The sequence below is a fragment of the Shewanella sp. GJ50-10 genome, assembly GCF_055808815.1.
The window spans coordinates 2,710,557-2,768,227 of record NZ_JBVVSS010000001.1 but is presented as its reverse complement, the minus strand read 5'-3'; the positions used below and the strand labels follow the sequence as shown (position 1 = coordinate 2,768,227).

At 40.3% G+C, this 57,671-nt stretch carries 40 protein-coding genes, 6 tRNA genes, 1 other RNA gene and 2 pseudogenes (1 of these 49 only partly in view); 25 read left to right on the top strand and 24 right to left on the bottom strand.

The features are described from left to right. Positions 1 to 137: 137 nt before the first annotated feature. The 4 genes from AC0L4E_RS11620 (at position 138) to AC0L4E_RS11605 (ending at position 4,742) form a co-directional block, all read left to right on the top strand. A complete protein-coding gene (locus AC0L4E_RS11620; RefSeq protein WP_473679303.1) occupies positions 138 to 1,283 on the top strand; it encodes a putative sulfate/molybdate transporter in 1,146 nt (381 codons plus the stop codon). Between the two features lie 141 nt (positions 1,284 to 1,424). After that, positions 1,425 to 2,018, top strand: a complete 594-nt coding sequence (locus AC0L4E_RS11615; protein WP_473679302.1) for a DUF502 domain-containing protein — start codon at positions 1,425 to 1,427, stop codon at positions 2,016 to 2,018. 161 nt (positions 2,019 to 2,179) lie between these two features. Next, positions 2,180 to 4,156, top strand: a complete 1,977-nt coding sequence (locus tag AC0L4E_RS11610) for a BCCT family transporter (RefSeq protein ID WP_473679301.1) — start codon at positions 2,180 to 2,182, stop codon at positions 4,154 to 4,156. A gap of 229 nt (positions 4,157 to 4,385) precedes the next feature. Then, the gene (locus AC0L4E_RS11605; RefSeq protein WP_055022992.1) at positions 4,386 to 4,742 is read left to right on the top strand and encodes a YajD family HNH nuclease; all 357 of its coding nucleotides are present in this window, start codon (positions 4,386 to 4,388) and stop codon (positions 4,740 to 4,742) included. Positions 4,743 to 4,861: 119 nt separating this feature from the next. On the opposite strand, the gene AC0L4E_RS11600 is transcribed toward AC0L4E_RS11605, so the two are convergent. Continuing rightward, the gene (locus tag AC0L4E_RS11600; RefSeq protein WP_473679300.1) at positions 4,862 to 5,083 is read right to left on the bottom strand and encodes a DUF1289 domain-containing protein; all 222 of its coding nucleotides are present in this window, start codon (positions 5,081 to 5,083) and stop codon (positions 4,862 to 4,864) included. A 230-nt stretch (positions 5,084 to 5,313) separates the two neighbouring features. On the opposite strand from AC0L4E_RS11600, the gene AC0L4E_RS11595 reads away from it, so the two are divergent. The 6 genes from AC0L4E_RS11595 (at position 5,314) to oleD (ending at position 12,926) form a co-directional block, all read left to right on the top strand. After that, positions 5,314 to 6,489 (top strand): chemotaxis protein, encoded by a 1,176-nt coding sequence (locus AC0L4E_RS11595; protein ID WP_473679299.1) that lies wholly within the window; start codon positions 5,314 to 5,316, stop codon positions 6,487 to 6,489. A gap of 12 nt (positions 6,490 to 6,501) precedes the next feature. Further along, positions 6,502 to 7,800, top strand: a complete 1,299-nt coding sequence (locus AC0L4E_RS11590) for a methyltransferase (protein WP_473679298.1) — start codon at positions 6,502 to 6,504, stop codon at positions 7,798 to 7,800. Between the two features lie 255 nt (positions 7,801 to 8,055). Then, entirely contained in the window at positions 8,056 to 9,105 is a 1,050-nt protein-coding gene (locus tag AC0L4E_RS11585) for a 3-oxoacyl-ACP synthase III (protein WP_473679297.1), read from the top strand. Positions 9,106 to 9,154: 49 nt separating this feature from the next. Further along, on the top strand, positions 9,155 to 10,039 hold the full coding sequence (locus tag AC0L4E_RS11580; RefSeq protein ID WP_473679296.1) for an alpha/beta fold hydrolase: 885 nt from the start codon (positions 9,155 to 9,157) through the stop codon (positions 10,037 to 10,039). Between the two features lie 118 nt (positions 10,040 to 10,157). Beyond that, positions 10,158 to 11,828, top strand: coding sequence for an olefin beta-lactone synthetase (oleC, locus tag AC0L4E_RS11575; protein ID WP_473679295.1), 1,671 nt, complete (start codon positions 10,158 to 10,160; stop codon positions 11,826 to 11,828). Positions 11,829 to 11,885: 57 nt separating this feature from the next. Further along, complete coding sequence (gene oleD / locus AC0L4E_RS11570; protein ID WP_473681626.1) at positions 11,886 to 12,926, top strand: 2-alkyl-3-oxoalkanoate reductase; 1,041 nt, start codon at positions 11,886 to 11,888, stop codon at positions 12,924 to 12,926. A gap of 9 nt (positions 12,927 to 12,935) precedes the next feature. Here oleD and AC0L4E_RS11565 read toward each other — a convergent pair whose 3' ends face one another. Then, on the bottom strand, positions 12,936 to 13,484 hold the full coding sequence (locus AC0L4E_RS11565; RefSeq protein WP_473679294.1) for a sugar O-acetyltransferase: 549 nt from the start codon (positions 13,482 to 13,484) through the stop codon (positions 12,936 to 12,938). Positions 13,485 to 13,946: 462 nt separating this feature from the next. Between AC0L4E_RS11565 and AC0L4E_RS11560 the strand changes: the two genes are divergently transcribed. Further along, positions 13,947 to 14,432 carry a hypothetical protein gene (locus AC0L4E_RS11560; RefSeq protein WP_473679293.1) on the top strand — a complete coding sequence of 162 codons (486 nt, stop codon included), beginning with the start codon at positions 13,947 to 13,949 and terminating at the stop codon, positions 14,430 to 14,432. A 156-nt stretch (positions 14,433 to 14,588) separates the two neighbouring features. After that, positions 14,589 to 15,767, top strand: coding sequence for a methionine gamma-lyase (gene megL, locus AC0L4E_RS11555; RefSeq protein ID WP_473679292.1), 1,179 nt, complete (start codon positions 14,589 to 14,591; stop codon positions 15,765 to 15,767). Positions 15,768 to 16,011: 244 nt separating this feature from the next. Here the strand turns inward: megL and AC0L4E_RS11550 are convergent. The 5 genes from AC0L4E_RS11550 to AC0L4E_RS11530 form a co-directional block, all read right to left on the bottom strand. After that, positions 16,012 to 16,088, bottom strand: a tRNA-Met gene (locus tag AC0L4E_RS11550). A gap of 86 nt (positions 16,089 to 16,174) precedes the next feature. Beyond that, a tRNA-Met gene (locus tag AC0L4E_RS11545) sits at positions 16,175 to 16,251 on the bottom strand. 29 nt (positions 16,252 to 16,280) lie between these two features. After that, a tRNA-Met gene (locus AC0L4E_RS11540) sits at positions 16,281 to 16,357 on the bottom strand. Between the two features lie 29 nt (positions 16,358 to 16,386). After that, positions 16,387 to 16,463 (bottom strand) — tRNA-Met (locus AC0L4E_RS11535). A 103-nt stretch (positions 16,464 to 16,566) separates the two neighbouring features. Continuing rightward, positions 16,567 to 16,643: transfer RNA gene (locus tag AC0L4E_RS11530), tRNA-Met, on the bottom strand. A 341-nt stretch (positions 16,644 to 16,984) separates the two neighbouring features. On the opposite strand from AC0L4E_RS11530, the gene rlmKL reads away from it, so the two are divergent. The 5 genes from rlmKL to rmf all read left to right on the top strand — a co-directional run bounded on the left by rlmKL (position 16,985) and on the right by rmf (position 23,620). After that, a complete protein-coding gene (rlmKL, locus tag AC0L4E_RS11525) occupies positions 16,985 to 19,132 on the top strand; it encodes a bifunctional 23S rRNA (guanine(2069)-N(7))-methyltransferase RlmK/23S rRNA (guanine(2445)-N(2))-methyltransferase RlmL (RefSeq protein ID WP_473679291.1) in 2,148 nt (715 codons plus the stop codon). A 3-nt stretch (positions 19,133 to 19,135) separates the two neighbouring features. Beyond that, the gene (locus AC0L4E_RS11520; protein WP_473679290.1) at positions 19,136 to 19,402 is read left to right on the top strand and encodes a glutaredoxin family protein; all 267 of its coding nucleotides are present in this window, start codon (positions 19,136 to 19,138) and stop codon (positions 19,400 to 19,402) included. Continuing rightward, complete coding sequence (locus AC0L4E_RS11515) at positions 19,399 to 21,324, top strand: ABC transporter ATP-binding protein (RefSeq protein ID WP_473679289.1); 1,926 nt, start codon at positions 19,399 to 19,401, stop codon at positions 21,322 to 21,324. Before AC0L4E_RS11520 ends, AC0L4E_RS11515 begins: the two co-directional genes overlap by 4 nt. A gap of 25 nt (positions 21,325 to 21,349) precedes the next feature. After that, positions 21,350 to 23,245, top strand: coding sequence for a DUF3466 family protein (locus tag AC0L4E_RS11510; protein ID WP_473679288.1), 1,896 nt, complete (start codon positions 21,350 to 21,352; stop codon positions 23,243 to 23,245). 198 nt (positions 23,246 to 23,443) lie between these two features. After that, a complete protein-coding gene (gene rmf / locus AC0L4E_RS11505) occupies positions 23,444 to 23,620 on the top strand; it encodes a ribosome modulation factor (RefSeq protein ID WP_102528615.1) in 177 nt (58 codons plus the stop codon). A 258-nt stretch (positions 23,621 to 23,878) separates the two neighbouring features. On the opposite strand, the gene fabA is transcribed toward rmf, so the two are convergent. Next, positions 23,879 to 24,394: a bifunctional 3-hydroxydecanoyl-ACP dehydratase/trans-2-decenoyl-ACP isomerase gene (fabA, locus tag AC0L4E_RS11500; RefSeq protein ID WP_285162932.1), complete on the bottom strand. Its 516-nt coding sequence runs from the start codon at positions 24,392 to 24,394 to the stop codon at positions 23,879 to 23,881. 73 nt (positions 24,395 to 24,467) lie between these two features. Continuing rightward, a pseudogene (locus AC0L4E_RS11495) lies at positions 24,468 to 26,206 on the bottom strand (AAA family ATPase). A gap of 242 nt (positions 26,207 to 26,448) precedes the next feature. Between AC0L4E_RS11495 and AC0L4E_RS11490 the strand changes: the two are divergent. The 4 genes from AC0L4E_RS11490 to secF all read left to right on the top strand — a co-directional run bounded on the left by AC0L4E_RS11490 (position 26,449) and on the right by secF (position 30,536). After that, positions 26,449 to 26,539 (top strand) — tRNA-Ser (locus AC0L4E_RS11490). A gap of 541 nt (positions 26,540 to 27,080) precedes the next feature. Next, positions 27,081 to 27,641, top strand: coding sequence for a hypothetical protein (locus AC0L4E_RS11485; RefSeq protein WP_473679287.1), 561 nt, complete (start codon positions 27,081 to 27,083; stop codon positions 27,639 to 27,641). A 172-nt stretch (positions 27,642 to 27,813) separates the two neighbouring features. After that, positions 27,814 to 29,607: a protein translocase subunit SecD gene (secD, locus tag AC0L4E_RS11480; RefSeq protein WP_473679286.1), complete on the top strand. Its 1,794-nt coding sequence runs from the start codon at positions 27,814 to 27,816 to the stop codon at positions 29,605 to 29,607. Then, positions 29,607 to 30,536: a protein translocase subunit SecF gene (gene secF / locus AC0L4E_RS11475; RefSeq protein ID WP_473679285.1), complete on the top strand. Its 930-nt coding sequence runs from the start codon at positions 29,607 to 29,609 to the stop codon at positions 30,534 to 30,536. The genes secD and secF overlap by 1 nt, the downstream gene beginning before the upstream one ends. A 140-nt stretch (positions 30,537 to 30,676) precedes the next feature. On the opposite strand, the gene panP is transcribed toward secF, so the two are convergent. The 9 genes from panP to AC0L4E_RS11430 form a co-directional block, all read right to left on the bottom strand. Further along, complete coding sequence (panP, locus tag AC0L4E_RS11470; protein WP_473679284.1) at positions 30,677 to 32,323, bottom strand: pyridoxal-dependent aspartate 1-decarboxylase PanP; 1,647 nt, start codon at positions 32,321 to 32,323, stop codon at positions 30,677 to 30,679. Between the two features lie 130 nt (positions 32,324 to 32,453). Beyond that, entirely contained in the window at positions 32,454 to 33,617 is a 1,164-nt protein-coding gene (locus tag AC0L4E_RS11465; RefSeq protein ID WP_473679283.1) for a glycerate kinase, read from the bottom strand. A gap of 73 nt (positions 33,618 to 33,690) precedes the next feature. Beyond that, entirely contained in the window at positions 33,691 to 35,049 is a 1,359-nt protein-coding gene (locus AC0L4E_RS11460; protein ID WP_473679282.1) for a GntP family permease, read from the bottom strand. A gap of 202 nt (positions 35,050 to 35,251) precedes the next feature. Then, on the bottom strand, positions 35,252 to 36,403 hold the full coding sequence (locus AC0L4E_RS11455) for a sugar diacid recognition domain-containing protein (RefSeq protein ID WP_473679281.1): 1,152 nt from the start codon (positions 36,401 to 36,403) through the stop codon (positions 35,252 to 35,254). Positions 36,404 to 36,429: 26 nt separating this feature from the next. Continuing rightward, positions 36,430 to 36,972, bottom strand: coding sequence for a hypothetical protein (locus AC0L4E_RS11450; RefSeq protein WP_473679280.1), 543 nt, complete (start codon positions 36,970 to 36,972; stop codon positions 36,430 to 36,432). 237 nt (positions 36,973 to 37,209) lie between these two features. Then, positions 37,210 to 39,297, bottom strand: a complete 2,088-nt coding sequence (locus AC0L4E_RS11445) for an MtrB/PioB family decaheme-associated outer membrane protein (RefSeq protein ID WP_473679279.1) — start codon at positions 39,295 to 39,297, stop codon at positions 37,210 to 37,212. A gap of 12 nt (positions 39,298 to 39,309) precedes the next feature. Beyond that, complete coding sequence (locus AC0L4E_RS11440) at positions 39,310 to 40,230, bottom strand: DmsE family decaheme c-type cytochrome (protein WP_473681624.1); 921 nt, start codon at positions 40,228 to 40,230, stop codon at positions 39,310 to 39,312. 151 nt (positions 40,231 to 40,381) lie between these two features. Then, positions 40,382 to 42,364, bottom strand: a complete 1,983-nt coding sequence (locus tag AC0L4E_RS11435; protein WP_473679278.1) for an OmcA/MtrC family decaheme c-type cytochrome — start codon at positions 42,362 to 42,364, stop codon at positions 40,382 to 40,384. 279 nt (positions 42,365 to 42,643) lie between these two features. Further along, entirely contained in the window at positions 42,644 to 44,776 is a 2,133-nt protein-coding gene (locus tag AC0L4E_RS11430; RefSeq protein ID WP_473679277.1) for an OmcA/MtrC family decaheme c-type cytochrome, read from the bottom strand. Between the two features lie 717 nt (positions 44,777 to 45,493). Here AC0L4E_RS11430 and ffs point away from each other — a divergent pair. Beyond that, an RNA gene (gene ffs, locus AC0L4E_RS11425) (signal recognition particle sRNA small type) lies at positions 45,494 to 45,590 on the top strand. A 93-nt stretch (positions 45,591 to 45,683) separates the two neighbouring features. Here ffs and AC0L4E_RS11420 read toward each other — a convergent pair. From AC0L4E_RS11420 to dinG, 6 genes and pseudogenes are all read right to left on the bottom strand, one after another. After that, positions 45,684 to 46,010 (bottom strand): late competence development ComFB family protein, encoded by a 327-nt coding sequence (locus tag AC0L4E_RS11420; protein ID WP_473679276.1) that lies wholly within the window; start codon positions 46,008 to 46,010, stop codon positions 45,684 to 45,686. Between the two features lie 36 nt (positions 46,011 to 46,046). Next, entirely contained in the window at positions 46,047 to 46,952 is a 906-nt protein-coding gene (locus AC0L4E_RS11415) for a histone deacetylase family protein (protein ID WP_473679275.1), read from the bottom strand. 37 nt (positions 46,953 to 46,989) lie between these two features. Beyond that, positions 46,990 to 47,700, bottom strand: a complete 711-nt coding sequence (locus AC0L4E_RS11410) for a DUF2057 domain-containing protein (protein ID WP_473679274.1) — start codon at positions 47,698 to 47,700, stop codon at positions 46,990 to 46,992. A gap of 9 nt (positions 47,701 to 47,709) precedes the next feature. Then, a complete protein-coding gene (locus AC0L4E_RS11405; protein ID WP_473679273.1) occupies positions 47,710 to 48,375 on the bottom strand; it encodes a primosomal replication protein in 666 nt (221 codons plus the stop codon). After that, positions 48,372 to 49,145 carry a sulfite exporter TauE/SafE family protein gene (locus AC0L4E_RS11400; protein WP_473679272.1) on the bottom strand — a complete coding sequence of 258 codons (774 nt, stop codon included), beginning with the start codon at positions 49,143 to 49,145 and terminating at the stop codon, positions 48,372 to 48,374. Before AC0L4E_RS11400 ends, AC0L4E_RS11405 begins: the two co-directional genes overlap by 4 nt. Before the next feature lie 8 nt (positions 49,146 to 49,153). After that, positions 49,154 to 51,228: pseudogene (dinG, locus tag AC0L4E_RS11395) on the bottom strand (ATP-dependent DNA helicase DinG). Between the two features lie 191 nt (positions 51,229 to 51,419). Here dinG and AC0L4E_RS11390 point away from each other — a divergent pair. The 3 genes from AC0L4E_RS11390 to AC0L4E_RS11380 form a co-directional block, all read left to right on the top strand. Continuing rightward, entirely contained in the window at positions 51,420 to 53,894 is a 2,475-nt protein-coding gene (locus tag AC0L4E_RS11390) for a DNA polymerase II (RefSeq protein WP_473679271.1), read from the top strand. Between the two features lie 223 nt (positions 53,895 to 54,117). Next, positions 54,118 to 55,305: a porin gene (locus tag AC0L4E_RS11385; RefSeq protein WP_473679270.1), complete on the top strand. Its 1,188-nt coding sequence runs from the start codon at positions 54,118 to 54,120 to the stop codon at positions 55,303 to 55,305. 441 nt (positions 55,306 to 55,746) lie between these two features. Continuing rightward, positions 55,747 to 57,671, top strand: partial view of a TonB-dependent receptor gene (locus AC0L4E_RS11380; protein WP_473679269.1) — the 5' portion only. 922 nt of this gene lie beyond the right edge of the window; only the first 1,925 of its 2,847 coding nucleotides appear in the window; its start codon is at positions 55,747 to 55,749; its stop codon lies off the right edge, out of view.

The window sequence follows — 57,671 nt, the reverse complement described above, 5'->3', positions numbered from 1 at the left end:
AATTTGATGTTTGAGACAGTTTGTCGCATCGTTTTTCATAAGTTATTAAAAAATCGATATTTTTATGAAATAGGTCACAAATTTAATTTGGCACTCTATTTGCTATATTTCTATATCCAATCCTTATGGCAAGATATATGAGATGTAAGACCCATAGACTAAACAACGTAAACAAATTTTCAGGGGAGCTAAGCGGCGCATTCGCTGACTTAGGCACCTTTCTTCCTTTGGTATTAGGGCTCATTGCACTAAACCAATTTTCTCCCCAAGGCATCTTTTTAGGCTTTGGTTGCTTTGCGCTCTTTACCGCCTTTTATTATCGCAGGCCAATTCCAATACAACCTATGAAAGTGATCAGTGCTTTGGTGATTGCTGAAGGATTAACCCCTGGTATGTTGCAAGCCTCAGCAATGCTAATGGGGATAATATTACTCGTACTCGCTTATAGCGGCATTATTCAATGGATGGCGAAGCAGTTATCACCAGCAATTAGCATCGGTATCCAATTAGCCATTGGTATTCAATTGATTTGGATGGGCGGCTTTATGATGAGTGAAACATGGGCTGTGGGTTTACTCGCTTTTGCCGCATTGTTTCTAAGTCGCTTTATGCCGATGCAATACATTGTGATGCCATTGGTTATCTTGTTAGGCATTACTTGGCAGTACTTAAGCCAAAGTTCACCCAGTTTTAATTTCGCCCAAGCTGCGCATTGGCAGTTTAGCTGGCCTGACAGTCATGAATGGAGTTCTGCGGCCGTGTTATTGGTATTGCCACAGCTTGCGCTGACATTAACCAATGCTGTGATTGCTATTTCTGCGATGGCTAAAGATAAGTTTCCCGATGATAGTGACAAGTTTACCCCACAGGCATTTGCTAAAACCTCGGGATGGTCAAACTTGTTATTGGCGCCTTTTGGCGGCGCTGCTATGTGTCACGGCGCAGGTGGCTTAGCAGTACAGCATCATTTTGGCGCACGCACTTGGTTAGCGCCGACTATTTTTGGTGTCACTTGTTTACTTATAGCGGTATTTTGGGGGCAGGGCATTGCTACTGTTCTTTCGTTAATTCCACTTGCTGTGCTAGGCAGTTTGCTTGCAATAGCAGGTACTCAATTAGCTTGGTCAAAGCGTTTTATCGATGGTAAACCTTTCTGTATTTTTGTTATTTTTACCACGGCGTTAGTTTGTCTTGTTATCAATACCGCTGCAGGTTTAGCTGTGGGAGTCGTTTTAGAGTTAGGACGCCATCAATGGCTGTCACTTTCTGCTTCAAAAAATTAATAATCCGAACAGTAAATTCAATCGAATGTGATTGAGCTCACAAAGTCATGTTAGCTCAATTAGTCATCGCGTATATGCGGCATGACTAATGAGCAAACTGTGTTAACATTTTCTGCTTAAATATTCTCTATTGTGAGCTAAATGAAAAATACCCTTTCTCGTGGATTAACCAACTTATTGCCTATGGTATTAAGTCTTTGGTTATTTTGGTCGTTATTTATTTCTTTAGATGGCTTAGGTCATTTACTGCTGGATATTGTTGACCTTAATAATACCTTTGTCGGTGCAGGCTTTATTTTAGTCGCTGTATTGGTGTTTATTTCAGGGGTGTTATTTTCGTTTAGTCCATTTGCTTGGTTATATGGCTGGCTAGAACAGCAGTTAATGAAGTTCCCATTGTTTAAATCAGTCTACGGCAGTATTCGTGATATTGCTGGGTTGATGAAACGAGATGGAAAGCCGAAGAATCAAAAGACGGTGTTAATTAAGCAAGCAAATGGCGGTTATGTCGTTGGGTTTATTATGAATCAAACTGCCCCCGAACCGTTAACTGAAGCATTACCCGAAGGTGATTGGGTACCGGTGTTATTCCAGTTGAGTTATCAAATGGCTGGAGTAACAAGTTTAGTTAAACGCGAAGATCTCATCGAGGTCGATTGGTCTTTTGAAGATGCAATGCGTTTTAATCTAACTGCTGGTATTTCCATTTCTAATAATAATCCCCCTGTAAAATAGATTATTAACGGTGGTGTGACTATATTTGTAGTCACACACGCTAAATTTTCTTTTTACGGTTGCTTGAAGTCGAAAAATATCAGTTAGAAGTATTCTAAATTAACTTGTTATTTTTAAACAGATTTTTAGCGGCTTATCGTAACTTATTCTGGTTCTTTATCATGTCAAAGAAGTCGAGTGTTAACCCGCCTGTCTTTTATTCTTCTGTAATACTTATTTTTATGATGGTTCTATTCTGTGCTGTATGGCCAGATAGCGTTAGCCATTTCTTTAAATCTATTCAATCTTGGTTAGAAGTTAAAGCTGGCTGGCTTTATATTCTTGGTGTCGGCATCTTTTTGATATTTATTATCTATGTGATGCTCAGTCGATACGGCGATATTAAACTGGGCCCAGATCATTCAGTGCCTGACTACAGCAATAAGAGCTGGGTATCGATGCTTTTTTCTGCAGGCATGGGTATTGGCTTAATGTTTTTTGGTGTCGCTGAGCCTGTAATGCATTTCTTGGCGCCGCCAGAGGCAGACCCTGAAAGTATCCAAGCTGCTAAAGATGCGCTGAAAATCACCTTTTACCATTATGGGCTTCATGTGTGGGCTATCTACGCTGTGGTTGCGCTTAGCCTTGCTTACTTTTCATATCGTCATAAGTTGCCTTTGTTACCAAGGTCAGGTTTATATCCATTAATCGGTGACAGGATCTATGGACCTATTGGCCACGCGGTTGATACGTTCGCTGTGTTAGGCACTATGTTTGGTGTTGCGACATCACTGGGTTTTGGCGTTTTACAAGTAAACTCAGGTTTGAGTTATTTAATAGACGGATTCCCGAATACGATTTCCACTCAAGTGTTTTTAACCCTTGGCATTACTGCCATCGCGACAATTTCGGTTGTAGCAGGCTTAGATAAAGGGGTAAGACGGTTAAGCGAGTTGAACCTCTTTTTAGCATTAATCTTATTACTAGCAGTGTTATTTTTAGGACCGACGGTAATGCTTTTACAAGCATTCGTGGAAAACACTGGTGGCTACTTTAGCGATATTGTGAATAAAACTTTTAACCTCTATGCCTATGAGCAAAAAGAGGATTGGATTGGTGGTTGGACATTATTGTATTGGGGCTGGTGGATTTCTTGGTCCCCATTTGTTGGGACTTTTATCGCCCGAGTGAGTCGCGGACGTACCATTCGTGAATTTTTAATGGGCATGTTGTTTGTACCCACAGGGATCACCTTTTTGTGGATGACGGTGTTTGGCAATACTGCCATTGACGCCATTATGAATCGCGGCGCAACTTATTTGTCTGAGGCGGTAAGTAATGATGTTTCGGTGGCATTGTTTAGGTTCTTTGAGTTTTTACCATTTAGCACGGTTTTATCTGTAGTCGCCGTCTTCTTAGTGGTGACGTTCTTTGTGACTTCGTCTGATTCTGGCTCATTGGTCATAGACAACTTAACCTCAGGTGGTGATAGAACTTCACCTGTGTGGCAGCGATTATTCTGGGCAGTTTTACAAGGTGTTGTAGCGTCAGTATTACTAGTTGCTGGTGGTCTTCATGCACTTCAAACCGCAGCGATTGCCAGTGCTATGCCATTTTTGATTGTGATGTTTTTAATGTGTATTGGGCTTTATAAAGCCCTTAAAGATGACCGTTTAAAGCTTGAAAGTGTCCAGCAACACAATACTAGTGTCCAGTTTGCACAGGCGAATATGAGCTGGAAAGACCGGATTGATGTGCTGGTTTCGCAACCAAGCCAGCAAGATGCGCAAAATTTTCTGGATATGATTGCAAAACCTGCATTAAAAGAGGTGAAGCAAGCTTTCTTAGACAAAAATGTACCAGCGGTTATTACCCGAGTTAACGAACGGGTATGGTTACTCATTGGAAGTTCTGAAAATGAAACGTCGCCATTTGCCTATGGGCTGCGTATTCGAGCCTTTACGATGAATGGAACTGAAGTTGAGACATTTGATAGTCATCAGGATTACTACCGAGTAGAAGTGTTTTTAGAGCACGGTGGCCAGCATTATGATGTGATGGGCTATACCCAAGAGCAGATTATTGCAGATATCGTTAATCAGTATGAGCGTTACCTGCATTATCAACACCTGTCTAACTCTGAGTTGGTGATGGTTTAAGTCTTCAAAAGCAGCTGTAAAAAGTGCGATGGTAATAGGCACAGCGTATAGCTAGTGGCTATATTCAAGAGCTATATTTAGGGCTATATTTAGAGCTATAGCATTGCTAAATAATAGCTACAGCAGAAAACATTGCCTCATGTGATAACTGAGATTATCCTTGGGGTAATTTTTTGGACTAATTTATAAAATTGGTCGCCAATGGTTAACAACAATAGTGGGAAAGTCGATGTCAGGCACTCAAAGTAAACTAGATAAAGTATTAGCGGAAGCGAGAGAATATAAAGCCAGCCGTGAAAAGGGATATCGCGAACAAGCGTTAAAGCTTTACCCTTGGGTCTGCGGTCGTTGTACTCGTGAGTTCACTCATAAGAATTTATCTGAGCTGACAGTGCACCATGTTGATCATAACCATGACAATAATCCTTCAGATGGCTCTAACTGGGAGCTATTATGTCTTTATTGTCACGATAACGAGCATTCTCGTTTTGAAGAGTTGATCCGTTATGGCAGCACCACTGAAGTGAAGCAAGAAGCTGCGACTTACAATCCATTTGCTGATTTAAAGTCGATGATGAAAAAGTAAGTCATTACTTACAGCTTAAGATGTTCCATTAGCGTAAGTTATAACTGAGCTGATTTAAAAGGTTACCTTTGGGTAACCTTTTTTGTTTTAAGGCTGTTAAGCTGCAGCATAAATTGAGTTTATAGCTTTCCTTCCGCTGCTAGCCACTTATCACGGCTGATCACCTGATGATTATTACCACCTTTTAGCGTTTGTTTGCGCTCTGGCAATAAGTCCCAAATTTGTTGTTTCTTTTCGTCACTAGCCTTACCCCAGCCAACTATTTCATTGATGTGTCTAAAACAACCCATACAAAAGTCGTCATCGTTTAGCCCGCATTTGGCAACGCAAGGTGAGTGCATGTATTCGTCCTATAATTACAAGTCAGAAAGCGATTGGTATTTATTTATCCATCAATAAAACTAGACATAAAACATGATAAAAATTAGTCTTCGATGAAATTTAATTGTTATATATCAATTGGTTAATCTTAATGGTTAACTGTCGCTATTTTGTTTTTATTGTAACGTTAGCGGTGGGTTAGTGTTGAGTAAGATTAGCTTAATTGCTACAAGTTGGTGTGGAGAATACCATGAAATCTTGGCTATGTTCAGTAGTAAAGCGCGGGTCTATTATTTCGATGACGGTGTTAAGTTTACTCATAATGACGGGGTGTTCATTACTTGAAGTGAAACTTGAAAGTGGCGTCGAGCCGCTTCCTAAAGATCAAATTAACATGCGCATGTTTAGCCGTGAGTTTAGTTACAGTTTTTATACTCAAGTTGAAGCCAGTGCCGATCTCATTGCTAATAGCACTGATGATGTCACCATTATTTCAAATACTCTAATGTGGAAGATTTACTCAGAGCAAAATTTACAGCGTGCAATTTTTCAAGCATCACCAGTGGCTGCAATGCTTGATACTTGGGTTTTTACTGCACAAATGGAGCAGTATTTCTCTGAAGGTGCAGGCAGTGATTTATTTGGTGAGCAGCAAATCATTGCGATAGAAGCGAGTCAGATATTATCGGCGCAGTTCGCAAAAACCGCCAAAGGATTTGTTGATGCGAGTAGCTACAAAAAACATCAAGCTTTTATTAAGGAATATGTAGCCAAAAATCCAATTAAAGATATTAGCTTTAGCCGAACATCAGCGTTTCAAGATTGGTTAGCTTATAGCAATATTTCTGAGTTTGAGGCGATCACTACTTTTGGCTCAATGCCTGAAGTGATGAGTGATATGTCAGATAGAATGGCGATGACAACTCAGCAAATGCCTAAAATACTAGGTTGGAAAGCAGAGCTATATGCCTTACATGCTGATGTTAATGCCGCCGATGTTGAACAAGCGCTTAAAAATATCAGCGAAACAACGGTAAAGTTTCAAGCTTTAATGGAACAAACTCCGGAAATGATGACATTGTTAGCATCAGATATGCGCACTGAACTGAGCCCGTTAATTGAGCAGTTAAGTGAAGTGACAGATGATAAACTACAACAACTTTCAAAAGAGCGTGCTTCGCTTGCGCTGATTATTACCCATGAGCGTGAAGCATTAGTACAAATGATTGCTGATGAACGAGAAGCAGCGATTCAGGATTTAGACTCGTTAACTCATAAAACCGTTGAATTAGTCTTCAAACAAATCACCGAAATGCTCAAGAGTATGATTGTGTATTTCATTTTGTTCTTAATCGCGGTATTTTTTGCGCCTTTAGGGTTCGGTGTCTGGTTAGGCAAGCGAATGGCGATAAAAAAACAAGCATAAAAGGTTTCAGCATTGTCTATTAGTACTGCTAACACAATTAAACTCTTGCAGATAAGCGAATGCTTATCTTTGTTCAAGCCTTTATGGCAAGTGCAGGCATTTGAGTGTCAATCTTTGCCTTGGGAGCAAGCATTCCCACGATTAGCTGACAAAGTGTGGCAAATTGACGATGCTGAAATAGATGCGTTAGATGTAGATCAACAAACCCTAGTGGATTGTTTATTGCCAAGTGTGATTGAAGACTTGATGTCGGCCTCGGCTTCAAATTCGGGCTCAAGCTCAACAATTGAACCTGCTGAGTTGAGAAGATTATTGTGTGATAAGTTCTCAGCTAGCTCTGGTAATGATGATAGTGAGTCAGCACTAACATCAGCACTAGCATCAGAACTAACAGAAACTGAATTAAGTCATTTTAGTGCTCATATAAAAGGGCGTAAGTGGCAACAAATTACTCAGTTTGCAGAGAATGTCCCTTTTGATGGATTACCGATTTTAGAATGGTGTGCGGGTAAGGGGCATTTAGGCCGATATCTTGCTAGAACCCACCATACCAATGTTACTAGCCTAGAGTGGCAGCAAAGCCTGTGCGAACAAGGACAAGCCTTTGCTGAACGTTGGCAATTACCTCAGCAGTTTCTCTGTACTGATGTGTTTAAGTTGGATGAAAATCCATTAAAAGCGCAGCTGCATGCCGTTGCGCTACATGCATGTGGTGATTTACATGTGCGGCTACTTAATTTAGCCACAGAGGTTGCCACCCAGTCGATCTCATTCTCACCTTGCTGTTATCACTTAATTGAAGCTAAGCAATACCAACCACTTTCTGATGTGGCTAAACAGGCAAGTTTTATCTTATCGAGGCACGATTTACAGTTGCCATTGCAACAAAGCGTGATTGCTAATCAAAAGCAACTCGCCTTAAGGCATCAAGAAATATGCTGGCGCCTAGGGTTTGATAGTTTGCAACGAGATGCGACTGGCAATTCTAGTTATCTACCTATTCCGAGTATCAAACGTAGCCAGCTCTCGGGTGGTTTTGTTGATTTTTGTCATTGGGCAGCAGCGCAAAAACAAGTGGATATTTCGGCGATTAATGATATTGAGAAATATCTTCAAATAGGGCGGGATAGGCAACGGCTGACAAGACGGGTTGATTTGGTCGCTCACTTGTTTAGGCAGGTTTTAGAGCACTGGTTAATATTAGATAGAGTGTGTTACCTAGTGCAACATCACTACCAAGTTGAGGTGTTTGAATTTTGTTCAAACAGTATTACTCCAAGAAATAGCCTAATTCAGGCTAAAAAAAGATAATTGATATTATCTATGTTCGAAATGTTAGCTAACTCGCTGTTATATCGTTTTAAAATACAATGAAGCAGATTTAATTAACTTATGCCATTGTAAGTTTCTGTCACATAAACTGTGGTTTAGATAGATTTATCTGCGACTAAAAGTGGTTTTATATTGAATATTTGGGTTTTTCTTGCTCAAATGGCGGGTTAATAACAAATACCAATAAATATGGTTGCTGTAAGCGACCTTAAAGTGAGCGATTGATACGGTTTCATGAAATATTCCCGCGTTTTTATTAATAGTATGGCTTATGAGTTAGCACCCCAAGTGGTGTCTAGCCTAGACCTAGAATCTCGTCTTGCGCCGCTTTATCAAAAGTTTCGTATTCCAATGGGGCAACTTGCTGCATTAACTGGTATCAAAGAACGTCGTTGGTGGCCTAAAGGCTATCGTTTATCTGACGGAGCTTTATGTGCTGCAAGAAAAGCAGTTGATGAAACTGGCATTAGTGTGAACGATTTAGGCGCTGTGGTGTATACCGGCGTTTGTCGTGACCAGCATGAGCCTGCCACTGCTTGTCGTGTAGCTGCTGAGCTAGGCGTGTCTAAAGACACTGCAATTTATGATATCAGTAATGCTTGTCTTGGTGTGTTGTCAGGGATTTTAGATATTGCTAACCGCATTGAGTTAGGCCAAATCAAAGCTGGCATGGTAGTTTCCTGTGAATCAGCCCGCGATATTGTGGAAGTGACTATCGACAATATGTTGTCAGAACCAACCATGCAAAACTTTGCTCAGTCATTAGCGACATTGACTGGTGGTTCTGGCGCAGTAGCTGTGATATTGACTGATGGCAGTTTACCTCTTAGAAATACTCGCCAGCATCAATTATTAGGTGCGAGTCATTTATCTGCTCCTGAACACCACGAATTGTGTCAATGGGGTTTGCAAGAGACTAGCCAAAAACTTTATCGCGAGTTTATGCGCACTGATGCCGTCACCTTGTTAAAAGAGGGTGTTGATTTAGCCAAGCACACTTGGGAACACTTCTTAACTCAACGTGATTGGGTGGTTGATCAAGTTGATAAAGTGATTTGTCACCAAGTTGGCGCATCAAACCGTAAACAAGTGTTAAATGCGTTAGATATTCCTCATGAGAAAGAATACCCGACTTATGAAACATTGGGCAATATGGGCACAGTATCGTTACCAGTCACAGCCGCGATCGCACATGACCAAGGTTTCTTAAAGCTAGGTGATCAAGTGAGCTTTCTAGGAATAGGCAGTGGATTAAACTGTATGATGCTCGGCATCAAGTGGTAGTTAATCAACTGGTTATTTAGCAGTATTATAAAAATTATTAGGAAGCATCATGTTAGAAAATCTGTTGCCTTTTGACAGTCATTACTTAGATCGTAATGGCAATAAATTACACTACGTCAACGAAGGTCAAGGCGAGCCAGTGGTTATGGTTCACGGTAACCCGAGTTGGAGTTACTATTATCGTAATTTGGTCAGTGCGTTAAGCCCTACTCACCAATGTATCGTGCCAGATCATATTGGTTGTGGTTTATCGGATAAACCAGACGATCCACAGTACGATTACACCTTAAAAAATCGTATTGATGATTTAGAAGCTTTGCTAGATCATTTAGATGTGAAAGAAAATATTACCCTCGTTGTTCACGATTGGGGCGGTATGATTGGTATGGGCTATGCGGCTCGCTATCCTGAGCGCATTAAACGTTTAGTGTTTTTAAATACTGCAGCGTTTCACTTACCAGAAACTAAACCGTTTCCTTGGGCATTGTGGATTTGCCGTGAAACCATTTTAGGAACGTTTTTAGTTAGAGGCTTTAATGCATTCTCATCAATTGCGTCTTATGTTGGTGTAAAACGTAAGCCAATGGCAAAAGAAGTGCGTGAAGCATACGTAGCGCCCTTTAATAACTGGAAAAATCGTATTTCGACACTACGTTTTGTACAGGATATTCCGTTAAAGCCTGAAGACCGTAATTACGATTTAGTCTCTGAAATCAGTGACAGCTTAGCGAAATTTTCTGATGTACCAACGTTAATTTGTTGGGGACTACAGGACTTTGTATTTGATAAGCACTTTTTAGAAAAGTGGCGTCAACATATGCCGCATGCGCAAGTGAGAGAGTTTGATGACTGCGGTCATTATATTCTTGAAGATGCTAGCGAAGATGTCATTGGGCTTATTCAGCACTTTATGGCTGAACAGCCTAAAGGTTAACGTGTTGACAGCAAAAAAAGGCATCGTAATGATGCCTTTTTATTTTGCTGCTAGAAAAGTTAACACCAATTGTTATCTATGTAGTTAATTTAAAATCGTAATTATGACTTGTGAGCTTATGACCATAAAAACGGCCAACATATGTCAGCATTTGTCTCATGCTGCACAACATTCTCCAACAGATCTTGCTGTAGCTGTGCAAACAGCTCAATCTGGTACTCTTTCGTATCAAGAAATCGACTTCAACAATCTAAATATTGAATCTGATGATATCGCTTATCGGCTGAATGATTTTGGTATTCGAGCTGGCATGAAAGCGGTATTAATGGTGACGCCGAGTATCGAATTTTTTGTACTGACTTTTGCGTTATTCAAAGCCGGTATTATTCCGATTTTAGTCGACCCAGGTATGGGCGTTAAAAACCTTAAACAATGTTTTGAAGAAGCAGAGCCAGATGTTTTTATCGGTATTCCAAAGGCTAATATTGCTCGAAGAGTATTAGGTTGGGGTAAGTCATCGGTTAAACATAATTTGAATGTAGGTGGCAGCAGTATTCAGCGTTGGTTATCTGGCGCAAAAAGTATTGATCAACTCCCTAAAGCTCAAACCGCAAAGCCTTACTCTGTTAAGTTGCTTGAACAGGATGAAATGGCGGCGATTTTGTTCACCAGCGGTAGTACTGGGACACCAAAAGGCGTGGTTTATAGTCATGCAATGTTTGAAGCGCAAATCCAAGCTTTAAAACTGGATTATGGCATTAAACCAGGCGAGCGTGATTTGGCGACATTCCCATTATTCTCATTATTTGGCCCAGCATTAGGGATGGCATCGATTGTCCCTGCGATGGATGCAAGTAAGCCGATTACAGCGAACCCTGATTACTTATTTGCAGCAATAGAAAAGTACCAATGCTCAAATATGTTTGTTAATCCAGCGTTGCTTGAGCGTTTAGGTCAGGCAGGTGAACAAACAGGTCATAAACTTAGCAGCGTTAAGCGGGTTATATCCGCGGGTGCTCCTGCGACGATCTCCTCAATTAAACGCTTCAGCCAAATGTTATCTTCAGGTGTTGAAGTGCTGAACTCCTATGGCGCCACTGAATCTTTACCTATCAGCATGATGCCGAGTTCGGCATTATTTGAGACGACTGAAGCAACCGATAACGGCAAAGGAATATGTGTTGGCAGACCTATTGAAGGGGTTGAAATAGCCATCATAGATATAACAGAAGATGTGATTAGTCATTGGGATGACTCACTCATATTGCCAAGCGGCGAGATAGGGGAAATTGTTGTTAAAGGTCCTATGGTCAGTGGCCTTTATTATCAACGAGATAGCGCCACAGCGATAGCCAAAATTGCTGACATTAACAGTGATGGAACAACAACTCGTCACCGTATGGGCGATGTTGGTTATCTGGATGATGAAGGTAAACTGTGGATGTGTGGGCGTAAAGCGCACCGTGTAGACAGTGATAAACGCTATTTCTCAATACCTTGTGAGCGAGTATTTAATACTCATCAACAAGTTAAGCGCTCAGCATTAGTGGCTATTGAGATTAATGGGGCAACAGTACCGCTATTATGTGTCGAACTTGATAAAGGAATTGTTTGTTCAACCAGTAAAGCTTTATATCAAGACTTGCTCGATATTGCTGACAAGCACCAACACACAAAAGGTATTCATCGCTTTTTAATTCATCCAGATTTTCCAGTTGATGTACGCCATAACGCTAAAATATTCAGAGAAAAACTCAGTATTTGGGCACAGAAGCAGTGGAAGGAATAACCTGTGACTAATAGTGATGTGTCAAAAAACAATACAGCTAACCAAAAGAGTCCGTTGATGTTTGAAGATCTATTAATACAAGAACAAGCCGCATTACAGGCGCTAAAACCGTCGGTAAGCAAGGTGTTTGTGACCGGTGCAGGCGGTTTTTTAGGTAAAACAATTTGTAAAAGACTGCGAGCAGCAGATATTGACGTCGTAGGTTTTGCTCGTGGAAGTTACCCAGAGTTAACAGCAATGGGCGTCACTATGATTCAAGGTGATATTGCTGAATACGATAGTTTGCATGCAGCAATGCAAGATTGCGACCTTGTGTTTCACGTCGCCTCTAAAGCCGGTGTTTGGGGAAGCAGAGAAAGCTATTTTGATCCCAATGTTAATGGCACTGCTAATATCATTCGAGCCTGTAAAGCACTGGATATCAAGCGTTTGGTTTATACCAGCACGCCAAGTGTCACCTTTGCAGGTGAAGATGAAGCTGGTATTGATGAGTCAGCTCCTTATGCTGAAAAATTCCTAAACTATTATGGCCATTCAAAAGCCATTGCTGAAAAAATGGTACTTAATGCTAATACCACTGAGCTCAAAACCACCGCGTTAAGACCGCATTTAATCTGGGGGCCAGAAGATCCTCACCTTGTTCCACGTGTAATTGAACGTGCCAAAATAGGTAAATTAAAGTTAGTCGGCAAACAAGATAAATTGGTAGACACCATTTATGTAGACAACGCCGCCTATGCTCACATTCTTGCTGCAAATGATTTAAACGCTGCAGCTAATTCCGCGGGTAAGGCCTACTTTTTAAGTAATGATGAGCCAATTACCATGGCGGCAATGCTTAATAAAATCTTAGCTTGTGTTGATATTGCTCCAGTCACAAAACGTGTGCCTGTTGGTGTTGCTTATACAGCTGGGGTTGTTTTAGAAACCGTCTACGGTCTGCTCAAAAAGCAGCAAGAACCTATTATGACGCGCTTTGTTGCTCGCCAGCTTTCAACTTGTCATTATTTTGATATCAGTGCAGCCAAACAAGATTTTGGTTACCAAGCCCTAATTAATATTGATGAAGGCATGAAGCGACTAAAGCAGTCGCTATAACCGTTTACCCTAAACAAGGGGTTTAATAAACTTACATGGATTGCCGGCATAAACACCATTGCCGGCAATATCTTTGGTGACAACGCTTCCTGCGCCTATCACCGCTTTATCACCAATAGTTATTCCAGGCAAAATAGAAACATTGCCCCCAAGCCAGACATCATCACCAATTACGATGGGTTTGCCATATTCAGTTGATCGCCTTTCGATTGCATCAAGAGGATGAGTTGCAGTGGACAGCATCACGTTAGGGCCAAACATTACATTATTGCCAATCTTTACCTTGCAAACATCTAATATGACTAAGTTATGATTAGCATAAAAGTTATCTCCAACTTCGATGTTAATGCCGTAATCGCAGAAAAAGTTAGCCTCAATATGACATTTACCCTTTGGTGAAATTAGTTCGTTAATAATTTGATTACGCTTTTCATTTTCAGATGGACAAAGTTGGTTAAACTGATGGCATAACTTTTTGGCATTGGCTCTTAATGCCAATAATTCAGGCTCCCAAGCATCATAGGCTTGGCCAACAAGCATCTTCTCTTTTTCTGTCATAGTGGTATCAACTCAAGTTTATAATTTCAGTAAAATATTTTTTGGACTTTCTGTATATACCTAGGTTTTCCGTTTATAGCTTCATATAAATGCAAAGTAGATTGTTACTAGGGCCTGCTGACCTTTGTTGGTTGAATTTTGTTCGAAATAAAAGCGTTTTAATTGAGGCGGATGGATTGATGCCTAGTCATCTAAGCAAAATTCATCCAACAAAGAGTAAAACGCTTTTAGTCGAACCCTTTGGGTAGCGTTTGTTGGCCATTTTTACACCGTTATCAACTTTTTATGTAGAATAACTACACCACAAAGTCTCTGCCTTGTATAAATGGCCAACAATTCGCTGCAAAAACAACCTTGAAAGATCAACAGGCCCTAGACCTAAGTTGGCTATACAGCACGTTGAGATCAAAGCAAAATAGTTGCCTTTATGATGCCTGTTAATTGATTACAAAGGAAAAGTTAATGACAATCCTGCGCACATTTTCACAATTGTCTTTATTGGCAGTTACCGCCTTAGCAGTTACTCCTTTAACTGTGATAGGCAGTAGTCATGAGATTCCAGTGGATAAATCACATGAATCTTTAATTGGTCAAAACCCGCTTGTCGGCAGTTGGCAGTTAGTATCTGGTGAATATTTGAATGATAAAAACCAATGGATTGACTACCAAGATTTAAACCTCACGGCTATTAAAGTAATCTCGAAAACGCATTTTAGTTTTACCACAATGAAATTAGAGTCAGGTACTCAAACATTTTGGGCAGCAGGGACGGGCAAGTATCAAATAACAAAACAACACTATATTGAATTTCCAACTTTAAATTCGTTTAACGTCAAACAAGGAGAATCATTTAATTTTTCTTATCAAATCATTGGGGATGAATGGCATACAAAACGTTATGAAGGTGATCAATTATCTGAAAAAGAAGTTTGGAAAAAGCTGGACTGATGGGAGCTATAGCTAAGTTGTAACACTTGATTTACGACTCTGTTGTACATAAAAACGTCTATAAGCATTGGTTAAATTATCAACCTCTGTATCTTAAATTCCAACTCACTAATAAAATAAATATTACTCTAATGAATAGTGAGCAGGGAGGGCAGGATGCAAGAACAATGGAATTTGGCCACTTTAGCAATTCATGCTGGTCACAAAAAAGAACAGTTTGGTGCATTGGTAACGCCACTTTATCAGTCGGCAACGTTTGTGTTTGATAATGCAGAACAAGGCGGTGCTCGATTTGCTGGTGATGAACCCGGCCATATGTATACTCGACTCGGTAATCCGACTACCGATGAGCTAGAACGTAAAATGGCAATGCTTGAAGGCGCTGAAAGTGCTGCAGCGTGCGCATCTGGTATGGCTGCCGTGTCATCTGCATTGCTAACTCACCTTGAAGCTGGCGATCACCTTATTGCATCTAACGCCATTTATGGCTGTACTTTCGCATTGCTTAGCACTCAATTAACACGCCTTGGAATTAATACCACTTTTGTCGATTTTAGCGATACGCTTGCCATTGAGGCAGCTATTCAACCCAACACCAAATTAGTATTTTGTGAAACACCAGTGAATCCGCATTTACAGGTGTTTGATATATGCGCGATAGTCGAGATAGCCAAGCGAAATGGGCTAATCAGTATTGTCGATAACACCTTTATGACACCGCTATTGCAACAGCCATTATCAATGGGTGTTGATATGGTTATTCATAGTGCGACCAAGTACCTTAATGGTCATGGAGATGTCATTGCGGGAATAGTGTGTGGCAGTGAAGCGCATATTCATAAAGTTAAATATGAAATATTAAAAGACTTTGGCGGCGTGATCTCGCCCCATGATGCTTGGTTAATTCTTCGTGGCCTCAAAACATTGGATGTTAGGTTGACCCGTCATTGTGATAACGCTGAAACTATTGCTAATTGTTTAGAAAGTCACCCTCAAATAAATCAGGTGTTCTACCCAGGACTTAAGTCTCATCAAGGTCATGCCTATATTGGACGTCAGATGAAACGAGCGGGTGGGGTGATTGCATTTGAATTAAATGGTGATAAACAAGCAGCAATTAACTTCGTCAATCGCTTATCGTTATTTGCAATAGCGGTGAGTTTAGGAGATGCGGAGTCCTTGGTGCAGCATCCTGCATCTATGACACATTCGCCCTATACACCTGAAGCCCGTGCAGAAGCTGGGATCACAGATAACTTATTGAGAATTTCGGTAGGGTTAGAAAATGTTGAGGATTTAATTGCTGATTTAGAACATGCTTTAAGACAGATTTAAATTCTATAAAATCAGAGGCATAATAGCTCGCAATTTGCGGGCTTTTTTATTTAATCAAGAAGTAAGGATTACAGCTGATAAAGTGGCAAAGAGATTGTGCTTGGAAGGTTTTAATAAAAAATTTTGGAAGTTAGTTATTAAAGTGCTTATTTTTAAGAATAAATTTTTAAAATGTGGTTGTTAATAAGAAGTTCTTAAATGGAAGTTACTAGAGAAAGCTTGAGAGGTAAGTCTTATAATAAATTGGTTGCGGGAGCTGGATTTGAACCAACGACCTTCGGGTTATGAGCCCGACGAGCTACCAAACTGCTCCATCCCGCGTCCGTATTTATTTTTAGCTAAATTGAAAAGTATTTTTACTGATGTGGTATCAATTATTTACATCTTATAAAAGGCTTATAAGAAATTGGTTGCGGGAGCTGGATTTGAACCAACGACCTTCGGGTTATGAGCCCGACGAGCTACCAAACTGCTCCATCCCGCGTCCGATTTTTTCAATTTTTATTAAGTAAGTGGTTGCGGGAGCTGGATTTGAACCAACGACCTTCGGGTTATGAGCCCGACGAGCTACCAAACTGCTCCATCCCGCGTCCGTACTTAATATTGATAGTTGTTATATTGGTTGCGGGAGCTGGATTTGAACCAACGACCTTCGGGTTATGAGCCCGACGAGCTACCAAACTGCTCCATCCCGCGTCCGAATATAAACTATCTTGCTTAAACAGATTGCTAATAAATAAATTTAATAGCTTTCGCAGTTTTATAAAACTAAACAAATAATTGATTTGTTTTACAAAATTGGTTGCGGGAGCTGGATTTGAACCAACGACCTTCGGGTTATGAGCCCGACGAGCTACCAAACTGCTCCATCCCGCGTCCGTTTAAGCGGGGCGAACTATAACGACCTATACTGCCCTTGGCAAGTCGAAATGACATTTTTATGATTGTTTGTTGGGTTAATGAGCATAAATAGCGATTTATTGGCTTTATTGTTTGGCTTTTAATCGATGTCTTATTTATATTTTTCCAATTTTGAAATTTTAAGATCAAATTAACGACTTTCATCTCTTCGAATATCCCTCATTTATTGCGTAAATCGTTCAAAATGACTTAAAAGATTAGAATTTATGCTTTTCAGTGACATTTTCACACTTGAGATTTGGTTTAGGTATATAATGCCGACTTAATTATACCTGTGAGATGATGACTGCGATTCCATGTTAAATTTTTTTGCTGCTGCCCCTAAGGGTTTTGAATATAGCTTATCTAATGAGCTTAAAGAGTTTGGTGCTACTGATGTTAAGGAAAGCGTCGCTGGTGTGTATTTTTCTGCACCAATAGAACTCGCCTACCGAATTACATTATGGTCTCGCCTTGCTAGTCGCATTGTCGTGGTTATCTATAAAGGTGCTTGTGAATCTGCCGAGCAACTTTATAACGCAGCTTATGCTGTCGATTGGCCTTCTCACTTCTCTAACAACAGTACATTTGGTATCGATTTCCATGGTACTGGTGGATTTATCAATAACACCCAGTTTGGTGCATTGAAAATCAAAGATGCGGTAGTTGACCGTTTTCGTGATGATGGTAAAGAACGCCCAGACGTAGAGCGTATTAATTCTGATTTTAGAATTGATGCTCATTACCGAAATAATCAACTCACCATGTCGATCAACTTTTCTGGTCCTTCTTTACACCAACGCGGTTATCGCTCTACAACGGGTGAAGCGCCGTTAAAAGAAAACCTTGCAGCCAACATGTTGGCTCGAAGTGGCTGGCAAGCAAATCCTATTACGCTATTAGACCCTTTTTGCGGAAGTGGTACCGTCGTTATTGAAGCTGCATTAATGGCTGCGGACATTGCCCCCGGTTTACAACGTGTAAGATTTGGTTTTGAGCATTGGCTTGAGCACGATGAAACTATTTGGCATCAAATTTTAGATGAAGCACACGCGAGAGCTTCATTAGGTAAGACTCGCTGCGCGATTAAGTTCTTTGCATCAGATATCGATTCACGCTTAGTGGCTTTAGCCAAAAAGAATGCGGAAAATGCCGGTGTTGCAGATTTAATTGAGTTTTCTGTATCGGATGCGCTAAATGTGACTCCGCCTGTTGCAGACGGTTTCCTTATTTCTAACCCGCCATATGGTGAGCGTTTAGGCAGTATTACTGAATTACTGCAGCTTTATTACCAGCTGGGTGACAAGTTTAAGAAAGACTTCGGTGGCTGGAAAATTGCCATGCTATGTAGTGACATTGAATTATTGTCTGCATTGAAGCTAAAAGCTGATAAGCAAATGAAGATGTTTAACGGCGCACTTGAATGTGGTTTTAATCTTTATACTCTGCATGCTAAAAGTACTCGCCGCGAAGCGCCAGTACTGCCAGAAGGCGTCGATATTGCTGATATTTCACCTGCTTTTGCTAATCGCATTAAAAAGAACATGAAGCAGCTGACTAAGTGGGCTAAAAAAGAGGGTATCGATAGCTACCGTATTTATGACGCTGACTTGCCTGAGTACAATGTTGCGGTTGATAAATATGTCGACCATGTTGTAATTCAAGAATATTCAGCACCCTCGACAATTCCTGAAGCTGTAACTAAGCGCCGTTTAACGGATGTGTTGTTATCTCTTCCGAATGCGTTAGGTATTGATCCTGAGCTTGTCACATTAAAAACCCGTGAGCGTCAAAAAGGGGCTAATCAATATCAAAAAATTGATGAGCAAAAGCTTGAGATCATTACTCAAGAATATAATGCCCGCTTTAAACTAAACCTAACAGGCTATTTAGACACTGGCTTATTTTTAGATCATCGCTTAACCCGTAAATTAGTTGGCGAAAAGTCAGCGGGTAAACGCGTACTGAACTTGTTCTCATATACAGGTAGTGCATCAGTGCATGCAGCACTTGGCGGCGCAAAATCAGTGACCACTGTTGATATGTCAAATACTTACCTTGCTTGGGCTAAAGAAAACTTTGAGCTAAATAACCTCAACGTTAGACAATATCAGTTTGAACAAGCTAACTGCATTCAATGGATTAAAGATTGTAACGAACAGTTCGATTTAATCTTCATTGACCCGCCAACTTTCTCTAACTCTAAGCGTATGGAAGATAGCTGGGATGTTCAGCGTGATCACGCAGCACTCTTAGTTGATTTGATTAAATTGTTAAGCCCGACTGGTGAAATAATTTTCTCAAATAACAAACGTAAATTTAAGATGGATATCAACCTTTTAAGTCAGTATAAAATGGACATAAAGAACATTGATAACCAAACCTTACCATTGGATTATAAGCGTAATCCACACATCCATAACACGTGGTTAATCACTCATGCTAAGTCGCCTTACAGCAGCTAAACCATGACGAGTAGTAATATGTTAACTAACACCATGACTGAAACCTCAGGTTTAATTTTGTATCACACAGATGGGTGTCATCTGTGTGAAATCGCTCAATCCTTGGTTGAGCAATTAGGCATGAGCTATCAACATATCGATATTTGTGATGACGAAGTATTAGCTGAACGTTATGGCATTTCTATTCCGGTGTTAGTGATGGGTGATAAAGAACTGTTTTGGCCATTTGATGGCGAACAGTTAACTGATTTTATTAGGAGCGTCGTTTGAGTCTAGTTCGTATTAATAATGGTTCGTTAGCCTATGGTTACACACCATTATTGAAAAATTCTGATTTCACTATTTTACCTGGTGAGCGTGTATGTATTGTGGGCCGAAATGGCGCAGGTAAATCAAGTTTAATGAAAGTCTTATCAGGTGATGTGTTACTTGATGATGGTGAATTTAATATTGCATCTGATGTCACAGTGAGTCGTTTGCAACAAGATCCACCTAAAGCTGAAACAGGGACAGTATATAAGTATATTTCAGCGGGGCTTCAAGAAATTGGTGAACAACTAGAACGTTATCATCAGCTTTCTCATGACGTTGCAACGGCTGAGCCTGAAGCAATGGAGAAAATGCTCAATCAAATGACTCGCTTGCAAGAGTCACTTGATCATAATAATGGCTGGCAACTTGATTCAAGAATTATTCAAAATTGTGAATTATTAGGCCTCGATCCAGATAAGCCTCTCAATGAGTTATCTGGTGGCTGGCAACGTAAAGTGGCATTAGCCCGCGCCTTAGTTAGTGAACCTGACTTATTGTTACTTGATGAACCTACTAACCACCTCGATATTGATACCATCGAATGGCTAGAGCAGTTTTTGCTTAACTTCAAAGGCGCAATTGTCTTTGTCAGCCATGACCGTGGCTTTATTCATCGTATGGCGACTCGCATTGTTGACTTAGACCGCGGCGTTGTAACGTCATGGCCTGGTAACTACAAAATGTACTTAGAAGGTAAGCAAGAGTGGCTGCGCGTTGAAGCTGAGCAAAATGCGCACTTCGATAAGAAGCTTGCCGAAGAAGAAGCTTGGATCCGACAAGGGGTTAAAGCGCGCCGTACTCGTAATGAAGGCCGCGTTCGAGCCTTAAAAGCCTTAAGAAGCGAACGCAGCGAACGTCTGAATCGTCAAGGCAATGCGAAGATGAACGTCAGTGATACTGAGCGTTCAGGTAAATTGGTATTCGATATTAAAAATATCAATTACAACCTGCCTGAAAAAGACTTGGTTAAAAACTTTAGTTCAACCGTGATGCGTGGCGATAGAATCGCCTTAATCGGACCAAATGGTTGTGGTAAATCTACCTTAATTAAACTATTGATTGAGCAGCTAACACCGCAATCAGGTGAAGTGAAAGTAGGTACTAAACTTGAGGTGGCTTACTTTGACCAATACCGTGAAGCACTTGATCCTGAAAAAACGGTTGAAGAAAACGTCGGTGACGGTAAAAGTACTGTGACAATTAATGGCCAAGATCGTCATATCTTGAGCTACTTACAAGACTTTTTATTTTCGCCAGCTAGGGCGAGAACACCTGTTAAAGCATTATCCGGCGGTGAGAAAAACCGTCTGTTGCTTGCACGCTTGCTGTTACGACCTGCAAACTTGATTATTCTTGATGAACCAACCAATGACCTTGATGTTGAGACCTTAGAATTGTTAGAGTCTCTACTGACTGATTTTCAAGGGACATTACTGATTGTAAGCCATGACCGTGAATTTATTGATAATACGGTGACAAGTAGTTGGTGGTTTGCAGGTAATGGTGGCTGGCACGAGTATGTTGGCGGTTACAATGATGCTGTATCTCAGGGAGCTAAATTTTATTCTGAGGAACCTGACGCCACATCTGTTGTCATACCATCAGCACCTGTTGAAACTAAGGCTGAAAAACCTAAACAAGCAGCAGTGAATGCACCAAAAAAATTATCGTTCAAACTTCAACGCGAACTCGACCAGTTGCCGAGTAAAATGGAGAAGTTAGAACAAGAAGTAGAAGAATTACAAACAACTGTGGCTTCAGCTGACTTTTATGGCCAGCCACAAGATACTGTCAATTCAGTGCTGCAAGCATTGGCGACAAAAGAACAAGAATTGGATACTTGCTTTGAACGTTGGGAAGAACTCGAGTCATTGAAGTAAGCGCATAATAAAAATAGGAAATAAAATGAAGTCGAAGTTTGATAAGGCATTATCTGTCGTTGCCTTGAGTGTGCTTGGCGCTATCGGAAGTGTTCATGCTGCTCCAGTATATGAAATTGTAAACATCGAAGATTTTGACCTTAAAGGTAATGTCGATGGCACCAGCCGTGGTTATGCACTTGGCGTAAATGCTAACGACGAACTAGTCGGTGTATCCAAAGGCAAGAAAAAGCTATCAGTTGACGATGAAGATGACGATGGTGTTATTGACGTTGAAGACGGTATTGCGCCTGAAGAAACTATTGTTTATTCGGTTTTTTTACCGATTATTGCCAATAATTTTACTTTTACTGCTGAAGAAAATGACGCTGAATCTCCATGGAATCCTAATTTCTTTAGTATTAATGGCACTACGGCGCCTACAGATGTTGATGATGAAGGCGAGTTAATCATCAATTCAGTTGATACCTTTTTCTATGGTATGAATGACACTGACGTAAAAGTTGGTTCTTATACCGCGCCAGAAAAAACTATCGATTATGAAGGCACTGATGAAGATCAAGAGTTTTGGTATTATCGCGATTTCGAATTACGCGGTGTAGCAGTTACAGCTGATGGCACAGAAATCGAGCTTAAGCCTTCATATGAAACCTATGTTCGTGAAGAAGATGACTTTGTAGTTGAGCTAGGTGGTTGGTCAGCCGCTGCCGCAGTTAACAATAATAATCTAGTTGCAGGTTATGCAAGTACCGACATTATTGAGTTCAGTGCTGATCGAATTGATGATTGTATCGATGCTAGTGAAAATGAAGATGCTGAGTTTCCAGTACCGGTGGAAATTTGTGTTCAGGCAGATCAGTATCCTTCAAATGGACGTCGTAATATCTCTTACCAAACTCGTGCACATGTTTGGCAAATAGAAGCAGATAATACTATTCCTGAAGACAATATTGTTGAATTGCCTCTTGGTTTAACACCTGATGAAGATTCGACATTAAATTATATTGCTCAAGGTTTAGGTATTAATAATGACGGTGTAGTTGTGGGTCGTTCTCACACTTATCGTAACGGTAAAAAAGACGACTTATACCAAGATGCTTCGTACTGGCAGAAAAACACCACAACGGGTGAATACGAATATAATTGGATTGATCCTGACATCTTCAGTGATACCGTTTATAGCTCAATAGCTTATGATATCAACGATAACGGTATTGTTGTGGGTAGTTTTCAAAAATACATCAGTGGTTATTTAAGAGAGAAATTCTTTTACTACGACATTAACGATCCAGCAGCTGAAATTGTCGTACCTGATGATTTTCAAGATGGATTGTCGGATTTAACCAGCAAGCCAAAAGCAATCAATAATGCTGGGCAAGTTGTGGGTAATATTGAAGTTACTTATGATAAAGAGAAGCCACGCCCTAAAGCGGGTTTCTTATTCAACATGAACGACAACGAGTTTATCAACATCAATGACAACTTAACTTGTGAATCGAAAGGTTACGTGCAAGATGAAGATGGTGAGTGGGCTCGTCATCAAATTGAAGTGATTGATGGTGATGGCTCAATCTTGACCTATGGCGCTGAATTTTATGTTGTTGAAGCAAACAGCATTAATGAAGATGGCACGATTGTAGGTACAGCATTCGTTCGTAAACCAATATACCAATACGATGATGAAGGTAACTTGATTTTAGGTGAGAATGGTACGCCTTTATTTGAGATTGATGGGAATGGCGACCCTCTTACATCATTCCTTACACGCATGGTTGTGCTTAAACCTGCATCGGGCAATCAAGAAGCCTGTACAGAGTCTGACTTAGTCGATGATGAGCCATATGAACGTCAAGGTGCGGCGTCATTTGCCTGGTTATTAGGTTTACCGCTACTTTGGTTACGTCGTCGTAAACTGAAGTAGGGGGAGCATTTTTTAAACAAAAAGTCGAGGTTTATTCCTCGATTTTTTTTGTCTTTTTTCTCAATACTTTAATTAAAAATGCATAATTTTGTCATAAATCGACATTGATCTTGTGTGAAAAATCGCCTATTTCTTATGTTGAAGCCATTGATGAAGTCACTATTCAATGGGCTTAATTAACAAAACGAGGAAGTGTTAATGAAAAGACAAAAAAGAGATCGATTAGATAGAGCTTTTTCTAAAGGGTTCCAAGCGGGAATTGCGGGACGTTCAAAAGAACTTTGTCCATATGGTACTTTAGATTCTAAATCACAATGGTTAGGCGGGTGGCGTGAAGGTGTTGATGGCCGTTTAAGCGGTTTGTTTAATAAATAGGAATAGGTGTTGTCCAAATACAAAAAAGCCCTCATACGAATAGTGAGGGCTTTTAAGAAAGACTTTATGCAGTATCTACAATACTAAAATTTAAAGATATTAAGTCTGGTTTTTACTTCCACTTCCAGACTTATATTCAGCAACACTATTCAAACAGCTATATGCCATACCACAGATTACAAATTCTATAATTCAAACTATTTTTCTAAGACTGAATTTACCACTAAATTATTAATCTACACTTTGCTGATAGCAACTTTAGAAGGTCGACGTATCTTTAAAAATACCCACTTTTAAATCTGTAGCAGAGTAAATCTCACGGCCATCGACTTCCATGACTGCATCAGCAATACCCATAACGAGTTTACGGTGTATTTTGCGCTTCAAAGTTAGTTTATAAGTGACTTTTTTAGCTTCTGGTAATACTTGACCAGTGAACTTGACTTCGCCAACACCTAGAGCACGACCTTTACCTTCAGCACCTTCCCAGCCTAAATAGAATCCAACGAGTTGCCACATTGCATCTAAGCCTAAGCAACCAGGCATTACAGGGTCGCCATTAAAGTGGCAATCAAAAAACCATAGATCTGGAGTAATATCGAGTTCTGCTACGATTTCGCCTTTACCAAACTCACCACCGTTTTCGTTAATTTTAGTAATACGGTCGATCATCAACATATTATCGACAGGTAAGCGAGGTGAGTTAGGCGCAAAAAGGCTTCCATTACCGCATGCGATTAACTCTTCTTTAGTGAAACTGTTAGCTTTTACCATTTAAAATATTACCACTTAATGTTGAGTAGGCTGACAAGATAGCGAACACGTGTAAGCTAAACAACTCCGATCACTATATTATTCGTAATTTTATTAATATTTTTTGTAAAAATGACGGTTCTATATCATCGTCATCCTGACCAGCCATTTTTTCTAATCGTTGTTGGACGAGTCCGTACAAAGATTTCTCAGGAAAATCATTGTCTTCATTTCGCTCACCAGCATTAATTTGCATTAGCAAAGTGATCGCTTCATCCATATGCGCTATTGCATGGACATGGAATAAACCTTTATCGATAGCTTCAATGATTTCTGGCTCAAGGTTTAATTGCAGCACATTAGCTTTTGGAATAATGACACTGTGTTCACCATTTAGGCCACGGCTTTGACATAGTTTAAAAAGCCTTCAATTTTTTCGTTAACACCACCAATTGCTTGAACGTTTCCAAATTGATCTAGTGCACCTGTGATCGCAAAAGCTTGGTTAATCGGTTGCTCTGCAATTGCTGACATTAAACAACAATATTCAGCAAGTGAGGCACTATCTCCGTCAATTTCTTGATAAGACTGTTCGAATACAATATTGGCATTTAAATGCAATGGGGCGTCACGGCCGAAAATACGATACAAAGAAGCTGATAAGATCATCATGCCTTTTGTATGGATATTGCCACCTAATTCAGATTTTCTTTCAATATCGATGACCTCACCATCACCATAATGCACTGTGGTTGTGATTCTGGCTGGTTCGCCATAACTGGCATCTTGGGTATCAATCACTGTTAAGCCATTTATTTGGCCTATCATCTCACCCGATGTTTGCAGATTAATGAAATTATCAGCAAAGTTTTGCGCAGCGTAAATTTCAGAACTGTCATGACGTTTTTTAATATTGACTAGTGCTTTAGATAGGGTAGACGCGCTAACCGACTTAGTATTGGTGACTGCTTTTGCTTGGGTGAGTAATTGGGCTATTTGCAGCATTGATAAACTTAAACGCTGCTGATGCTCTGTGAGCTTCGAGCTATACCAAAATAAAGGCATTAAAGCAGATAGTTCCAATTGAACATCATACTCATTGGCCAAACTTACAAGCCATTGTAAATATTGAGTCTCTGAGTATTTGGTTAAGTCTAATTCTGAATTTACTTCGGCGAGTAGCGGAAAGTATTTGAAAAATACTCGGTCTTCAGTTCGTAAATGAGTAAACAAATTGGCAGAGCCGACAAGGATAATTTTGCAATTCAGTGGAATTGGAGCAAGTTCACTGTTGATGCGGTAAAAACCATCCTCAAGAATTTGCATCACAAATTCCCACAACCCTTCGCGCTTCCAAAGTGACTCTACATCAATAAATACAAAATGGTTCGAAGCTAATATCCCAGCTTTATATTGGCTCGACTTATCGGTTTTTTGCATTTTACCAATTAAATCAGCACGGCGAATTTGACCACTAATATAGCTGTAAAGCTGGTTTTGATTGGCTATAGTTCCAACGTTTGCTGAAGGTAGCTCAGTTTGCCAGCGGAAACTTAAATCTTGATTATCGTTTTGACTTTTTGTAGCGACTAAATATGAGTCTGATGGTGTGTCCGCTTGCCCAGCTAAAGCTTTAAAAAATAACTTACGATCGATACTTGCAAAATCAGCGAGGTAAAGGTGCTGATTGTCAATTTTTGTCATTAAGTTAAATGCATCTGTACAACGTTCTTGGCCAAGTAAAAGGTGACTTAAATAAACAGTACTTGGTAAAGATTGAGGCAAGGTAAACTGCGGCGCAAGTTGCGAGGCTGGGATCAAAGTTGTGGTCATAGCTACAAGTGTTAGAAATAATTAAAAAGATTTTAGCACACTATATCGTCATATTATTGAAATGATTCTTCTATCAGTTAGCTATTTATAGGTTTTATGACCGTTTTTAATTTACTTTAAAGAAGGTTTTTACTCGGTTTGCTCAAATAATAACTAAAAAGACTATTTGATGACCATTTGAATAAGTTTTTAAAAAATCATGTTTACAAGTGAGCCTGATACTTATATTATTCTCGGCGTTCGGAGAGATGGCAGAGTGGTCGAATGCACCGGTCTTGAAAACCGGCATGGGTTTGTAGCCCATCTAGGGTTCAAATCCCTATCTCTCCGCCATATTAAGAAAAGCCCGCTAAGTTATTAGCGGGCTTTTTGCTTTTTGCTTTTTGAAATTTGAGATATTTGGAAAGATTTTTAAAAGGTTTGTAGCGTCTCAATGTAGGGTTCAAAGTCTTAGGTCTCCGTCAAATTAAGAAAGGCTGGCTATTTTATAGCGGGCTTTTTGCTTTATGTATTCTGGAAATTTGCCAATTGGTTTGTAGCGTCTCATTGTTGGGTTCGAACCCCAATCTCTCCACCATAATTATCGAAAGAGCCTGTTATTAAAAAAATAGCGGGCTTTAGTTTTAGAAAGAACACTTCAATATAAGTTTGTATCTTAATTATCAAATGTTGGCCTTGTTAATTAAAATTAATAATCACTCAAACTACTGAAAATTAATATTAAAATTGTTTCTTGAAAGTTCTAGGGTACTCCGAATATATTTATTGGTATGTGGATTGATACAATTCAACATATAATCAAATTTCATATTTGAGCTTGGAAAATATTTTGTTGTTTCAGCGTCTAAAAATCATTTTTTTGTTACTGCTATCGATGAGTTCTTTCTCAGCGTTTGCACAAGTGCAACTAAATGAGACTCAAACACAAAATAATACAGCTCTAGTTAAGACTGATATGTCGACTTGTGTTTCAGGTGACTCAATTGCTTTAAGCATCATATCGTCTACTGATAATGCAAAAGCTTATGGCTCAAATACTGCTCAAGCGAATCAAACTCAGCTGTTGCAACCACAGCTGTTGCAAACTCAAAGCCAGAATGTTGTTTCCAATCTAGTTAATAATCAGGTTAAGTCTAAGCATTTCTCTAAAGAGAAAGAACAACCGCTTATTGGTGAGTTAACCAATATTAACTTTTTTAATGATATTCGACGGGTTGTCAGCAGTGACAATCGTGCAGGCGTAGGCGCAAGACCTAATTATTTTCTACAAATCGCTTTTTTCGAGCCGATTATATTCAATCGATATATCGCTCCGATAGAAAAACCTAAATTCTCTACTCACTGGACTAGCCAGCTATCTAGTGCCGTTTCTCGCCTGTCAGGCTGGAAAGACGGTAATAGCCTTTATAGCCACCATCACATACGTTTTAGTTAACCCTCTGTTATTCAGCATAAATTATTGATTGCCGACTTACGGCTAATTTATTGTGTCCTTGGACATACCTGTTTGAGTTGATGTCTTTCGAGTTTATCTCGCAAGAGTTAAGTCTCATTGGCTTTAACTAGGTCTCAAGTGCACGGATTCATTCTTAACAGAGAATAAAAACGTGAATAAAAAAACACCTCAAGCTCCAATTAATCGCTTTGCGACTTGGAAATACATCGTGCTGCTTATTAGTATTGTAATGATGTTTCTTAGCGCATTACCGTCGCTTTATGGCGAAAATGCAGCTCTACATATTAACGCTAGAGATAGTCAAATTGAGATATCTCAACTTGTTAAACAGTTAAATAGTGAAGAAATTTCGACAAACTACGTTACCCAAACCCAAGATAAAATAACTGTAGTGTTGAGCGATCCTAATCAACAATCTGCTGCCAAATCTTCGATGGAATCTTACTTAGAAAAAGATAACGTTGTTGTTGCTTTGGCTATGGAGTCTGATGCGCCTCAATGGTTAACTGATTTGGGGTTTAATCCAATTAAATTGGGATTGGATTTGCGTGGTGGGGTCCAATTTTTATTGGATGTTGATATGGAACCTGTGTATCACGCCCATCGACAAATGGTCATTGATGAATTTAGAACCATGGTCAGAGGCTCTCAAGGTCGTCATGTTGATGGCAAAGTACAGCTTAACTTTCGAAATAGTGTTGATTTACAAGCTGGGATTGCAAGTGCGCGAGAAGAATTTCCTCAGTGGCAACGCAGCGTGAATGGTAACACCTTGGTCATGACGCAAACTGAAGAAGCGCGTGATGCATTGCGTAGTACTACCGTTCTTCAAAACCTGCAAATTATGCGCAGCCGTATTGAGCATTTAGGGATTACTGAGGCTTCAGTTCAGCGCCAAGGTCAAACTAGAATTCGCATCGAGCTACCTGGTGTTCAAGACCCTGCAACAGCAAAAAATGTGATTGGCGCAACTGCGTCTTTATCTTTCCATGCTTTAGCCGAACCGCTCTCACCAATGGCGATGACCGTAGATGATGAAAGCGGCAGGCCAGTGCATTTAAACAGAAGGGCGATTTTGGGTGGTGAACATATCATTGATGCTAGAGCTAGCATCGGCGAAATGGGCATGCCACAAGTTAACCTGACATTGGACTCAGCTGGTGGTAGAAAAATATCTTCATTCTCGCGGGATAATATCGGAAATCCAATGGCGACGCTCTATAACGAGTTCAGCCAAGGAAAAGATGGCGAAAGTGTTGAGCAAAGTAAAGTCATCAGTGTCGCGACTATTCAAGCGCACCTAGGTAATCGCTTTATGATTTCAGGTAGTGGCAATTTAGCAGAATCACAAGAATTGGCTATGTTATTGAGCGCAGGCTCTTTAACGGCGCCTGTCACCATAGTAGAAGAACGAACCATTGGCCCAAGCCTAGGCGCTGAAAATGTTAAAAGTGGTTTTGCAGCCTTAGCATTAGGTTTAGGTCTCACACTGACATTTATTGCCTTTTGGTATCGACGATTAGGTTGGGTGGCTAATTCTGCATTATGTATCAATCTTGTCATGCTGGTGGGTTTGATTGCCTTAATTCCTGGGGCTGTTCTGACTATGCCAGGTATTGCGGGCTTAGTACTGACTGTCGGCATGGCGGTTGATACTAACGTACTGATTTTTGAACGAATCAAAGACAAAATGCAGCAAGGTTATAGCTTTGCTCAATCCATTAACAGCGGTTTTAATAGTGCTTTTTCATCTATTTGGGATGCGAATTTAACCACTATGATTGTGGCGATCGCGCTTTATTCAATCGGTAATGGGCCTATTCAAGGCTTTGCCCTGACACTCGGCTTAGGGCTTCTAACAAGCATGTTTACAGGCATTTTCCTTTCAAGAGCCATTATTAATCTCATTTGGGGACGTGATAAACGTCGCATGGTAAAAATATAATGAAAAAATCAGCAGATAATTTATCAAATCAAACGACTAGCAGTAAGTTGACCACAATTCGTTTTATCATGACAGGTTTTTCACTGTTTTTGTTAGTGATGTCGTTAGGGTTAGTCGCGTTTAAGGGATTTAACTGGGGGCTTGATTTCACTGGTGGCGTTGTTGCTGAAGTGCGAGTCGATGCGGCTTTACAAGCTGATCAAATCAAGGCTCATTTAGATCAAGAGCTCACTCAAGATGTGCAAGTGATGAAAGGCAGTGACAGTGGCCAGTGGATTATTCGCTATAGCCATGATGGTGAACTTGATACAGGAATAGCAGAGCAACTAGCGCCAATTAGTCAGAATGTTCAAGTCGATAGTCATAGTATTGTTGGGCCACAAGTTGGACAAGAAATGGTTGAGCAAGGCAGTTTGGCAATTATCGCCTGTTTGTTGTTAATTATGGTTTATCTCAGTATGCGCTTTGATTGGCGTTTAGCGTCAGGAGCGCTTATTGCGTTAATGACCGATGTTGTGATTGTTTTGGGCGTATTTTCGCTATTGCAAATAGAGTTTAATTTGACCGTACTCGCTGCGTTATTAGCGGTACTGGGCTACTCATTAAATGATTCGATTATTATTGCTGACAGGGTCCGAGAATTAATGCGTATGCGCCCTAACGGGCAAACTGAACCTATTATTAACGAAGCCGTTAAGGCGACTTTTTCAAGAACATTAGTGACTTCAGGTACCACACTTGTGACGGTTTCAAGTCTATGGCTTGTTGCTGGAGATAGTTTACAAGGCTTCTCTATCGCTTTATTTGTAGGCATAGTGTGCGGCACGAGTTCATCTATTGCTTTAGGGGTGACACTACCTCAGCTATTTGGTTTAAAACCAGCTGACTATATTCCCCAATCAATTGATATAGAGGAAACGTATTCTTAGCATTACTCATGTTGAAAGTTAAGATTTATTTTTCAAGACTAGTAAGTAGATTTTGAGATAATAAAACCAGCCAATTGGCTGGTTTTATTGGATTATGTAGGGAGTGCTAACTCTTCGCTAAGGTTAAATACAAAGCGCTATCATTCACAAAGCGCAATTAACTTCGGCAAGTACTTTTTATCAAGTTTTGCTATCTCAGTTTGCTCTTGTAAAACAGCATTCAGTATTTCATGTGTGGTTAATGGGTTTGCTAATACAACTCTGAATACGGTTGTTGCTTGTCGATGATATTTTGCAGGTTTGATTCGGGTACGGGAAACAAAAGATTTACCTTGCTCACGTTGATGTTTTTGAATGAATTGAGTTAATCCATCAAGCAACTTATTACATTTTGCAATGACATCAGTATCATTTTTATTGATGGCATCGGCCATGAATATCTGAACTTCTTTCGGAACATATCGGTAAGTCAAAATACAAAGTTCTGGCTCGGTGATAAGTTCAAAATCTGAGTGTTGGTGAATTTTGTCAGCAAAATAACGTGCTTTCTCAAGGCTATTGTTGATTAGTATTTCATAACCATCACTACCGATAATTTGTAAGCAGGCATGGACCAGCATTGCCATACCCGGTCTTGAGCCTTCTAGGGTTTGACTACCTAAATCTTTAGAGCCAACACGAAGTATGTACTCAGCATGGTGTGCAATAGCGTGGGCAAGTTCTGGGTCTTTAAATAACACCATGCCAGCTCCCATAGGAACATACATTTGTTTATGGGCATCAATAGTGACCGAATCCGCGAGCTCAATTCCACTCAGCAAATACCGGTATTTATCTGATAATAAACTGGCTCCGCCCCATGCAGCATCAACGTGGAAGTGGCATTGTAATTCTGCAGCAAGCTGCGCAAGTTCAGTTAATGGATCAATATTACCGGTTTCGGTAGTGCCTGCAACGCCAACAATTGCCATGACTTTAATGTTATTTGCTGTGAGTTTAGCTGCGGTTTGACGCATTTGTTCTACATCAACTTTATTGTCAGCATTGGTTGGAATACTGATAATATTGTCACGGCCAATGCCTAATAAATCTGCTGTTTTGCCTATCGAGTAGTGACCACGCTCTGACACTAGAATCGCTAAATCGTCATATCCATAGTGTTTTAATGCGCGGGGTAAACCTTCACGGTTAATGCCTTTAAAGTTACCATCTGCTTTGAGCAATTGGTTTCGAGCTATCCATAAGGCGGTAATGTTGGCTACAGTGCCACCTGAACAAAATGCTCCCAGTGAATAATTCGCGCTGTGCATCCATTGGTCATAGAAACTATCACTTTGATCAAAAATCAAATGGTGCATCATGCCGAGCACTTGACGTTCAAGTGGAGTGAAAGCTTTAGAGGTTTCAATCTTGACTAGGTTTTGATTTAAGCCCACCATCATTTTTGACAGCGGTAAGACAAAATATGGTAGGGCAGAAGTCATATGGCCGATAAAGCTCGGCGCTGAAGTATGAACTGAGTGCGCGACTAGATTTTTCATGATTTCATCAGTGTAATCAGAAACAAATCTAGGAGACTCTGGAATTTGGTATGCACGAAAATCTTGTTCGATTAACGATAATGGCTTTTCTAGCGCCGCAATACTGTTACCTAAAAAGCCTGCTAAGTCTTCAGAAAGTTTCTGCTCTATAATACTCAGCGTTGATTCAGCATCTTCTGGAATGGTAAATATTCGTAGAAGGCTAGCTTCTGATGCTTGGGCTTGTCGGTAGTTCTTTGCGGTCATGTAATCGTGCCATCATTTTTATTTTTCAGCCAAGAAGCACTAAAAATTTAAGTGTCTTCTTGGCAATTATGAGGGCTAACTTTACTTCATGGATTATTGGTCAGCAAGTTTTTGCTACAAACGGGCTGTTTTACAACGATAGTTTTAACGTTGCGGCGATATTTTGAGCGGTATTGACCAGATTTTCATGGGCATCAGCTAAAATATTATCTAATGGAGCCAGTGCAGGGATAATTGGGAATATCGCGGTCATGCCTTTTTCTAAAATCAGATCGGCGCCTTGGCCTAAACAGCCTGCAATTCCAATTACTGGGATCTGCTGGTTTAACGCTTGTTGCATCACGCCCATTGGCGTTTTACCACTTAAGGTTTGGCTGTCCATCCGACCTTCGCCAGTAATCACAATATCTGCGCCTTGCATTAACTCAGCAAGCTTCACAGTCCTAATGACAATGTCGACGCCCGGTTGAAGCTTAGCATTAAGTAAAGTCATTACGCCAAAACCCATGCCGCCAGCAGCGCCTGCACCTGGATATGATGCTATGTCATCAGCAAGCTGTAACGTAGTAGTACTATTGATGATTGCCGCAAAGTGATTAAGAGTTTTATCTAGCTCTAATACCATTTCAGGACTTGCCCCTTTTTGCGGGCCAAAGACTGCTGATGCGCCATTAGTACCGCATAGTGGGTTATCGACATCACATGCGACTTCAATTTTACAACTTGCAATAAGAGGGTGAGCTGCTGAACTGTCGATATTGGCTAATTGACTAAGCCCAGCCGCCCCATAGCCGATAGATGTGCCTTGAATGGTATTGAGTTTAAACCCTAATGCTTGTGCCATACCAGCACCACCATCATTGGTGGCACTGCCGCCTAAACCCAAAATGATATGATTAATACCTTTATCAAGTGCATCACGAATAAGTTCGCCTGTTCCATAGCTAGTGGTTAGCATGGGATTACGGCGATCACGTTCAATATGGTGTAAACCTGAAGCTTCAGCCATTTCGATCACTGCAGTAATGTTACCAGCGATGCCGTCGGTGGCTCCTAGTATGCCATATTGCGCTTTAACCGGTTGTCCATCAGGCCCTGTGACTTGGAGAGTTTCCATTTTGCCGCCAGTCGCATCTACCATAGCTTGTACAGTGCCTTCGCCGCCATCAGCCATAGGCACTTTACAGTACTCAGCATTGGGGAAAATTTGTTTGAATCCTTCCTCAATAGCATTAGCAACTCCTAATGCACTCAGGCTTTCTTTGAACGAGTCAGGGGCGATGACTATTTTCATATCAAATCTCGTGTTTAAAATTGACTAAAACGCCACCCAATTAAGGGTGGCTAGAATGGATAACAATAGCGGGTTAAAGCAGTACTAAACTTAAAATGTAAACCAAGGTCATAGCTGTTAAGCCTTGAACGAGTGTTGCCATTGTTTGGGCACGGTATGCCTGTTTAACACTCATGCGGCTAAATTGTGTAACCACCCAGAAAAAGCTGTCATTGGCATGAGATACAGTCATTGCACCTGCACCAATGGCCATTACCGTTAATACTCGTCCCATGTCACTTGCTAGGCCAATATCCCCTAGTAGTGGTGCAACTAATGCAGAAGTGGCCACTAATGCAACGGTAGATGAACCTTGGGCTGATTTTAGCGCTGCTGCAACGATAAACGGCATGAAGATCCCTACACCAAGAGCAGATAAGCTACTACCAAGGAAGGTACCAATTTCAGTTGCTTTTAGTACTGCGCCAAATGCACCACCTGCACCTGTAATCAATAGTATTGGCGCAGCAACCACCAAGCCTTGGCTGATACGCTCACTGAACTCTTTAATTTTGTCTGAACTCTTTAATAACGGAATTGCTAGCAGTAAACCAATCATTAAGGCATTAACTGGCTGACCTAAAAACATCAAGATATCAAAAAGCGCTTCTTTACCTAAGGGGGCAGATGGGAAGTTTGCAATTGAACCTAAACAAATCAGTAAAATAGGTACAAAGATAGGTGCAAAAGCTTTTGTTGGGCTAGGCAGTTCGCCATAGCTTTGCTTTAAGGTTTCATAGTCTTCAAGCTGATCATTTAATTCGGTAGCGCCTTCTCCATCAGGTTGCTCATTTGCAAATCGGTTAGCCCATAAAGTACCAGCAAGTGCTGCAATTGCGGCAACGAATACACCAATAGCAATGACTAATCCCAGCTGGTTTTCGAGGCCTAAGTTACCTGCTGCGGCAATAGGGCCTGGTGTTGGTGGGACGAATGTATGAGTGGCGTATAAGCCCGTAGCTAGCGCCACACTCATTGAAACACTGGACACTTTCATTTGGTTAGCCATTGACTGCTTAAGCGAGTTCAAAATGACGAAACCTGAGTCACAAAAGACGGGGATAGAAACGATATAGCCAATAATCGACATAGTTAATGTTGGGAAACGTTTCCCTAGCACTTTAATCACTACATCGGCCATGGTGATGGCTGCACCACTTTTTTCTAAAATCGTACCAATGATGGTACCAAGAACAATAACCAGACCAATGTAGCCTAATATGCCGCCAAAACCACTGGTTATGGTTTTAGCTATGTCGGCACTGGGTAACCCATAAGCAAAAGCGGCTAAAAAAGAAGCCAAAATAAGGGTTAAAAAAGGATGTAATTTAAATTTTGAAGTCGCAATAACAATAAATGCAATTACGCCAATTAATATCAAGATCATGCTCATGATAACGTCTCTGGTCAGGGTATAAAGATATGTTGTTTTTGTAGGCGTATTATTGAAAACTTGCTGAATTTAGTCTTTGTGCAAAAGGGCAGATTTTGGTGTAATTAGAGATTTATTATTGTGCATGTGCACAATACGCTCTATTTAATGGGGTGGCATTAACTCATTGTATTGTCTTTGCTAGGGAATAAACTTTGAAACATCAGGTCTGATGCATTATCTGACCTAGATATAAATTGAGTAAGTGGTGAAACTCTTGCAAGTTAGTACCAGTGATTTGTTGAATTTTATCTAAGCGATAGCGCAGGGTATTTCGGTGGATGAATAAGACTTCAGCACATTGTTTATGATCGCCAATATGCTGAATATATACAGATAAGGTTTTTTGCAGTACACCATTTTTATCAGCATCTATTAGCTTTAAATAAGGGGCTGAAAGGGCATCACCTTGCCAATGTTGCTTAAGGCCTGTGAAGATAACTTGTAAGGCATAATCTTCGTATAAATATTTACTGCGCTCAGGGTTTAAACTTTTACCAATTGCGAGTGTTTCTTTTGCTGTGCGATAAGATTTTGCAATGCCTTCAATACCAATAAAGAAATGGCCCAAAGAAATGTTGAGTTTCAACTCCATATTGGCGGGAATGCGTTTTAATAGCTTATCAATACGATGACTTTCAAGTTCAGGGTCCCAGCGCTTTCCGTCAAGGTAGGCTGGCTTTAAAATAACCAGCTGATTGAGTGAAGTCATTGCAATGAGGTTATCGCGGTCTGGATGCTGCAATAAATGGACTATTTGCTTTAGGGCTTGGTTGTTGTGAACTTGCTGCTGGTTTACTGATTCGATTTCGATAATGGCGACGACTCTTTCGACAGTGACATCAATCCCTAATTGGTGTCCCCAGTGGGTTAACTGATCCACATCTTTATCTTCTGCTCGAATGAGCTGCAGGATGAACTCTTCTTTTTGTCTATTTTGCCATTGCAATTGATCTTGCAAGTTGGCTTGCTCAACAATCATTTCGGCAGTCATTTTCAGTAGCTCACCGTATTGAGCTAATTCACAGGGATTACCCGTAATACCGATGACACCGACAATTTGTCCTTGATAATGCAAAGGCAAGTTAAGTCCAGATTTTACCCCGTGTAAACTCGGGGCAATATCTTGGTTGATTTCAACATTTCGGTTTTGACTAATTGCCAGTAACGCACCTTCATGGATAGCGCCGATACGCTCGTTAGAGCCTGAACCTAGTATGACTCCCTGGGCATTCATCACATTGATGTTGTGCCCAATGATTTTCATGGTTCTATCTACAATCCTGTTGGCGATTGCACTGTCAATTACATACATAGTTCACTCTAGAATACGGTTTTATATTAACCCGCTAATTGGTTAATTAATTGATAAAGCCAATAAAACAATAAACCGTAACTGGTAATTAAAGTCAATACAGTTGCGAACTTAGCAAATGGTGGCACTTCAGATTGCTTGAGCCCGATATGACATAAAGCAATTGAGAATATGCTGATAGGCGCAACGATAATACTTAGCGGTAATATGACAATTGCACCCGTTAGTAAAATTAACGCTGAGAATCGAGAAGGAGGTTTCTTGTTAGTCAGCGGCATCGGAATTAACGCTGTACCGATTGATAACACTACCGCGCCTAAATAAAGCACAAACTGGGCAAATGATTCATATTGCATAATAAAGCCAATCAGCGCTGCAATGGGTACTAAAAGCGACACAGTGACGTGCTTTTGACTAAAAGAAGCTTGTACGTATTGACCTGAAAAATAGCAGCAAGCCTGTACGATGGCATTAATAAATGCAAACGCCATCAAGGCGATTAAAATAAGTATGCTGTCATTGGCAATGGTTGTGCCTGAAGCATAGGCTGGCAAGGCCAGAAAAGACATGGTTATACCAGATAATATTAGGGGCTTTTTTTGCATGATAAGTTAAGTCTAATTATTCACTTTGACAGAATTTTAATGGACATTGCTTAGAATAGCTTTTGTTAATTTAGCAATATGAAGTTATTTATTGGTAAATGCGAATTTGGGCACAAAAAGTCACATAAATTACTCGATTATGTGCATCGCAGTAACAAAAAAGCCTGCATAAATGCAGGCTTTTAATTTATCAATTAGCGCTTATAACTTGTAGTTAACGCTTAGCATAATCATGTGAGCTGTGTAATCATGGCTGTTACTGCCAAAACTCATTACATTCCAAATGCCATCAGGCGCGATGTCATTTGCTGCATCATTATCTAAGTATTTCTCAATTTTATAATCTAAACGTACAGCCATTTTCTCAGTGGCTTGGTATTGACCGTATAAATTAACGTTATGCACTTTGGCGAAGTAATCACCGTAGTCGCCGGTTACACCTTGGCGAACTTGAGTATTACTGTCTGACTCAGAGTAAGTGTAATCTAGACCTAAACGTAAGCGGCTATCCATTAAGTTGTTATAACTTAAGTTAGCACCCACTACGTCAATATTGTCTTCGATATCTGCTTGCCAAGTTGGACCTGAGAACGTGCTGCTACCTGATTGCTGTGATTCAATAACCTGGTGATTATAGAATGCGTTCAGCATGACATCTGCATTAAACATATAGTTAATGTTGATATCGTAACTGGTGTCTTTTGACTCAGTTAAGCCAACTTCAGTATCAGTGTAGTCATCTTGTGCATAGCGAACGCCTAAATCAACCGTTAATGCTTCAATAGGGGTATGGCTAACACGGGCTTCAACCATAGTGCGGTCACGGTCTGCTAGATAGTATTTACGTAACAAGTCGTTATTTTCAGATGAAGTCCACTCTGAGGCTTGGTAGTCAGAACCGTCACGGTTACCAAAGCTACCTTTTACCCACATATCCCATTTTTCGAAACTGCTAACGCGGTAACGAGCCCAAAGGGTACTCTCTTCAGTAATTTCACGTTCAGAATAACTGCGCTCATCACGCTTGTAATCAACACCACCATCAAGTTTCATACCACGAGTAATGCGGTAATCAGCTGCAATTTTGGCGCGATGTGTTGTTTGATCGTATGGCGTGTTGTATGCCACTTGACCATTTACATCGTTGATGCTGATTTGAGTCCACTCTTCAATGTTAGTGTTGTTTTCGCGGTCAGAGTAGTCGTAACTACCAGAAACACGCACACTGCGATTGATACGTGAAACGGCTTTCAGTGTCATTCCAGTTAAGTCAACTTTCGCATCAATAGACTCTGTTGGTACGCTGTAACCATAGCCAGATGTCACTAAGTCTTGATCTTGGCTCATTTGACCAAACATCAAGCGACCACTTACCGCAGTTCCGTTTTCAGTATATTGACCAAGTAGCGACACGATATGTGACTCGTTATCTGGGTCAAGCGCCATATAACCGCGCGTTTGAGCTCCAAACGTTGGGTTAAAGGCATTGTCGTAGCTTAATTGGGCATTATCATTTTTAAAGATAGAACCATCATAGTTTAAGCTAGTGAACCAGTTATTACCGCTAAACTTAATACCCGCATTAATGGTATCTGTTGTGTAATCTACAGGCTCAGCAATCATCATTGATTGGTTGAAGAAGCTACCAGAAGCTGTTTTAGTACCGGTTTTTTCTTCACGCTGATAATTAACGTAAGTGGTAAACATAGACTCGGTTTGGTATTCAAAACCAAGACCAGCTCGTTCACGTTTTAGTGAGAGCTCAAACGGATTAAGGCTGCTATATAACTCAGTCATACCGTCAGTAGAGCCAGCTGTTTGCCAGTTATCAGGTAAAGTTAAGTCTGAACCACCAATACCTTGGTAAGGTGATACGACACTGTTTGAGTCATAAGTTGCAATAGAGCGGTAGTTTAGGTTCAAGTTGTATTGACCTAATTTGCCTACGTTCACTTCTAAGCGGCCATTATCGAGACCTAAATCAGTCGCTTCAACTTTAGCGCGGTAACCAGACTCGCCAATGTAATTGACGTCAGCATCTAATTTAGGTGCAAACTCATTGTCGCTACCAAATGCATTAGCTGAGTGAATGTCATCTTCGCTGTTGTAACCAACACCAACACCAACACTGCCTGTTACGCCAGTTTCTACGGCGCAACCTTTACAAACCCACTTGTCGAATTTTACTTTGTCAGTATTGGCACTGCCTACACCGTATCCATCGGCAGCCATTGCAAATCCTGCATTGGCTACTAACGCTAAGGTGATAATATTCAGTTTAAATTTCATAGTCGTACATCCTTAACGCTGAAGTAATTTGCCAGAAGGGTGGTTAGAACCATGTACTTGGCTATGACAATTTAAACAACTGCGGCCACCAGTAAAGGCATTATCACCAACATTAGAACCCATACCTGTGTTCCCTAAGTAAGCATTGCTTGCATGGCCATCACTGGCATGACATTGCTGACAAAGTTGTGGAGCACGAGTTTTTAGCATTCCTTCATTCACTGAACCATGTGGGTTATGACACGTTACACAGTTTTCAGTTACAGGCGCGTGTTCCCAAAGCTTAGGACCACGTTTTTCAGCGTGACATGAATAACAAGTCTCGTTCACACTTGGTTTAACCAGGTCTGAATCAGCCATGCTTCCATGAGGATTATGACAATCACTACAAGTCATTTGATTCCATTTCATAGGATGACTTGAACGTTTATTCATATCTGTTTTTTGTTGTGTATGACAGCTAGTACACACTTCCATTTCAGTCTTTTTAGACAGAATAGGGTCGTTAGCGGTATGAACACTGTGACAAGAAGCACAAGCAACATCAGCATTGTCGTGATGGCTCATATTCCAAGACATACGGTCATCATCTAAGTGACAGCCCATACAAACACTGTTTTGTTTTTCTGGAGATAGAGTAGAGTCTGGACCAAATGCGATAACTGGCTCGTTACCACCTCGGTTATGTTTACCCATAGGACCATGACATGCTTCACATTGAAGACCTGCCATTGGGCTTTTTGACGATTCGATAGCGCCGTGAACACCTTTAAAGATATCCATGACTTTTTCAGAACGTTTGTGACACATTAAACAAGAATCAGCACCTTTAGGAGAATAGCTGCCTTCTTCAAATTTCTTATCTAGAACGGCTTCAACTTCGTCAGGTGTCATTTTTGCATCCCACTTCGACGCGTAAGCCGAGTGAGACATCCCAAGAGATAACAGTACAACTGTCACAAATGTCGGGATGATAGAATTTAGTTTCATTTTGATTTTCATAGTTAGGCTTCCCAATCTAGCTCATGATGTAAATGTGAATTTTGTAAAGTAAGGGAGAAGCAAGCTTCTCCCTTATTTGAAATTACATGTTCACCTGAGTGTGATCGAAAATGGTAGGCTTATGACAAGCCATACAGAACTCAACTTGCGCTGAAGCATTTGCATCTTCATAAGAACCGTTTACAACAGCTCCCTGACCTTCAGCATGGGCCTTGATTTCATCGAATCCATGACACGATGCACAAGTCGCTGTGATAGGCGTAGTGTATGCACCAGCTGAAGTTGCTAAAGCACCTTTCAGTTTGAATGCATCAAGATTGAAATCATTATGACACTGTGCACAGTCTCCAACGATACCTTGCTCACCATGGACACTATGAAGTTTCATTTCAAGCGCACCTTGGTTTCCGCCTGATGCATATGTGCCATCTGGAGTATGACAAGTCACACAACCATCAACACCAACAACAACTTCACCATCAGCATTTTCACGACCTAGTTGCTCAGTCATTACGAAACCAGCATGGTAGCCTTTATGAATCTCGAAAGTTTCACCGTGACAGTTTTCACAAGTGTTGAATGCTACAGAGTCAGTATGACGCATGCTAGGCGCTTCGCCTGAAAGCGTGCCAAATACTAAATCAGCTTTCATACTGGTTGTTGCGATATCTTCGCCACATTCAACTGCGCTAGTGCCATCGTTACACATTTCTAAACCGATGAAGCTGAATGCTGTATCAGTATCTTGCATACCCGCAGGTGAGTACTCACCGAATGGTAAAGAAGGAATAGTGTATTCAATGTTTCCAGCAACAACTGTTACATCAGTACCCAGTTCGCCATCTCTAACTAAATCGTAAGCTACTTTAGCTAGACCCGTTCCTGGGCTTGCGTTGTAACCCATGATAGGGAAGTTAGGACCAACGTTAGTGATAGTTTCAATACGCTGAATCTTGCTTACTAAAGTTGAAGCGTCGATAGCTGTTCCAGCTGCATCAGTAATAGATACTGATAGGGTTGCTGAAGTATCAGTATTAACTGTTAGTGTTGAAGTCATGCCATACATGTCAATGAAGGCTTTCTTCTCAACGAAAGGACCTGTGTGAATTTCTTCAGTCCAGCTTGCGTTATGACAAGCAATACAGTTTGAATTGTCAGATTGTTGTGAGTGACCTTCACCAGCAACAAAATCAATTCCAGTGTGACAACTTGTACAAGTTTCCATAGTCGGAATACGAGTCCAGTTACCCCATTCAGTTAATTCTTCAGACTCAACGTGACAAGTTTGACAGTTGTCTTGAACGATAGCGTGTGCTGTTTCAGCGGTGTAATCGTTCTTACCCCATACTTTGTTTGAGTTATGCACGTTATGCACTAAGTGAGCGAATGCCACTTCAGGCTTACCGCGTCCGTCAGCCCACTCTTGGGTATGACAAGTAATACACGTTTCAACAGTCGTTGCTTTGTGATAAATTTTCTCACCTTCAGCGTGACAACTTGCACATACTTCATGAGATACGATGTTCTTGGTGTATTGAGCTTGGTAGCCTTCACCATCAAAGTCAGCAACAATTTCACTAACAGGAACAGCAGTAACACCGTCTAATAAAGTTGAAGCTTCGGCTACAACGTTAAAACGTTGAGTTAATTCAGTGTTGAATGTCTCAGTGTCGAAGCTTTCGAAAGTAAAATCATAGCTACCATTTTTGTTATCAACAAAAGTAGAGCTAGAGCCAAGCTTCTGCCAGTTTGCGCTATTACCAGCACCACTAGCCCCTGCAGGGATAAGTTGGGCAGCATTTTCAATTGAAAAATCTTTAAGACCGACAACGACTTCATCATCTTCGTTTGTCGCATAAACTTTTACGGTAGGGATGTTGTCAGCGTAAGTTACAGACAGCACTTCAAGCTTTAGCTGTTCAATTGTTTCTGCTGGAGTACCGCCAGGAAGACCTGGGTTACCATCTTTACCATCATCACCGTCACTGCCACAGCCTGTTAAGGCTAAGCTGACTGCACTTGCTACAAGCATCAGTGCAATTTTAGAATTTTTCTTGTTCATCATTTGTCCCTGCATAATAAGACATCGCTTAAATTTGACGTGGCTTTTTATTTTGCCTAGATACGTAGTCTATTGAGTCAATTTAGCTTTTTTGGGTTTTTAAATTCATCAATTACAAGATTAATCCACAACTAGAGAAAAATCTTTATGTCTAGACTGATACTGTGAAGCAGATCGGTCTATTTCTAAAGAGGTATACTTTTTATCAAGTAAACCTCGTTTTATTGGCTTAAAGCAAAAAAGAGCCGCACGATGGCGACTCTTTATTTTACTCATTAACCTTTATTGTCCACCCCAATCGGAGTGAGCTTCAAGAATCTGACTATCATTGTGACAAGTTGAACAGGTTTCAATGCCTTTCAACGAATCAAAATCAGCTTCTGGTACACCTAATGAGTCAATTGTACCGACAACACCACCATTTGTTTCAATATGTTGGATAGTCGATTCACTTAATCCATAAGGAGGAACGTGACAGCTAACACAGGCCGCAGTTTGCGGTGATACTACTAGCAAACCATCGTCATCTTTACCGAACGCTACAGGAGTAGAATCCGCTGTGATGCCTTGGATAGAGAAGCCATCATCACCGTGACAGGCTTGACACTCGGTTTTCTTAAAGAATAAAGAACCACTTGAATCGTAAACATAGTGTTTAGAGTGAACTTTAGTCGCTAAGTTAGACGCTTCACCACCAGAAGTCGCACGTGTTCCGTTATGACATGAAGCACAACCATCGATGTCATTTGTATAACGGTGGGTGATTTGTGTTGTGTGACATTGCTGACAATCTGCCATGTCTGCATGTTGCATACGCGGTGATTCAGTAACAATCGTACCGTCTAAGTTGAAGTAGAAAGTATCAGAAGTGACATAAGGAGCGTCTTGATCACCAGCATCAAGGTCTGCTTCATCACAGTATTCAATAACACCTTTACCAGAACAAACATGGATTTGACTGCTTAACGCAATTGTCGAGCCTGCATCAATTAAGGTCGAAATTTCGAAGTCATCAGCACTGACTGTTGCTGTGATTGAACCATCAGCTTGTTCAGTGAAAGTATCGTAACCAACTTTCTGATAGTTAACTAAGAAATCGTCAGTTAATACACCATTAATAACGATTGCACTATTATAACCGCCGTACTGATATGGGCGAGGGTCAATTTGATTAATCGCTACGAATTCATCACCATTTTTAACGGTAAAGTTAACGAGGATTTCAGAAGCGTCATCAGCTACTGTCATAGTGTTAAATTCAACTTTAAGCGTAGTCGCTAAGAAGTTGCTGTTTAACCCATAATGAGCTTCTTCAGCGCCACGTCCACTGCCGTCATTTGTATGGCAATCTAAACAGTTATTACCCTGTCTGTGTGAAGAAGGAACACCAGCGGCTTCAGCTGCAGGACTTGGACTATGACAGCTCCAACATGCAGTTGTATCAACATCGGCTTTCCAGCTGTCAGTTAAGTTGAAGTCTTCATTCGGGTTATGACAAGTTAAACAGTTCGAAGTCATTTGCGGGTAAACACCAGCGTCAGAGAAGTTCGCAGTATTATGGATGCTGTGAACCATACCTTTGATCGAACCATCGTATTCGTACGCCTCACCAATCGGATTACCGTCAGCATCAGTATCTTGCTTGCTGTAACTGTTATAATCCGTGTGACAGAAAGAACAGGCTTCTTCTGTATTATGCTTACTGCCATGCATTGATAATTCACCAGCTTGTCCAGCTCGGTGACATGTTTGACAGTCTGAGTTTGCGAGGATTTGTAGCGGTTTTTCAACTTCTACATCAGTTGCTGGTACCCAGTAGAAAAAGCTGTTGTTAACAAGTGTTTGCGCACTGTTATTAGTGGTTTTGATAGACATGTAAACGCCGTTAGTCGCATCTGCCATGTAATCATACTTTTCCAAGGTATCAATCGCTTTATCAATTGTGATTGAGTAGCTACCATCTTGATTATCTACAAAGCAATCTTCACACTCACTTTTGGTGCCATCATAATAGCTAGAACCAGTAAAGTATCCGTCACCTTTATCTTTGTTGAAGTAACTTAACCAAATTTGCCTATCGACACTTGGGTTAACAAGTTCATCTTCACCTGGCTCGTTAGCTGAACCAACTCGGCCAAAAGAAATAGCAGCTAGATCCGCTTGAGTTAAACCAATAACCGCCACGCCATTAGCATCAGCTAACTTGAAGTCGACAGTTAAGAATTGGTTTTCATCTACGCTAGCAGTTGTGATTGTGCTTGTTAATGCTGATACCGAACCAATTGGTTTTCCAACAGTGCCATCTTCACCATCTTCACCATCAGTTCCGTCACTGCCACAACCGGTAAGTGCTACTGCCAATAGGCCTGCACTAAATACCGCTTTAGCAGTAGTATTGAAATTGAATTTTTTCATCATTGTTCCCTGCAAGAGATTTCTGTTTCAACTTGATTCTTCATCATAAAATCAAGTGTATGGATAATATCCAAGCTTATTTATAAGCTCTTTCATTTTATTGAGTTAGCTCTAAAATCACTGTGATTTAGATCTTACTATTCCGAAAGAGGTATTACTAAATTCTACATTTTGAAAGTTAAAATGTTGAAATTGTAAAAGTTAAAAGTCGCTTTCGTCACTAATGTTGCACATCTGTGGCGGGCGCGATCAAAAATAAAAGCATTTAGAATATTCAATTTGAGTAAGCTTAATTAATGAAATCATTAACTAACGTACCATCCAATACATTACTTACTGCTAAAATTGCCATTACTAATAATAAGTGTTTTATGTGATGTTTGTGTTGTTTTATTTGTTTTTTAAGTGAGATTTATGCTTACAATGCAAATTTTTGGCTGGAATTGTGATCTATGTCTCAAAGTGTTGTTGGGAATGTTTTTCGGTGAGGGTTTTATTGAACTTGAAAATTCAGATTTAGATAAAAATGAACAATAGTAGAATTGTTATGCAGCATGAAGAAATTCATTGCTCAAATAAAAGAAGAATTGTGCAATGATTGTTCAAACAAACATAAAGATGGTAAAAGAGAGCGGAATTAACTTGATCATGCTCATAGCTTGGGGGATAATCCTGCCGTTCACATCAAACCTGTTTAATGTGAAATCTATGGTGACCTTAGGGTCCCCCCGCAATGATAACTTGTGAACTCGGCCAGGCCTGGAAGGGAGCAACCGCAGCAAGTGACTCGTGTGCCGGGGTGTGGCTCTAGGGTAACCTCCAAATTCTCCTAGTTTTACCTCTTAATATTTCATTTTTTATCTATTAAATAGATTTTTAATTAGTAATTATCTTAATTAATCAGTAATTAACTATTTTCAATGTTAGGTAAAGCGTCAAGCTTAGCTTTGGCCTCAGCTTCCTCTTCTGCAATACGTCTCTTTAAGTTAGCTTTCAAAAACTCACGAGACTTTTCTAGTGCAATCTGAATTTCATTTTTCATCTGCTGTAATTCATTATAATCTTCGAAGAAATAGGTATCGACTAAGTGCCTGATATAACGAACGGGCAATTGGTTTAGGGTGACGCAACACAAATCTGCTAGATACTCTTCAGGCAACTCTTCCAATAAGCCTTCATCTCTTAATATTTCCATGAGTAGCACTTCATAATAATTACGAATATCAACTTGCATATATAACTCCAGCAGAATGTCTTTTATGTTAGTTTGCTACCAGATTGAGTTGGCTGCAATAAAAAGTTGACTGTGACGCTGGGTTAATTCATCTGCATCGCGGCTATAGCCGCCGCCAATTACAGCAGCAATCGGGATACTAGCAAGTTTAGCTTGATTAAATATAAATCTATCACGAGCCAAAATACCTGCTGTAGATATATTGAGGTAGCCTAAGTCATCATCGGTGTGAATATCTACGCCAGCATCGTAAAGAATAAGATCGGGTTGGTGAATACTAATGAGATAGGGGACGACTTGCTTTAGAGTTTGAAGAAAGTGTTTATCATCAGTTCCTTTGTCAAACTCTATATCATGATCTGAGTGGGGCTTTCTTGATGGGAAATTCTTTAAACAATGAAAAGAACAACTCACTATATCTTCAAAGTTAGTTGCTAATGTTGCAGTGCCATCGCCTTGATGCACGTCGCAATCAATAATAAGGACTTTGGTCGCCTTGGCTGAAAGGAGCATTGTGTTGGCTGCAATCATTAAGTCATTGAAGATACAAAACCCACTTCCATAATCATAATGTGCATGATGATAACCACCACTCAAATGCAACGATATGCCATGTTGTATTGCTAATTCAGCACATAAACCCGTACCACCAACTGAGTGCAAGGTTCTATTAAGTAAAGCTTCACTCCAAGGAAAACCAATGCGTCTCATCACTTTATGGTCGAGGTTGTTTTGCATAAAATCATCGACATATTTTGATTGATGAATTTGCTTGATTGAGTCTGATTCGATTTTATTTGGCGAGTAAAAATGTGCTGGTTGGGCAATTTTTGGGTCAAGTAAATATTGTTGCAGTAACTGGTACTTAGTTGTAGGAAATCGATGGTGAGAGGGTAACGCCAGCTTGGAATAGCTGGCGTGATATACAAGTGGAATACTCAATGGTAATTAAGCTGCTTAAGCGATATCGGTTTTGCGTTTAAAGCTGTTTAATTGCCCAACTCATGAATTCTTTTCTGGTTTCTTCATCAGCCTGTAACCACCAGTATTGCAGCATCTGTTCTGGGTGTGTGGCAGTCTTATCACCAGCTTGTGCAACAGCAGGTACTGGTGCAACTTGGGCTGAAGACGGAGCTGTGGCCGCCACAGTGGCACTTGTCGGTACCGCTACTACTGGTATTGCTTTGGTATTACTATCGGTAGCTGATGCAGATAAAGCGTCAATGTCTTCACCTTTATTACCATTAAATAAGTTACTGATAAAGCTACTTTCTTTATAGTCTGTCTGCGTCATTTTATAATTGACTGAGCCATTATCTTTACGAGAAATAATGAGCTGTGGGTCTTTAGCAAATGATTTAGGTTTTTTTACAAACTCGCCATCTGCAGGTTTCAGTTGGTACTCGTGATCACCGTCTACTGTAATAGTGATGATGAAAGGCGAAGACTTCACGAAACTTTGGCCGTCACTAAAATCGTCGTCAATCAAGTCGTGATATCGAATCGCTATTTTACGCTCACCATTTTCAAGTGATAAATTGGTCTTGTGAGAGAACATGTTGGTATCAACTTCTTTACCATCAAGCGCAAGGTATTCGAAAGACATTGGAATAGTGAGATTAGCCGCTATAGCAGTCGTAGAGGTGAAAAAAGCCAGTAATGCAGCACTTAGCGGAAGAGTAAATTTCATTGTTGCTCCTTAACGATGGTTATTTCGATGCGGTCGTTCAAACATTTGAATTCGTTCTTCAATATAGCTGATTGCTTGACGACATTTCCCTAATCTTCGATGTAGGGATAGTATTTCATTTTGTATCGTGATTTTGTCAGTACTGTGACAGTTTGCAAGCTTAGTTTCCATTTCAGCAATTTTTTGTTCAAAAGTTGTAGCCCAATTCAAATGTTTATTTAATTCTTGATAAATTTGATGGCTATTTTTCATCACATTGCTGGCAATCCAACCAAACCCACTGTCTGAATGTTGTTGCTGTTGTTTTTTAGCGTATCGAGCACGGCTATTAGCGCGTTTTTGCTCGGCTGTTTTTACGTTAATATTGGTGGTAACTAACGCTCGGCGCAGGGCTGTAAAACGGTCTTGTATACGCTGACAACTTAACTCGATAATTTTGACATCGAGTTTTAAAGAAAGTTGCTTTTCTAATTGCTGAATATCTTTTTTCAATTGGACTATACAAGGGCTTAATTGCGCGCCTTGTTGAATAAACAATTGTGAATTAAACCGTTCAATGTCTTGCAGCATTTTTTTTTGTTGGGCGGGCAATTGTTGGTCATGAAATAGTGCATCTTGCTCAAGTGAACTTAGCTGCTGTTTCAATTGGTAAATTAGTTGATTGGTATTTCTCATAACCATGCCGTCCACGCTAGATGCGCTGCAATTGATAATACTGTAATGATAAAGAGAGGTTTAACAAACGGGATCCCAAATCTAATCGCTGATTTAGCACCGATAAACGAACCGGCCATCATACATACGCCCATCCACAGTCCTAAAATCCAGTCTACTTCGCCTAACAAGGCAAAAATAACCAACGCGGTGACATTACTTACCGATGTCATTACTCGTGCTAAAGCGCAACTATTGAGTAAAGGTAGTTTATGTAATCTGATACTTGATACAGTCCAAAAAGCGCCAATCCCAGGTCCTGCAAAACCATCATATCCGCCTAGTAATACGCCTTGGGCAGCTTGTTTTCGTTTGCAGGGTGAGGTCATAGGTGCAGCTTTGAGGTTTTCCCCCATGGCTTTAGGACTAAATAAGGTATAGATAGCAATACTGATAATGACTAACGGTAAGATTTTTTCAAGCCAGGCTGCATCAATTAAATAAACAAAAATACTGCCTAATATGGCACCCAAAAAGGTGGTAATAAAAGCGGTCTTCCAAAACCTAAGATTGATTAATTGTTGTTTATAATAAGTATAGCCCGCAGTAATTGAACCAAAACAAGCCGCTAGCTTATTAGTTCCTAATGCTAAATGTGGCGGGATCCCCATAGTTAACAGTGCTGGAATAGACAATAATCCACCACCACCGACTACGGCATCAATAAAGCCAGCCACAAGACCTATTATGGCCAAGATTACCCAATGGCTTGGATCTAACAAAAATTCCAAATAAATACCTATTCAATAACTTTACGAAATGGCGGTAGGGCATCGAGGAGTGATTTGCCATATCGCTTGGTTATAAGACGTCTATCCAAAATGGTGACACGACCATAGTCATCTTCTTTACGGAGTAATCTACCACAACTCTGGATTAATTTGCGTGAAGCATCAGGAATAGTTAACTGCAGAAACGGATTGCCACCTTTACTCTTAATGTATTCTGCATGAGCTTGCTCAACAGGCGAGGTCGGTACAGCAAAAGGCAACTTAGTGACAATTAAGTTTGTTAAATAATCGCCGGGTAAATCTAACCCTTCTGAAAAACTGCCTGTTCCGAAAATAATACTGGGTTTGCCGTCATCACAGCGCTGTTTATGTTGCTGCAGGATTTGTTGTCGTGGCATTGTACCTTGGACAAAAAGCTGATCTTTTGGAATTTTACTCATCACTTGGTCAGTCACTTTTTCCATTTGCCAATAAGAAGCAAACAAAACGAGTGTCGCCATTTCATCTTCTACAAGAGCAACAATCTGTTCTGCTAATTCATCGGTAAAAGCATCTTCAGTAGGTTCGTTATTCATCTGTGGGATAAATAAGGTAGCATTATTCTCGTAATCAAATGGTGATAGCAATGCTAGGAAGCGGCTGCCGTCAGTTAGAGATAACCCTACTTGATGAGCAAAATGGTTGAAATTATTTAATGCCCTAAGAGTTGCACTGCAAAGCACAACGCCGGCCGCTTTTTGCCACAACATGTGCTCCAGCATAAAGCCAACTTCAATAGGGGATGCACAGAATAAATAATCTTGCTGCTTACCGGTAATTAATTCAGCCCAGCGAGCCATTGGCGCACCTTTCTTTGAATCTTCTTTAGCTAACATTTTCCAAAGTTTACTTAAGTTTTCGAGTCGCTGTAGGATAAAGCCTGCTTCCGAAAGCACCGCTTCAGATTGATGTTTTGGAAGTTCACCGTCTTTAATCGCTTCGCTAAGGACAGACTGAATCTTATTAAATTGTTTCACGGCTAAATTTGATGTCGTGGCTAAGTTTTCTGCTTGAATTAGCAAAGACTCAGGTAACTTACCATTTTCAAAACGCAATCGGGTTTCAGGGTTAGCAAACAGCTTTGGCTGTGTATCGCAAAAATGTGCAACTTGATTGAGCTGAGTAACTAAATCGCCAATATGATCAAGCATCGCCTGTACTGGCGCAATGATATGAGTCGTCTTAAGTTGATTTTGTAGTTTTGAACAGGTTTTTGAGGCTTTCTCTAACCAGTCACTTGCACCTCTCAGTGTGGCTTGAGCACTGGAGAAGTCTCTGGCAACTGTTGGTAAATGATGCGCTTCGTCAATAACATAAAACATGTCTTCTGGTTCGGGGAGAATAACACCGCCACCAAGTTCTAGATCTGCAAATAATAAACTGTGGTTTACGATTAACACGTCCCAAGTTTCTACATCTTCTCGAGCTTTATGAAACGGACAGTTGTGATGACTCGACATTTGTCTATGACAGCTGTGTTTGTCGCAACAAATTTGTTGCCATAAAAAATCTGGCAATGGTTGCTTTAATGTATCAATCTCCCCATTCCATTTCCCTTCTTGGAAATCTTGATGAAGCGCTTTGAGTAAATCTATTTGGCTTTGATCTGGTTTTGTTTGCCACATAGCCATTTGTGAGGTGTCTTCAGGGCCTATCATCGCAGCAAGTTTTGCTAGACAAACATAACGTTGTCTACCTTTTACTAAGCCGAATTTAAAGTCGACACCTGATTGTTGTAAAAAGAAGGGCAAATCTTTATGAAGCAATTGCTCTTGAAGTGCTACAGTCGCCGTAGCAATACAGACCTTTTTTTACTGGCGAGTGCCAGTGGAATAGTGCCTAAAATATAAGAAAGTGACTTACCAATGCCTGTACCGGCCTCACAGACCATAATACGCCTGTGTTTATCGTAATCACCTGCTAACGTCTTCGAGATTTCTGCAACCATGTAGTTTTGTTCTCTGCGAGAACGAAAATTTGGCATAGCAGTCGCAATATCTTTATAGATAGTGCGGATCTGAGTTTTGATATGATCCGTTAACATGTATGACCCATTAGTATTCTTTACTTACTAATTCTTTATTGGCTGGTATATGCTGTACATAATAACAGTGATTTTAAATGTTCGGAATAAATAATCGAAGGTTTAGATAAGTCTCATACTTTAAAGGTGATTAATTTGGCATATCTCGAAGTCTCATTTTGGCAGGTAAAAGTCATTAGGTTGATGAATAAATGATTATTGCTAATCGATCACCAGTAAGTTTGCACTCTAACCATACTGTAACGTCTGTCGAAGGTAGAGTGTTAACTAGGCATGCTAAGTACCAGCATGGTCGTTTGTTGCTGCAATACTTTTTAAAAACTGCTTCTGGTCCTGCGTTAATAGAGATTGAGCAAGCTGAAGTTATTTGCTTTTGCAAACAATCAGATAGTGTATTTATACTGCAGCATTTTACTTCAGGCATCCGCATAGAGCCGGTAAAACTTAAAAATTTTAGTCATCAACAAGTGTCATGTATTTACCTTAAATCAACCACGGTACAAAAGCAGTTATTGAGGATTGCTAATGATGCAGGCATTGATATCTATGAAGCAGATATAAGAGTGGAGCAACGTTTTTTAATTGAACGTTTTATCGCGTTAGATGCTGAATTTATTGTATCTGCTCCGCATTTGCAGCGTTCGCTACCTTCATATACTGCGACAAAAGCAAGAAAGGCTGATTTAGATATTCCGTTATCTATGGTTTCGCTAGATTTTGAATGTAGCCCAACAGGCGAGCTTTATTCTGTGGGTTTATATGGCTCCAAGTCTGCACTTGATAACCAGTGTGACATATATAGAAAAGTGATAATGGTGGGCAAGCCAACCTTTGATATAAATAAGCTAGCTGATAACGAAGGCGGCGACACAAAGACTGAAGCTTATGCAGTCTCAAACGAATACATCCAATGGGTCGATAACGAAGTTGAATTAATCCATGAGTTAATTAAGTGGTTTAATGATTATGATCCTGATGTGATTATTGGTTGGGCTGTGGTGACGTTTGATTTAGCTTTGTTATATAAGCGCTGTAAATTGCATAATATCCCTTTATTGATTGGAAGAGCTAGCACCGAGCTTTCATGGAAAGTAGAAGATAAATTCAGGCCTGAAACCTTATTACTTCCGGGCAGAGTTGTACTCGATGGGATTGATTGGATTAAAGCGGCGTTTTACCAGTTTGAGCGGTATTCTCTAGAGCATGTGTCTCAGCATCTACTTGATGAAGGTAAAGCAATCGACCATGTTGAGAATCGTGGCCAAGAGATTTGTCACTTATTTGCTAACGATAAACCTGCACTAGCTTTTTATAATCTAACTGATTGTCGATTGGTATGGGATATTTTTGAAAAAACACAACTACTCGCTTTTGCACTAGAAAGAGCAAATCTAACAGGCTTAGAGTTTGGTCGAGTGGGCGCATCTGTTGCTGCTTTCAATAATTTATACTTACCTCACCTTCATCGAAGTGGTTATGTTGCACCAGCAAGAGCTGCAAGCAATGGGTTAGAGTCGCCAGGTGGCTATGTGATGGATTCGATACCTGGTTTTTATAAAGATGTGTTAGTTCTCGATTTTAAAAGTTTGTATCCCTCAATTATTCGGACTTTTTTAATCGACCCCAAGGGGCTTATTGAAGCCGAACATCAGGCGACAGAACAGACTGTACCTGGCTTTTTAGAAGCTCAATTTAGTCGTGATAATCCTATATTACCGCAATTAATTGCAAAGTTAGCTGAGCAAAGAGAGCTGGCTAAAGTCCATAAAGATAAACCACTGTCTCAAGCCATTAAAATCATCATGAATTCGTTATACGGCGTCTTAGGGTCCAAAGGATGTGTATTTCATGACGCAAAGCTTGCAAGCTCAATCACTATGCGTGGTCATCAAATAATGAAGCAAACCAAAAGCTGGATTGAGGCTGAAGGTTATAAGGTTATCTATGGCGACACAGATTCTACCTTCGTCTGGCTTGGTGTGGATCATCATATAGAAGATATAAACTGTGTTGGTAGAAGGCTCGCTAAACTCGTTACCGAGAAATGGCGACAAACGTGCAACGATAATTATCAAATTGAAAGTTATTTGGAATTAGAATTTGAGAGTCATTTTAATCAATTTGTCATGCCTACACTTAGAGGTTCTGATGCGGGGAGTAAAAAACGCTATGTAGGTGCGTCAAAAGATAGCGAAGGCCAACTTGAACTGACATTTAAAGGAATGGAGCAGGTGAGAAGTGATTGGAGCCCTGTTGCTAGAAGGATGCAATACCACTTATACCTTTTACTTTTTACACAAGGTGATGTGAAGTCATATTTGCAGCAACAACTGCAAAAGCTCGAAGAAGGCGAGTTAGATGATGAGCTGATTTTTAGAAAGAGACTTAAAAGACATGTTGAAGAGTACACAGCTAAATCATCGCCACACGTTAAAGCTGCAATCAGATTATGCCAGTTAACTGGAAATGAAAGAGCAGGCAGACGAGGCAGTATGGTTGAGTATCGAATGACGCTTAATGGAGCGCAGCCTATAGAAGCTAAAAATGAAGCGATAGATTATCAATATTATGTCGAAAAACAGATAAAACCCATTGCTGAACCTGTTTTAGCATTGCTAGGAGAGGGCTTTGATAGTCTTAGTAGTAATCAAATGATGTTAATTTAGTGTTGCTTGATATTGCATTTATGGTTATTCGTTACTATTTTTTAATGGTTTCGTAGTTGATTGTACTGTTTGATGTGTTGTTTTGGTATATTCGGGCGGAAAAAGCGCTCATTTCTTTGTTTCGAGATATTTCTGCGTGCTAGCCTTTGATGAAAGGATAATACAAACAAAATGGACTGTTATCAGAAATAATGATGAAAATTAAATGGGAAGGTTTAGCTTGATGAAAAAAACTTTAATCGCTTCAGCACTTACAGCTGTAATGTTCGTACCAACGGCTTCAGCTATCGAAATCTACAAAGATGATAAAAACTCTGTAGAAATTGGTGGTTTTATTGATGCTCGTGTTTTCCATGGTCAAGATACTACTGAAGTGGTCAATGGTGCATCACGCATTAATTTCGGCTTTGATCGCCAAATGGGTGACGGCTGGAATGCTTTTGCTAAGTTAGAGTGGGGCGTGAATCCATTTGGTAACAGTAAAATCCAATACAATAACGATCAATTGTCATATGATAACGACGAGTTTTTAGCTAACCGTCTTGGTTATGTTGGTGTGAATCATGACACTTACGGTACATTAACTATCGGTAAGCAATGGGGTGCTTGGTACGACGTAGTTTACAACACTAACTATGGTTTTGTATGGGACGGTGACGCTTCAGGTACTTACACCTACAACAAAGGCGATGGTTCAGTAAATGGTACTGGCCGTGGCGACAAAACTGTTCAATACCGCAATGCATTCGGTGATTTCAGCTTTGCTGTTCAAGCTCAGTTAAAACAAGACGAGTTTGATGTATTATCTGACGGTACTGTTGATGGCGAGCCTCCTGTATCTCCAATGATCAGTGCGCAACAAACAGTTGCAACAATTGAATACAACAATACTTACGGTTTAGCACTAACATACCAAGCGACTGATAAGTTTGTTGTTACTGCTGGTGTAAACGTAGGTGAATTCAAAGGTTCTACTGTTGAGAACGAAAAAATTGAAGAAACTGATTTAATCTACGGTATCGGTTTAACTTATGGTGGTTGGGATGCTGAAGGTTTATACGCAGCTGCTAACTACAGTAAGCAAGAGTTCCATGACACAGATAACCTAGGCCGCCTGATCTCAGAAGCTTACGGTGTAGAAACGCTTTTATCATACCGCTTTGATAACAATATCCGTGCGTTCCTTTCGTACAACATTTTAGATGCTGGTGATGAGTACAAAGCTGACTACGAAGGTGACACGTTTAAACGTCAGTTCACTGTAGCTGGTTTACATTACATCTGGGATGCTAATACAGTAATTTACTTAGAAGGTCGTATCGATAATAGTGACTTCAGTGGTAGTGAAGAAGCTGCAATGAAGTTATCTGATGATGATGGTATTGGTTTTGGTATTCGTTACACTCTTTAGTATCAAATAGCTTTCCAAACGTCTAAAAACACCCATTTATGGGTGTTTTTTTTTGTCTATATCAAACCGAATGCAGTCTCAATGTTAATGTTTTGTATATATGGAGCTTAAAAAGCTAATTTTAGTAGCTTAAAAAGAAAGCAGTTAGAAACATTGTTGCAACATTATTTGTTTTAGGTGGTAATTAATTAAATATATAATTTTCAATACCTTGGGTGGCCTATGTAGTTGAATCTTCTGTTTGTGTTCATAAATGTGGACAGATTAACTACACAAAAGTCTCTATCTCCCTTTATGTTAATGAAACATATGTTGAATAAATGTTTTATTTGTGATTTTATTGCTCTTGAAATGTAGTAGCGGTGTAATTCGCACACATTCACCAACTTGCCTTTAAACACGTTGGAAAATAAGAAAGATATAAGTCCAGGGAGATTGACAATGCATAAGAATTTATTAGCTAAATCAGTGCGCCTCGCAATGATTAGCGGTGCAGCTGCGGCAGCATTCACTTCACCAGTAGCTTTTGCTGCTGAAGAAGGCGAAAAAGTAGAACGTATTGAAGTAACAGGTTCACGTATTAAACGTGTAGACATGGAAGGTGCTAACCCTGTCCAAGTTATTACTCGTGAGGACCTAGTTGAGTCAGGTATCTCAAACATTGGTGACATCCTACAAGAGATTCCAGCAGTAGCTGGTGCAGCGACAAACACCGCGATTAACAATGGTGGCTCTGGTGCTGTTCGTGTTTCTTTACGTGGTTTAGGCAGTGCTCGTACTCTAGTATTAATCAACGGTCGTCGTATGGTTAACTCTGGTACAGGTGCGAATGCTTCTGCTGATTTAAGTACAATTCCTGTTGCAATTATTAAGCGTGTTGAAGTTCTTAAAGATGGCGCGTCAGCTGTCTATGGTTCAGATGCTATCGCTGGTGTTGTAAACATTATTACTCGTAATGATTTTGAAGGTTTTGAAGTTAACGCATCTTACGATGGTTCAACTGAAAACTGGGATGGCGAAACTAAAACTGTTGATGTGACGTTTGGTGTGAGTAATGAAAACTCAAATGCAGTAGTTAGTGCATACTATACCGAACAGACAGAGCAAATGTCTGGTGACCGTGACTGGTCAAAATATGAATTAGATTTAAATCCTGAAACTGGTGAGTTAGATAAAGGCGGTTCATCTGCACCACCATGGGGTCGTTATAACGGTATCAATGCTTCTGATTCAGGTGTTTGTGGTTCTCAAACACATGGTGCAGGTAGTGGCCCTGGTCAATCTGACCCATCTGATTTTACAAACCCTACTGGTTACGATTGTTGGGATTGGGATAAAGATACCTATAACTACGCTCCTGCTAACTACCATTTAACTCCGCAAGAACGTTACGGTATGTTTGCTGGTGGTGAATATCAGTTTAATGATTCTCTACGCTTCTTTACCGAGTTATCGTTTAACCGTCGTACATCTAAAACTAAGTTAGCTCCGCTACCATTAGCACCTTTAGCTTTCTTTGGTTGGACAGATGCTCCTTATTCGGCTGATAACTATTATAACCAAACAATGGGCCCTAAAGATGCTAATGGCAATACAGTTGAAATTGCTGATTGGCGTCGTCGTATGGTTGAAACCGGTGGCCGTGATACTTCATTTGAAGTAGATACTGTCCGTGCTGTATTTGGTATGGCTGGTGAGTTTGCTGATACATGGGGCTATGAAGTTTCTTATGTTTACGGTAACAACTCGTCATCTTCAGCACTTGCTGGCGGTGTTAACTTTGAAAAAGTTTCACAAGCTGTAGGTCCTTCTTTCAAAGATGGCGAAGGAAATATTGTCTGTGGTACGGTTGATAACCCAATTTCTGATTGTGTATCTTTGAACACATTTGGTATTCCGGGTACCGATACACAAGTTTCACAAGAAATGCTTGATTTTATTACTTTTGAAGCACATGACTTAGGTTCTAATGAACAAACTGTATTAAGTGCAAGTGTATTTGGTGATGCGTTTGAACTTCCTGCTGGTCCAGTAGGTATGGTGTTCGGTGCTGAGCATCGTGAAGAGTCTGGCGCTGATTTACCGGATGCTTTAATCGCATTAGGTATTACAAGTGGTTCAAGCCGTCAAAAAACACAGGGTAGTTATGAAGTAGATGAACTTTATACAGAAATGAACTTCCCTCTACTTTCTGGTGTTGTTGGTGCAGAGAGTTTAGAAATTGACGGTGCTTTACGTTACTCTGATTACAATACATTTGGTGATACTACAAACTACAAGTTAGGTCTTCGTTGGATTCCAATTGATGGCTTAATGCTACGTAGTACAATCTCAACAGCATTCCGTGCTCCTTCAACTAGTGAATT

Excerpts from the sequence above, each read along its gene's own strand:
- AC0L4E_RS11620 (WP_473679303.1), top strand. The coding sequence starts at position 138 with ATGAGATGTAAGACCCATAGACTAAACAACGTAAACAAATTTTCAGGG.
- AC0L4E_RS11615 (WP_473679302.1), top strand. The coding sequence starts at position 1,425 with ATGAAAAATACCCTTTCTCGTGGATTAACCAACTTATTGCCTATGGTA.
- AC0L4E_RS11610 (WP_473679301.1), top strand. The coding sequence starts at position 2,180 with ATGTCAAAGAAGTCGAGTGTTAACCCGCCTGTCTTTTATTCTTCTGTA.
- AC0L4E_RS11605 (WP_055022992.1), top strand. The coding sequence starts at position 4,386 with ATGTCAGGCACTCAAAGTAAACTAGATAAAGTATTAGCGGAAGCGAGA.
- AC0L4E_RS11600 (WP_473679300.1), bottom strand. The coding sequence starts at position 5,083 with ATGCACTCACCTTGCGTTGCCAAATGCGGGCTAAACGATGACGACTTT.
- AC0L4E_RS11595 (WP_473679299.1), top strand. The coding sequence starts at position 5,314 with ATGAAATCTTGGCTATGTTCAGTAGTAAAGCGCGGGTCTATTATTTCG.
- AC0L4E_RS11585 (WP_473679297.1), top strand. The coding sequence starts at position 8,056 with ATGAAATATTCCCGCGTTTTTATTAATAGTATGGCTTATGAGTTAGCA.
- AC0L4E_RS11580 (WP_473679296.1), top strand. The coding sequence starts at position 9,155 with ATGTTAGAAAATCTGTTGCCTTTTGACAGTCATTACTTAGATCGTAAT.
- oleC (WP_473679295.1), top strand. The coding sequence starts at position 10,158 with ATGACCATAAAAACGGCCAACATATGTCAGCATTTGTCTCATGCTGCA.
- oleD (WP_473681626.1), top strand. The coding sequence starts at position 11,886 with ATGTTTGAAGATCTATTAATACAAGAACAAGCCGCATTACAGGCGCTA.
- AC0L4E_RS11565 (WP_473679294.1), bottom strand. The coding sequence starts at position 13,484 with ATGACAGAAAAAGAGAAGATGCTTGTTGGCCAAGCCTATGATGCTTGG.
- AC0L4E_RS11560 (WP_473679293.1), top strand. The coding sequence starts at position 13,947 with ATGACAATCCTGCGCACATTTTCACAATTGTCTTTATTGGCAGTTACC.
- megL (WP_473679292.1), top strand. The coding sequence starts at position 14,589 with ATGCAAGAACAATGGAATTTGGCCACTTTAGCAATTCATGCTGGTCAC.
- rlmKL (WP_473679291.1), top strand. The coding sequence starts at position 16,985 with ATGTTAAATTTTTTTGCTGCTGCCCCTAAGGGTTTTGAATATAGCTTA.
- AC0L4E_RS11520 (WP_473679290.1), top strand. The coding sequence starts at position 19,136 with ATGACGAGTAGTAATATGTTAACTAACACCATGACTGAAACCTCAGGT.
- AC0L4E_RS11510 (WP_473679288.1), top strand. The coding sequence starts at position 21,350 with ATGAAGTCGAAGTTTGATAAGGCATTATCTGTCGTTGCCTTGAGTGTG.
- rmf (WP_102528615.1), top strand. The coding sequence starts at position 23,444 with ATGAAAAGACAAAAAAGAGATCGATTAGATAGAGCTTTTTCTAAAGGG.
- fabA (WP_285162932.1), bottom strand. The coding sequence starts at position 24,394 with ATGGTAAAAGCTAACAGTTTCACTAAAGAAGAGTTAATCGCATGCGGT.
- AC0L4E_RS11485 (WP_473679287.1), top strand. The coding sequence starts at position 27,081 with ATGAGTTCTTTCTCAGCGTTTGCACAAGTGCAACTAAATGAGACTCAA.
- secF (WP_473679285.1), top strand. The coding sequence starts at position 29,607 with ATGAAAAAATCAGCAGATAATTTATCAAATCAAACGACTAGCAGTAAG.
- panP (WP_473679284.1), bottom strand. The coding sequence starts at position 32,323 with ATGACCGCAAAGAACTACCGACAAGCCCAAGCATCAGAAGCTAGCCTT.
- AC0L4E_RS11465 (WP_473679283.1), bottom strand. The coding sequence starts at position 33,617 with ATGAAAATAGTCATCGCCCCTGACTCGTTCAAAGAAAGCCTGAGTGCA.
- AC0L4E_RS11460 (WP_473679282.1), bottom strand. The coding sequence starts at position 35,049 with ATGAGCATGATCTTGATATTAATTGGCGTAATTGCATTTATTGTTATT.
- AC0L4E_RS11455 (WP_473679281.1), bottom strand. The coding sequence starts at position 36,403 with ATGTATGTAATTGACAGTGCAATCGCCAACAGGATTGTAGATAGAACC.
- AC0L4E_RS11450 (WP_473679280.1), bottom strand. The coding sequence starts at position 36,972 with ATGTCTTTTCTGGCCTTGCCAGCCTATGCTTCAGGCACAACCATTGCC.
- AC0L4E_RS11445 (WP_473679279.1), bottom strand. The coding sequence starts at position 39,297 with ATGAAATTTAAACTGAATATTATCACCTTAGCGTTAGTAGCCAATGCA.
- AC0L4E_RS11440 (WP_473681624.1), bottom strand. The coding sequence starts at position 40,230 with ATGTCTCACTCGGCTTACGCGTCGAAGTGGGATGCAAAAATGACACCT.
- AC0L4E_RS11435 (WP_473679278.1), bottom strand. The coding sequence starts at position 42,364 with ATGATGAACAAGAAAAATTCTAAAATTGCACTGATGCTTGTAGCAAGT.
- AC0L4E_RS11430 (WP_473679277.1), bottom strand. The coding sequence starts at position 44,776 with ATGAAAAAATTCAATTTCAATACTACTGCTAAAGCGGTATTTAGTGCA.
- AC0L4E_RS11420 (WP_473679276.1), bottom strand. The coding sequence starts at position 46,010 with ATGCAAGTTGATATTCGTAATTATTATGAAGTGCTACTCATGGAAATA.
- AC0L4E_RS11410 (WP_473679274.1), bottom strand. The coding sequence starts at position 47,700 with ATGAAATTTACTCTTCCGCTAAGTGCTGCATTACTGGCTTTTTTCACC.
- AC0L4E_RS11405 (WP_473679273.1), bottom strand. The coding sequence starts at position 48,375 with ATGAGAAATACCAATCAACTAATTTACCAATTGAAACAGCAGCTAAGT.
- AC0L4E_RS11390 (WP_473679271.1), top strand. The coding sequence starts at position 51,420 with ATGATTATTGCTAATCGATCACCAGTAAGTTTGCACTCTAACCATACT.
- AC0L4E_RS11385 (WP_473679270.1), top strand. The coding sequence starts at position 54,118 with ATGAAAAAAACTTTAATCGCTTCAGCACTTACAGCTGTAATGTTCGTA.